The 57,671-nt window shown below is 38.5% G+C and carries 58 protein-coding genes, 1 tRNA gene, 2 rRNA genes and 1 other annotated feature (1 of these 62 running past the window's edge); of the genes, 60 read left to right on the plus strand and 1 reads right to left on the minus strand.

The window, feature by feature from the left end; all coding sequences use genetic code 11:
* From ACNSTQ_RS18155 to rsmI, 12 genes are all read left to right on the plus strand, one after another.
* A 23S ribosomal RNA gene (locus ACNSTQ_RS18155) occupies window positions 1-124 on the plus strand; the annotation flags it as partial.
* 213 nt (window positions 125-337) lie between these two features.
* Window positions 338-453: ribosomal RNA gene (rrf, locus tag ACNSTQ_RS18160) — 5S ribosomal RNA — on the plus strand.
* A 692-nt stretch (window positions 454-1,145) separates the two neighbouring features.
* Window positions 1,146-1,355: a sigma factor G inhibitor Gin gene (locus tag ACNSTQ_RS18165; RefSeq protein ID WP_418201214.1), complete on the plus strand. Its 210-nt coding sequence runs from the start codon at window positions 1,146-1,148 to the stop codon at window positions 1,353-1,355.
* A 213-nt stretch (window positions 1,356-1,568) separates the two neighbouring features.
* The gene (locus ACNSTQ_RS18170) at window positions 1,569-3,032 is read left to right on the plus strand and encodes an aminotransferase class I/II-fold pyridoxal phosphate-dependent enzyme (protein WP_418201215.1); all 1,464 of its coding nucleotides are present in this window, start codon (window positions 1,569-1,571) and stop codon (window positions 3,030-3,032) included.
* Entirely contained in the window at window positions 3,029-3,673 is a 645-nt protein-coding gene (gene tmk, locus ACNSTQ_RS18175) for a dTMP kinase (protein ID WP_418201216.1), read from the plus strand. Before ACNSTQ_RS18170 ends, tmk begins: the two co-directional genes overlap by 4 nt.
* Window positions 3,674-3,686: 13 nt before the next feature.
* The gene (locus ACNSTQ_RS18180; RefSeq protein ID WP_418201217.1) at window positions 3,687-4,016 is read left to right on the plus strand and encodes a cyclic-di-AMP receptor; all 330 of its coding nucleotides are present in this window, start codon (window positions 3,687-3,689) and stop codon (window positions 4,014-4,016) included.
* A 20-nt stretch (window positions 4,017-4,036) separates the two neighbouring features.
* Entirely contained in the window at window positions 4,037-5,023 is a 987-nt protein-coding gene (holB, locus tag ACNSTQ_RS18185; protein WP_418201218.1) for a DNA polymerase III subunit delta', read from the plus strand.
* 6 nt (window positions 5,024-5,029) lie between these two features.
* The gene (locus ACNSTQ_RS18190) at window positions 5,030-5,854 is read left to right on the plus strand and encodes a PSP1 domain-containing protein (RefSeq protein WP_418201268.1); all 825 of its coding nucleotides are present in this window, start codon (window positions 5,030-5,032) and stop codon (window positions 5,852-5,854) included.
* Window positions 5,855-5,867: 13 nt separating this feature from the next.
* A complete protein-coding gene (gene yabA / locus ACNSTQ_RS18195; protein ID WP_418201219.1) occupies window positions 5,868-6,209 on the plus strand; it encodes a DNA replication initiation control protein YabA in 342 nt (113 codons plus the stop codon).
* Between the two features lie 346 nt (window positions 6,210-6,555).
* On the plus strand, window positions 6,556-7,293 hold the full coding sequence (locus ACNSTQ_RS18200) for a tRNA1(Val) (adenine(37)-N6)-methyltransferase (RefSeq protein ID WP_418201220.1): 738 nt from the start codon (window positions 6,556-6,558) through the stop codon (window positions 7,291-7,293).
* A gap of 13 nt (window positions 7,294-7,306) precedes the next feature.
* Entirely contained in the window at window positions 7,307-7,564 is a 258-nt protein-coding gene (locus tag ACNSTQ_RS18205; protein ID WP_418201221.1) for a GIY-YIG nuclease family protein, read from the plus strand.
* Window positions 7,542-8,414: a 16S rRNA (cytidine(1402)-2'-O)-methyltransferase gene (rsmI, locus tag ACNSTQ_RS18210; protein WP_418201269.1), complete on the plus strand. Its 873-nt coding sequence runs from the start codon at window positions 7,542-7,544 to the stop codon at window positions 8,412-8,414. The genes ACNSTQ_RS18205 and rsmI overlap by 23 nt, the downstream gene beginning before the upstream one ends.
* A 46-nt stretch (window positions 8,415-8,460) precedes the next feature.
* Here the strand turns inward: rsmI and ACNSTQ_RS18215 are convergent, their stop codons facing one another.
* The gene (locus tag ACNSTQ_RS18215; protein ID WP_418201222.1) at window positions 8,461-8,748 is read right to left on the minus strand and encodes an AbrB/MazE/SpoVT family DNA-binding domain-containing protein; all 288 of its coding nucleotides are present in this window, start codon (window positions 8,746-8,748) and stop codon (window positions 8,461-8,463) included.
* A 206-nt stretch (window positions 8,749-8,954) separates the two neighbouring features.
* On the opposite strand from ACNSTQ_RS18215, the gene ACNSTQ_RS18220 reads away from it, so the two are divergent.
* The 48 genes from ACNSTQ_RS18220 to dusB form a co-directional block, all read left to right on the plus strand.
* Complete coding sequence (locus ACNSTQ_RS18220; RefSeq protein ID WP_418201223.1) at window positions 8,955-9,929, plus strand: DNA double-strand break repair nuclease NurA; 975 nt, start codon at window positions 8,955-8,957, stop codon at window positions 9,927-9,929.
* Between the two features lie 18 nt (window positions 9,930-9,947).
* On the plus strand, window positions 9,948-11,780 hold the full coding sequence (locus ACNSTQ_RS18225) for an ATP-binding protein (RefSeq protein ID WP_418201224.1): 1,833 nt from the start codon (window positions 9,948-9,950) through the stop codon (window positions 11,778-11,780).
* A 68-nt stretch (window positions 11,781-11,848) separates the two neighbouring features.
* Window positions 11,849-12,104, plus strand: a binding site (T-box leader).
* A 176-nt stretch (window positions 12,105-12,280) separates the two neighbouring features.
* Complete coding sequence (gene metG, locus ACNSTQ_RS18230; RefSeq protein ID WP_418201225.1) at window positions 12,281-14,269, plus strand: methionine--tRNA ligase; 1,989 nt, start codon at window positions 12,281-12,283, stop codon at window positions 14,267-14,269.
* 238 nt (window positions 14,270-14,507) lie between these two features.
* A complete protein-coding gene (locus tag ACNSTQ_RS18235; RefSeq protein ID WP_418201226.1) occupies window positions 14,508-15,275 on the plus strand; it encodes a TatD family hydrolase in 768 nt (255 codons plus the stop codon).
* A gap of 231 nt (window positions 15,276-15,506) precedes the next feature.
* A complete protein-coding gene (locus ACNSTQ_RS18240; RefSeq protein ID WP_418201227.1) occupies window positions 15,507-16,748 on the plus strand; it encodes a ubiquitin-like domain-containing protein in 1,242 nt (413 codons plus the stop codon).
* A 537-nt stretch (window positions 16,749-17,285) separates the two neighbouring features.
* The gene (gene rnmV / locus ACNSTQ_RS18245) at window positions 17,286-17,846 is read left to right on the plus strand and encodes a ribonuclease M5 (RefSeq protein ID WP_418201228.1); all 561 of its coding nucleotides are present in this window, start codon (window positions 17,286-17,288) and stop codon (window positions 17,844-17,846) included.
* The gene (gene rsmA, locus ACNSTQ_RS18250) at window positions 17,839-18,714 is read left to right on the plus strand and encodes a 16S rRNA (adenine(1518)-N(6)/adenine(1519)-N(6))-dimethyltransferase RsmA (RefSeq protein ID WP_418201229.1); all 876 of its coding nucleotides are present in this window, start codon (window positions 17,839-17,841) and stop codon (window positions 18,712-18,714) included. Before rnmV ends, rsmA begins: the two co-directional genes overlap by 8 nt.
* Window positions 18,715-18,794: 80 nt before the next feature.
* On the plus strand, window positions 18,795-19,664 hold the full coding sequence (yabG, locus tag ACNSTQ_RS18255) for a sporulation peptidase YabG (RefSeq protein ID WP_418201230.1): 870 nt from the start codon (window positions 18,795-18,797) through the stop codon (window positions 19,662-19,664).
* Window positions 19,665-19,957: 293 nt separating this feature from the next.
* Window positions 19,958-20,224: a biofilm formation stimulator Veg gene (veg, locus tag ACNSTQ_RS18260; RefSeq protein ID WP_418201231.1), complete on the plus strand. Its 267-nt coding sequence runs from the start codon at window positions 19,958-19,960 to the stop codon at window positions 20,222-20,224.
* A gap of 329 nt (window positions 20,225-20,553) precedes the next feature.
* Window positions 20,554-20,736 (plus strand): small, acid-soluble spore protein, alpha/beta type, encoded by a 183-nt coding sequence (locus ACNSTQ_RS18265; protein WP_418201232.1) that lies wholly within the window; start codon window positions 20,554-20,556, stop codon window positions 20,734-20,736.
* Window positions 20,737-21,175: 439 nt separating this feature from the next.
* Window positions 21,176-22,066 (plus strand): 4-(cytidine 5'-diphospho)-2-C-methyl-D-erythritol kinase, encoded by an 891-nt coding sequence (ispE, locus tag ACNSTQ_RS18270; protein WP_418201233.1) that lies wholly within the window; start codon window positions 21,176-21,178, stop codon window positions 22,064-22,066.
* Window positions 22,067-22,106: 40 nt separating this feature from the next.
* The gene (gene purR / locus ACNSTQ_RS18275; protein ID WP_418201234.1) at window positions 22,107-22,958 is read left to right on the plus strand and encodes a pur operon repressor; all 852 of its coding nucleotides are present in this window, start codon (window positions 22,107-22,109) and stop codon (window positions 22,956-22,958) included.
* Complete coding sequence (locus tag ACNSTQ_RS18280; RefSeq protein WP_418201235.1) at window positions 22,955-23,329, plus strand: RidA family protein; 375 nt, start codon at window positions 22,955-22,957, stop codon at window positions 23,327-23,329. Before purR ends, ACNSTQ_RS18280 begins: the two co-directional genes overlap by 4 nt.
* 541 nt (window positions 23,330-23,870) lie before the next feature.
* Window positions 23,871-24,161 (plus strand): septation regulator SpoVG, encoded by a 291-nt coding sequence (gene spoVG / locus ACNSTQ_RS18285; protein WP_075388474.1) that lies wholly within the window; start codon window positions 23,871-23,873, stop codon window positions 24,159-24,161.
* A 320-nt stretch (window positions 24,162-24,481) separates the two neighbouring features.
* Window positions 24,482-25,864, plus strand: coding sequence for a bifunctional UDP-N-acetylglucosamine diphosphorylase/glucosamine-1-phosphate N-acetyltransferase GlmU (glmU, locus tag ACNSTQ_RS18290; RefSeq protein ID WP_418201236.1), 1,383 nt, complete (start codon window positions 24,482-24,484; stop codon window positions 25,862-25,864).
* 21 nt (window positions 25,865-25,885) lie between these two features.
* Window positions 25,886-26,836 (plus strand): ribose-phosphate diphosphokinase, encoded by a 951-nt coding sequence (locus ACNSTQ_RS18295; protein WP_418201237.1) that lies wholly within the window; start codon window positions 25,886-25,888, stop codon window positions 26,834-26,836.
* A gap of 102 nt (window positions 26,837-26,938) precedes the next feature.
* Complete coding sequence (locus tag ACNSTQ_RS18300; protein WP_418201238.1) at window positions 26,939-27,580, plus strand: 50S ribosomal protein L25/general stress protein Ctc; 642 nt, start codon at window positions 26,939-26,941, stop codon at window positions 27,578-27,580.
* Between the two features lie 101 nt (window positions 27,581-27,681).
* Complete coding sequence (pth, locus tag ACNSTQ_RS18305; protein ID WP_418201239.1) at window positions 27,682-28,239, plus strand: aminoacyl-tRNA hydrolase; 558 nt, start codon at window positions 27,682-27,684, stop codon at window positions 28,237-28,239.
* Window positions 28,240-28,320: 81 nt separating this feature from the next.
* A complete protein-coding gene (locus tag ACNSTQ_RS18310; protein WP_418201240.1) occupies window positions 28,321-28,551 on the plus strand; it encodes an anti-sigma-F factor Fin in 231 nt (76 codons plus the stop codon).
* Window positions 28,552-28,930: 379 nt separating this feature from the next.
* On the plus strand, window positions 28,931-32,452 hold the full coding sequence (gene mfd / locus ACNSTQ_RS18315; protein WP_418201241.1) for a transcription-repair coupling factor: 3,522 nt from the start codon (window positions 28,931-28,933) through the stop codon (window positions 32,450-32,452).
* Window positions 32,453-32,664: 212 nt separating this feature from the next.
* Entirely contained in the window at window positions 32,665-33,204 is a 540-nt protein-coding gene (gene spoVT, locus ACNSTQ_RS18320; RefSeq protein ID WP_418201242.1) for a stage V sporulation protein T, read from the plus strand.
* A 473-nt stretch (window positions 33,205-33,677) separates the two neighbouring features.
* Complete coding sequence (locus ACNSTQ_RS18325) at window positions 33,678-35,270, plus strand: putative polysaccharide biosynthesis protein (RefSeq protein ID WP_418201243.1); 1,593 nt, start codon at window positions 33,678-33,680, stop codon at window positions 35,268-35,270.
* A complete protein-coding gene (gene mazG / locus ACNSTQ_RS18330) occupies window positions 35,270-36,733 on the plus strand; it encodes a nucleoside triphosphate pyrophosphohydrolase (RefSeq protein ID WP_418201244.1) in 1,464 nt (487 codons plus the stop codon). The genes ACNSTQ_RS18325 and mazG overlap by 1 nt, the downstream gene beginning before the upstream one ends.
* Window positions 36,734-36,749: 16 nt before the next feature.
* Window positions 36,750-37,016 carry an RNA-binding S4 domain-containing protein gene (locus tag ACNSTQ_RS18335; RefSeq protein ID WP_418201245.1) on the plus strand — a complete coding sequence of 89 codons (267 nt, stop codon included), beginning with the start codon at window positions 36,750-36,752 and terminating at the stop codon, window positions 37,014-37,016.
* Window positions 37,017-37,094: 78 nt separating this feature from the next.
* Window positions 37,095-37,406, plus strand: coding sequence for a sporulation protein YabP (yabP, locus tag ACNSTQ_RS18340; RefSeq protein ID WP_418201246.1), 312 nt, complete (start codon window positions 37,095-37,097; stop codon window positions 37,404-37,406).
* Entirely contained in the window at window positions 37,403-38,005 is a 603-nt protein-coding gene (gene yabQ / locus ACNSTQ_RS18345; protein WP_418201247.1) for a spore cortex biosynthesis protein YabQ, read from the plus strand. The genes yabP and yabQ overlap by 4 nt, the downstream gene beginning before the upstream one ends.
* Window positions 38,005-38,385, plus strand: a complete 381-nt coding sequence (locus ACNSTQ_RS18350) for an FtsB family cell division protein (protein ID WP_418201248.1) — start codon at window positions 38,005-38,007, stop codon at window positions 38,383-38,385. Before yabQ ends, ACNSTQ_RS18350 begins: the two co-directional genes overlap by 1 nt.
* A gap of 134 nt (window positions 38,386-38,519) precedes the next feature.
* Entirely contained in the window at window positions 38,520-38,987 is a 468-nt protein-coding gene (locus ACNSTQ_RS18355) for a S1 domain-containing RNA-binding protein (protein ID WP_418201249.1), read from the plus strand.
* Window positions 38,988-39,164: 177 nt separating this feature from the next.
* Window positions 39,165-39,241: transfer RNA gene (locus ACNSTQ_RS18360), tRNA-Met, on the plus strand.
* 288 nt (window positions 39,242-39,529) lie between these two features.
* On the plus strand, window positions 39,530-42,022 hold the full coding sequence (spoIIE, locus tag ACNSTQ_RS18365) for a stage II sporulation protein E (RefSeq protein WP_418201250.1): 2,493 nt from the start codon (window positions 39,530-39,532) through the stop codon (window positions 42,020-42,022).
* Window positions 42,023-42,109: 87 nt separating this feature from the next.
* Complete coding sequence (locus ACNSTQ_RS18370) at window positions 42,110-42,850, plus strand: VWA domain-containing protein (protein WP_418201251.1); 741 nt, start codon at window positions 42,110-42,112, stop codon at window positions 42,848-42,850.
* Window positions 42,822-43,784, plus strand: a complete 963-nt coding sequence (locus ACNSTQ_RS18375) for a protein kinase domain-containing protein (protein WP_418201270.1) — start codon at window positions 42,822-42,824, stop codon at window positions 43,782-43,784. Before ACNSTQ_RS18370 ends, ACNSTQ_RS18375 begins: the two co-directional genes overlap by 29 nt.
* A gap of 36 nt (window positions 43,785-43,820) precedes the next feature.
* Complete coding sequence (locus tag ACNSTQ_RS18380; protein ID WP_418201252.1) at window positions 43,821-44,579, plus strand: threonine/serine exporter family protein; 759 nt, start codon at window positions 43,821-43,823, stop codon at window positions 44,577-44,579.
* Window positions 44,580-44,656: 77 nt separating this feature from the next.
* Window positions 44,657-45,103, plus strand: a complete 447-nt coding sequence (locus ACNSTQ_RS18385) for a threonine/serine exporter family protein (protein WP_418201253.1) — start codon at window positions 44,657-44,659, stop codon at window positions 45,101-45,103.
* On the plus strand, window positions 45,087-46,493 hold the full coding sequence (gene tilS / locus ACNSTQ_RS18390) for a tRNA lysidine(34) synthetase TilS (protein ID WP_418201254.1): 1,407 nt from the start codon (window positions 45,087-45,089) through the stop codon (window positions 46,491-46,493). Before ACNSTQ_RS18385 ends, tilS begins: the two co-directional genes overlap by 17 nt.
* A gap of 39 nt (window positions 46,494-46,532) precedes the next feature.
* Window positions 46,533-47,072 (plus strand): hypoxanthine phosphoribosyltransferase, encoded by a 540-nt coding sequence (hpt, locus tag ACNSTQ_RS18395; protein ID WP_418201255.1) that lies wholly within the window; start codon window positions 46,533-46,535, stop codon window positions 47,070-47,072.
* 68 nt (window positions 47,073-47,140) lie between these two features.
* Window positions 47,141-49,165 carry an ATP-dependent zinc metalloprotease FtsH gene (gene ftsH, locus ACNSTQ_RS18400; RefSeq protein WP_418201256.1) on the plus strand — a complete coding sequence of 675 codons (2,025 nt, stop codon included), beginning with the start codon at window positions 47,141-47,143 and terminating at the stop codon, window positions 49,163-49,165.
* A gap of 103 nt (window positions 49,166-49,268) precedes the next feature.
* Window positions 49,269-50,054 carry a type III pantothenate kinase gene (locus ACNSTQ_RS18405; protein WP_418201257.1) on the plus strand — a complete coding sequence of 262 codons (786 nt, stop codon included), beginning with the start codon at window positions 49,269-49,271 and terminating at the stop codon, window positions 50,052-50,054.
* Window positions 50,047-50,934 (plus strand): Hsp33 family molecular chaperone HslO, encoded by an 888-nt coding sequence (gene hslO / locus ACNSTQ_RS18410; protein WP_418201258.1) that lies wholly within the window; start codon window positions 50,047-50,049, stop codon window positions 50,932-50,934. The genes ACNSTQ_RS18405 and hslO overlap by 8 nt, the downstream gene beginning before the upstream one ends.
* 107 nt (window positions 50,935-51,041) lie before the next feature.
* Window positions 51,042-51,965, plus strand: coding sequence for a cysteine synthase A (gene cysK / locus ACNSTQ_RS18415; RefSeq protein WP_418201259.1), 924 nt, complete (start codon window positions 51,042-51,044; stop codon window positions 51,963-51,965).
* A gap of 221 nt (window positions 51,966-52,186) precedes the next feature.
* Window positions 52,187-53,644 carry an aminodeoxychorismate synthase, component I gene (gene pabB / locus ACNSTQ_RS18420; protein ID WP_418201271.1) on the plus strand — a complete coding sequence of 486 codons (1,458 nt, stop codon included), beginning with the start codon at window positions 52,187-52,189 and terminating at the stop codon, window positions 53,642-53,644.
* Window positions 53,645-53,662: 18 nt separating this feature from the next.
* Entirely contained in the window at window positions 53,663-54,259 is a 597-nt protein-coding gene (pabA, locus tag ACNSTQ_RS18425; protein ID WP_418201260.1) for an aminodeoxychorismate/anthranilate synthase component II, read from the plus strand.
* Entirely contained in the window at window positions 54,244-55,101 is an 858-nt protein-coding gene (pabC, locus tag ACNSTQ_RS18430) for an aminodeoxychorismate lyase (protein ID WP_418201261.1), read from the plus strand. Before pabA ends, pabC begins: the two co-directional genes overlap by 16 nt.
* Window positions 55,102-55,107: 6 nt before the next feature.
* Window positions 55,108-55,935: a dihydropteroate synthase gene (gene folP / locus ACNSTQ_RS18435; protein WP_418201262.1), complete on the plus strand. Its 828-nt coding sequence runs from the start codon at window positions 55,108-55,110 to the stop codon at window positions 55,933-55,935.
* A gap of 2 nt (window positions 55,936-55,937) precedes the next feature.
* Window positions 55,938-56,306 (plus strand): dihydroneopterin aldolase, encoded by a 369-nt coding sequence (gene folB / locus ACNSTQ_RS18440; protein WP_418201263.1) that lies wholly within the window; start codon window positions 55,938-55,940, stop codon window positions 56,304-56,306.
* Window positions 56,299-56,826, plus strand: coding sequence for a 2-amino-4-hydroxy-6-hydroxymethyldihydropteridine diphosphokinase (folK, locus tag ACNSTQ_RS18445; RefSeq protein ID WP_418201264.1), 528 nt, complete (start codon window positions 56,299-56,301; stop codon window positions 56,824-56,826). The genes folB and folK overlap by 8 nt, the downstream gene beginning before the upstream one ends.
* Window positions 56,778-56,984, plus strand: coding sequence for a helix-turn-helix domain-containing protein (locus tag ACNSTQ_RS18450; RefSeq protein ID WP_418201265.1), 207 nt, complete (start codon window positions 56,778-56,780; stop codon window positions 56,982-56,984). The genes folK and ACNSTQ_RS18450 overlap by 49 nt, the downstream gene beginning before the upstream one ends.
* Before the next feature lie 26 nt (window positions 56,985-57,010).
* Window positions 57,011-57,671: the 5' portion of a tRNA dihydrouridine synthase DusB gene (gene dusB, locus ACNSTQ_RS18455; RefSeq protein WP_418201266.1), read on the plus strand. The gene runs 341 nt beyond the window's last position; the window shows 661 of its 1,002 coding nt (coding positions 1-661); the start codon lies at window positions 57,011-57,013; its stop codon lies off the right edge, out of view.

Genomic DNA, 57,671 nt, shown 5'->3' on the forward strand with positions numbered 1-57,671 from the left:
GATGAGATTTCCCATTACGTTAAGTAAGTAAGACCCCTTAGAGATGATGAGGTTGATAGGTCTCGGGTGGAAGCGTGGTGACACGTGGAGCTGAGAGATACTAATCGGTCGAGGACTTATCCAAATAATAAAGCGTTGAATTCATCTAGCCATTATCCAGTTTTGAGAGAACCACTCTCAATTAAATAAGGATTTATTAAAATCCTATAAAATTGTTTGAAGCGAGTAGTTCGAGGCGACAAGTTCACGAGTAGCGGAATGTACGTTTAAAGGGTACATGAGCAACGCAGTGAGCGCAGTCAACGAAGAAATACGAAGCTTATCACAATTTTAAAAGTCTAGTGGCGATAGCGAAGAGGTCACACCCGTTCCCATGCCGAACACGGAAGTTAAGCTCTTCAGCGCCGATGGTAGTTGGGGGCTTTCCCCTGTGAGAGTAGGACGTCGCTAGGCAAAAAGCACAATCCAATTGGATTGTGCTTTTTTATTTAAGCTACATCTATATAATTCTTTAATTTTTAAAGGTTGTTTTGAGCTAGACTGGCTTGATTTTAACAACTTTATGCATTTATTTTCAACTTCGGTCAATTTTTTTTTAACTTTAGTCAATTTATTTTCAACTTTGCTCAGTTTATTTTCAACTTTGCCGATTTTCCATTCAACTTTTTTACTTTACCGATTTCTCGACAAAAACCTACAAAACTCATCACTTCTATGATGAAAAAATTGTAGCGAACCATAAGTCAAACCTAATCTACAGGTTAGTCTTTACTCTTCGGCAGCGAGGATCCCTCATCGATCATCACGTTCCCGTAGTAAAGAAAGGTTAAGAGGGACGTCGCTAGGCGCCAAGCACAACGAATTCGTTGTGCTTTTTTCGTGTTTAAAATGACTAAAAAAGTGTTTTGCCGATATATCATGGAGTTGCGCCGATATATCGTAAGTTACGCTGATATATTGAAAATGGTACTTATTCAGAGGCGTGCAGCTTCATAAAAAATCGCACTTTCAGCATTAAGACAGACACATTGCTTAAAAGGGGAACATATAGTAAAGAATAGTCTAGGTATTTGCTCACAAAAGTAAAAGAATATTTTAAAAAATGTATAGTTTTCGATCAACTTGTCCATTAATTCATAATGGGGGTGATTGTTATCGATAACTTAGAGGTAACGAATGCAGGTCACAAGCAATGTGTGGTATGTGATCAGGAGAAAAATGAAGGAATTTATTTGGTTGAAAAATTTATTTGTGAAGATTGTGAAAGGCAAATTGTGCTTACAGATCCAGATGACTTGTTCTATCATTACTACTTAAAGAAGATGAAAAAGATAAAGATACCAACGATTAATTAATAGAGGCTGACTCAAGTATTGTGTCACACATCTTATATGCGAAGTGAAGTGCCAGAAGAGGCGGTCATTATCGTATGCGATTGAGAAGATGAGACACGTATGAGTCAGCCTTTAGTATTTATTGAACTAAAACACTTTTATGTACAGTGTGACAAGCATGTTTTTACGAAATGCTTTATAATAGAAACCAAATATGTTACAAAGGAATGCCATATGACAAATCAACAAATGACACCACTTTTTTCAAAGCTGATGGACCACCTTAATAAAAAGCCTCATTCATTTCACGTTCCCGGCCATAAATGGGGAAGTGTCTACCCTGCATTTGCTAGGGACTCATTTGCATCTATACTTAAACTCGATGCGACGGAACTCACTGAATTGGATGATCTTCATGATGCGCAAACCGTTATAAAAGAAGCCCAACACTTATTAGCAGATGCATACGGTGCAGCATCATCTTATTTTTTAGTGGGTGGCTCAACTGTTGGGAATTTAGCAATGATCCTTTCTGTTTGTAGAAAAGATGATATAATTCTCGTTCAAAGAGACAGTCACAAGTCAGTAATGAATGGCATACAATTAGCACAAGCAACACCCATTTATTTAACACCGGATTACAATGAAGGTACCGGCTTATCATCAGGTGTTAGCTTGGAAACGGTTATCAAAGCTATTCAAACTTATCCGGAGGCAAAAGCACTTTTTTTAACAAATCCGAGTTATTACGGGATAACGAGGAATTTAAATGAAATCATTACAACCGTTCATCAATATAATATTCCAGTACTTGTCGATGAAGCACATGGCGCCCACTTTGGATTTGGAGAAGGTCTACCAGTATCAGCGCTCACCCAAGGTGCTGATGTTGTCGTTCAATCGGCACATAAGACGTTACCGGCGATGACGATGGGCTCTTTCTTACATTTTAACAGCGCATTAATATCTAATAAAAAAATAACGTACTATCTGCAAGTTCTACAATCGAGTAGTCCCTCCTATCCGATAATGGCCTCTTTAGATTTAGCCAGACATTATGTAGCAAATCTAAATCAGGATGAAGTGTCTACGATAGTAAAAAGCAGTAACCAGTTTAAAAATGAGTTGAAAGAAATTCCTCAAGTCACTGTTGTTGAGTTGAAGGAAAATGCTCTTTTGACAATAGATCCTCTCAAAATCACATTAAGAACCAACTGTGAATTAACCGGTATAGAAATGCAACGTTTATTAGAGGAAAAGGATATATATGTAGAGTTAGCAAACGAGGAATTTTTACTTCTTGTATTACCCCTTTCCCCTTTTAAAGACATGGAATTTATTGTGTCAATTCTTAAAGGTGTCTTAAAGCCATACAAGGTTAAAGAAAGAATATTGAGTTATAAAACGGTAGGTTTTCCTAAACTATCATCAGTAAAACTAACACAAGCAGCAATGAACAGTTATGCTACGAAAATGGTACGTATAGAGGAGTCTGCAGGTCATCTAATTGCGGAACCGATTATTCCTTATCCACCAGGTGTTCCGATGTTGATACCGGGGGAAACTATAACTGAAGAAAAGGTTGAAACTATTTTAAAGCTTCTAGATGCAGAAACCCGCTTTCAAGGTCATACGAACATAAAAGAAACGGGAGTTAAAGTTTTTATTATAGATGAGAGAAAAGAGGAAGAAGGATGAGAAAGGGTTTATTTATTACAGCAGAGGGTGGAGAAGGAGCTGGGAAAACTTCCGCTTTAACAAAAATATATGACTATTTAGTAGAAAAAGGCTATGATGTTGTCATGACGAGGGAACCAGGTGGGATTAAAATCTCTGAGGAAATCCGCTCGGTAATACTGAATGAAAAACACACAGAAATGGACGGAAGAACGGAAGCATTGCTGTATGCTGCTGCGAGACGCCAGCATTTAGTAGAGAAGATCGTCCCAGCTCTAGAAGAAGGCAAGATCGTCCTGTGTGATCGTTTTATTGATAGTAGTTTAGCATATCAAGGGTTTGCTAGAGGAATTGGTTTTGAAAATATATTAATGATTAATCAAATCGCTATTGATGAGTTTTGGCCGGATTTAACGCTTTATTTTAGAGTTGATCCTGAAGTCGGCTTAGCAAGAATTGCAAAAGACAAAGGCAGAGAAGTGAATCGGCTAGACCAAGAAAATGACACCTTTCATAAGAAAGTGCTCGAAGGCTATGATCAACTAACGAAATTGTATAAAGACCGCATACAAGTCGTGAATGCCAATGAATCTTTTCAAAGCGTGTATTCCAGCGCTCTTCATATGATCGAACAACACATAGAAGCGTTAGATAAAGACTGAGGAGGTATGTGTAGTGAAGTTAATTATAGCTGTTGTCCAAGATAAAGATAGTAATCGCCTGTCGGAAGCATTAGTAAAGACGGAATACCGAGCAACGAAACTTGCAAGTACAGGTGGCTTTTTAAAAGCCGGAAATACTACTTTTTTAATTGGAACTGAAGATGAAAATGTCGATGATGTCCTTCAAATCATTAAAGACAATTGTAAAAGTAGAGAACAACTAGTAGCGCCTATTTCACCTATGGGAGGAAATGCTGACTCGTATGTTCCATATCCAGTAGAGGTGCAAATTGGTGGAGCAACGGTATTCGTTTTACCAGTTGAACAGTTTGAGCAATTTTAAAATAAAAGGTGTTGGGAATAATGACATGGGAACAGCTTAATCAAACTCAACATAAGGTTGTCCAAATATTAACGAACAGTATTCATAAAGATCGATTAACCCATGCCTATGTTTTTGAAGGAAGCAGAGGCACGGGAAAGATGGAAGTTGCTCTGCAACTAGGTAAGAGTTACTTTTGTAAAGAAAAAACGACAGCTGAACCATGTGGCGAGTGCTCGGATTGTAAACGGATCTCGTCTGGAAATCATCCAGATGTTCATCTGATCTCACCGGATGGGCAATCCATTAAAAAACAGCAAGTAGAATTACTGCGGACAGAGTTTTCTTACCGAGGAATGGAATCAAAACAGAAGTTTTATATTATTAAACATGCGGAGAAAATGACTCCAAGTGCTGCAAATAGTTTGCTTAAGTTTCTTGAGGAACCTGAAGCACCTACTATTGCAGTGCTTCTCACTGAACATATACATCAAATGTTAAATACCATCATTTCACGAAGTCAAGTCTTATCTTTTACGCCTCTTTCTAATAGAGAGATGGAAATGGTGTTAGTTGATGAAGGGATATCACGCCCTATAGCGAAAATTCTTACGGAAATGACTTCCAATCTAGAAGATGCACGCCAACTTTGTCAGGAAGACTGGATTGTACAAGCACGTAATGTAGTGTTACAATTAACGGAAGAGGTCTATTCTCGCCCCCAGCAAATGTTCTTTACCCTTCAAGAAAAGTGGTTACCGCACTTCAAAGGAAAAGAAGAGCTTGGGTTAGGAATTGATTTATTGCTCTTATGGTATAGAGATTTATTATACACACAGCTTGGTGAAAAAGAGGGTCTTATTTTTGTTGACCAGCTAGAACGCCTTGACCACCAAGCGTTATATAGCTCACAAGAGAAAATTTCCAGACAAATGTCGGCTATTTTTGATGCAAAGAGACATCTGAGTTCAAATGTAAATCCGCAATTATTAATGGAGCGGCTTTTGCTCAGATTACAGGAGGGATAGTTGATAGTGCATCATGTCGTAGGTGTTCGCTTTAAAAAAGCGGGTAAAATTTATTACTTTTCCCCTGGTGAATTCGAATTACCTAAAGGTGAATGGGTAATTGTCGAAACATCAAGAGGGGTAGAATATGGCAGGGTAGTTATTGAAAAAAAGGAAGTCGATGATAACGATGTCGTTCTTCCGTTAAAGCAAGTTCTTCGTATAGCTGATGAAAAAGACAAGCTTATTGTAAATGAAAATAAAGAAGCTGCGAAGAAAGCTTTCAGTGTTTGCCAAGAAAAAATAATAGAACATCAACTTGATATGAAGCTTGTTGATGTAGAATATACGTTTGACCGCAATAAAGTCCTGTTTTATTTTACAGCTGATGGAAGAATTGACTTTAGAGAGCTTGTAAAAGACTTAGCAGCTATATTTCGAACTCGAATCGAATTACGTCAAATTGGTGTAAGAGATGAAGCGAAAATGCTAGGTGGGATTGGTCCGTGTGGGCGAGTTCTTTGCTGTTCATCGTTTTTAGGTGATTTTGAACCTGTTTCCATTAAAATGGCTAAAGATCAAAATTTGTCGTTAAATCCGGCAAAAATTTCAGGGTTATGTGGTCGTCTCATGTGTTGTTTGAAATATGAAAATGATCATTATGAGTCTGTTAAACAATCTTTACCTGATATTGGGAAAGAAATTAAAACGCCAAATGGACGAGGTAGAGTAGTGGGGCTCAACATTTTAGAACGTATTATTCAAGTAGAGTTATTTGAACAACAACGAATCGTTGAGTACACACTTGAAGAGCTTTTTGAAGAAACGGTTTCGACCCAAGTCATAGAGTAATGAGGTGGGAAACGTGGATAAAAAGGAGATTTTTTCACAAGTTAGTTCAATTGAAGAGCGAATTGGTGGTTTGCACGATGAACTTCGCGGTTTAAAGGAACAACTTGCGCTCCTCATTGAGGAAAACCACTATTTAAAGGTGGAGAATGAAAATTTAAGAAATCGCCTCGATGAAACAGTTGAACAAGAAAAAGCGATTGAAGAAAGAGATCCTGCGAAGAAGAAACCAGTAGGTGAAGGGTATGATAATTTAGCTAGATTGTATCAAGAAGGGTTTCACATTTGTAGTACGGATTACGGTAGTATTCGTAAAGATGATTGTCTCTTTTGCTTATCATTTTTTAATCAAAAATAATCGAACAGCTAGTTAGGGTGACTCAAAAGTGTTTGATCCTTTGTTTACAATACAGCCTGTATACTTACAGGAGGATTGTAGCAGAAGAGGTAGACATTTTATTGAAGAGTCATCCTCTTTTTTTTGGAGGTAAGAAAGTATAAAATTCGAAGGTGTCTAGCTCTAGGCGCCATCGGCTCGAGGTCGCTTCGGGCCAGCAAACGTGTCTAAAAAGCGAGACACGTATTGCTGGCCCTCCAGCGCTTGTCGCCGATAAGCAGGCGCCTTGCGCTTTTCTTGTATCTATTTATGTATTTGTCAGTGTTAGTGTACAATAGGACTAACGCAATGAAATCTGGAGGAAGTAATGGTTACGATACATACGAGTGAAAGAATAGATTATTTACCGAACCGTTCCTTGCAAATCATACAGGCTAGTGACGTATTTTCATTTTCAATGGATGCAGTTTTACTAGCGAAATTTGCTTATGTCCCAATCCAAAAAGGAAAGATCATTGATTTATGTACAGGAAACGGAATTATACCATTTATGTTAAGTACGAGAAGTAAAGCCCAAATAACGGGAGTAGAAATTCAAGAAAGATTATATGATATGGCTGTTCGTAGTAATGAACTGAATCAACTTTCCAATCAGATCGATTTAGTTCTTGGCGACATCAAGTCATTACCTCAAGAAATTTTAAGTCAAGAATACGATGTAGTCACATGCAATCCCCCATATTTTGAGAAAAAGGAATTATCGGATCGAAATGTAAATCCGCATTTTCAAATCGCACGGCATGAGATTTATTGTACATTAGAAGATGTTATTCAAACTTGTTCGATAATAGTGCGACAAAAGGGAAAGGTAGCTCTCGTTCACCGACCTGAAAGGCTGACGGATATCTTTGAACAGATGAGAAAATACCGAATTGAGCCAAAACGAGTTCAATTTGTTCAACCGAAAGCCAATAAAGAAGCCAATATCGTTCTTGTTGAGGGAATTAAGGACGGGAAACCTGGCGTTAAATGTTTACCAACTATTGTCGTCTATGAAGATGAAAAAACGTATACGAAGGAGTTTCAAGCCATTTATTATGGGTAATCATTATGTATATATGATTCGTTGTCAAGATGACTCGCTCTACACAGGCTATACAAATAATATTGAGCGCAGATTACAAATGCACGAAGCCGGAAAAGGAGCAAAATACACAAGGGGTAAGGGCCCATTTGTACTAGAGTTTTGTCACGAGTATATGACTAAAAAGGAAGCGATGCAATCAGAATATGCGATCAAACAACTTTCAAAACGAGACAAAGAGCGTTTAATACAAGAAGGGAAGTTAAATGATGTGGCAGCAAAAGAGCTTTGAAGAAAAAGAAGAAGATATAGGAAGTTTGTATTTAATACCAACTCCTATCGGGAACTTAGAAGATATGACGTTTCGAGCGGTCAAAATTTTAAAAGAAGTAGATGTCATTGCAGCAGAAGATACGAGACAAACAAAAAAGTTATGCGTTCACTTTGAAATAGATACAAAACTTGTAAGTTATCATGATCACAATAAACGAGGCAGTGGCGAGAAGTTACTCCAAGCTTTAAGAGAAGGACGGAATGTGGCTTTAGTAAGTGATGCTGGAACACCTGCTATTTCCGATCCGGGTTATGAACTCGTCGTTGATTGTCTAGCTGAAGGCATCTCAGTCATTCCTTTACCAGGAGCAAATGCAGCCATTACAGCACTCATTGCGTCTGGACTTAATACACAGCACTTTTATTATTATGGATTTTTAAATCGACAAAAAAAAGAGCGAAAAAAGGAATTAGAGCAGTTAAAGAATATACAAGTGCCGATTATTTTTTATGAATCTCCTCATCGTTTAGAAGAGATGTTAAAACATGTATTAGAACAATTAGGTGACAGGAAAATTGCTATTTGTCGCGAATTAACTAAAAGGTACGAGGAATTCATTCGTGGAACGATATCTGAGGTAATAGAGTGGTGTCAATCTTCCCAAGTCAGAGGGGAATTTTGTGTTGTTGTAGATGGAGCGAGTGAAGTTCACATAACTGAAAATATATGGTGGGAGAACCTTTCAATCAATGAACATGTTGAACATTATATAGAGGAGAAGCAGTTGAGTAGTAAGGAGGCTATTAAGGAAGTAGCAAAAGAAAGACAACTGCCGAAGCGTGACGTGTATGCAGAATACCATAAGTAACAGAGAAAAGGCTCTGCAATAGCAGAGCCACGTTTTTTATATCAACTTATTTGCTAGTTTTTTCTAAGTAACTAGAAAGCTCATCAATGATTGCTTTAGCGCCTTGTGGACTTAAGATGATTTTTCCATCCGCAATTGAAAGGTTGTCATCAGATACTTCCCCAGTAATTTGACAAGTCATGTTTGGCTTATATTTCTTTAAAATAATACGGTCATTATCAACATAGATCTCTAATGCATCTTTCTCTGCAATATCAAGTGTACGACGAAGCTCAATTGGAATAACTACCCGTCCTAACTCATCAACTTTACGAACAATACCTGTAGATTTCATGTTCTTTTCTCCTCCCAATGTATGGTTATATCTTATTTTATTGATGTCATTTTTCGACAAAATTCTTTATACACCAAGAATACCAGTGTTTCCAAAACAAGTCAATTCATTTTTCTTACAAATTTAAGTATATTGTTAGTAATTTTTTCTATTTTTTTTGTTAGGTTGTTGTATAACAAGGGTTTTAAATTGAGAGGTGAGTATGGTTGTTAGAAGTTCCAAGACATTTTATTGAAAAAATGACAAAATTGGATAGTGAGTTACGAATGAAATATGGAAATAAGCAAAGGATTAATTCGACAATTCGACAAAGTATATTCGACAAAAACGGACATTTTCGACAAATGTCACGAAACGAGGCTGGCTTTTTGTCGAACTGGATTGGAGAATTAGAAGTAGCAGCTGTGGATGGTTCTGTCAATCAGACAAAAGGTGAACACCCACATATCATCTATTTTTTTCAAGCACTGGCACGAACAATTAGAGGGATAGAAAAGTGGGAGTTCGATATATATACTCCTTTGCTAGAAGAAATCGAGGAAACGAGTAGTGAAGAAATAGAGAGTCAAAAGCGAGTCCGGTCATCAAAAATGGCTGAATTAGAATTGATGGTTGCTAAAGCGATGATGGAAGAAGGATCTATCAAACTTATTTTAATGGATGGTTCACTTACACATTATGCCATTGATGCACCGAAACTTTGGCAAGAAGTAAGGGAGCTGGCGCTTTTGAACCATGTTCTTATAGCTGGTGTGACAGAAGAAGTGGGTACAAGCTTCTTGTATCAAGTTTTAGAGCTTGAGTTTAATGAAGCACGGGGGCAACAGCTGGTATATGACCGAGATCTGTTATTTGGTGTATTAAAGCAAGGTGAGATGTTGTATCTCGACAAGGCTCAACATAAACCCCAGGTACATACAGCTTGGCTGAGGCCTTCGACGGATCCTGCCGTTATTGGTGTAGATATACTGATTGAGCAGAAACAAGAAATGAACCGAATTTGTGACTTTGTTTACTCGATTACACCGAAAGAAGGAAGAGGGATTCCGATATTTCTTGATATGGTTGATCGGGATGTACGAATTACGGATAAATTAGTAGAAGCACTAGTCGAGCAGTATATCGATCCAGAACTTACTCGACGTTTATTCTCACCAAAACGAACACACAGATTATATTAGTTAGAGGGAGAGAGTAGTATGCAAGTAGTTGGTATAACGACACAACATGAAATATATGTTGTCTCAAAAGAACATAAATTTAGAATCAATGAAATTTTGCTCATTGAAGATGATAGACTTGGCAATCCAATGGGTGAAGTTGTAGAAACCTTTTCCTATAACCGCTTTATTCCAATGGGATATGATAAAGGAATCGTTGATGCACAAGTGTTAAAGACGCTAGAACAAATAGGGTATGATATCGGTGCGGATGAGATTAATCTTTCCAAAGTGAGGTTATTTGAAGAAGCGATCCAACCGATTCAGACGGGTGCTTCTGTTAGAACCCCTGAATTTGCAGAAGTTCAACATTTCTTAGTAAAAGTCCAACCTCAGGAAGGATTAGTATTAGGTGAAATACGGAGTACCGATCATTTAATGGAAACCTTACCTTCTGAGCTCAAGCAGCTTATGAAAATTCAAGAACAGGAAGTGGAACGTGACCAAAATGGAGTACCTTTTATTTTTGACATAAAAGCAATGCAACAATACCCACATATTGGTGTGTTTGGTGGTTCTGGTTCTGGAAAATCTTTTGGGTTACGAGTGATGTTAGAAGAAATTATGAAACAATCGATCCCTGCCATAGTGTTCGACCCACATTTTGAAATGAATTTTAGTCATTTGTCAGAAGGGGTGAATGAAACAGACTATCGTAATAAGTATCTTTCTGTTCAAATTGGAAGAGATGTAGGGGTGGATTTTAGTTCTTTAACCACGAGAGATATTGAACGACTCCTTGGTGCTGCGGGTTCTTTAACTGAATCGATGGTAAACGTCATTCAAAGTGTACATAAGCGAAAAGACAGCTATCAATCGTTTAGTGATCGCATTGCTAATCTAGTAGATGCTTTGGAGTTAGGTAAACAGAAAGTAGAAGCCTTTATTTATGATGGCAATGGTTTGTCTCGTGAGCAGCTAGAACAATATGATACGTATCAAAAACTTTTAAATCAGTTTGGCAGCTTGCCTTTGTCTTCGGTGAAAGGAATTCAATGGCGTTTAAATCGGTTATATCAATCTGGTTTGTTTCAACATAATATCCGTGCCATTGAAGAGGGCTTACACAGCGGGAAGTTGGTAGTCATCCAAGGTTCTGTATGGTTATTACAAGTATTCTCCAGCTTTGTCATTGGGGTGCTTTATACAAAACGAAGAGCGTATAGAGACGCTAAACTTCAAAATGAGCAAGGAACCTTTTTCCCACCCTTTGTGATCGTAACAGATGAGGCTCATAATTTTGCCCCTAAAGGATATGACGCTCCTGCCAAAAGTGTTTTGAAAGAAATCGCGCAAGAGGGTCGAAAATATGGTGTGTTTCTTATTTTTGCGACACAACGACCGACTCTATTAGATGAAACGATTACAGCACAATTAAACTCGAAGTTTGTTTTTCGGACCGTTCGTGGTACAGATATTCAAACGATAAAGGAAGAAACTGATTTAACACATGAAGAGGGTAAAAGACTACCATACTTACGGTCTGGAGATGTCTTTGTTTCTTCTGCGATTTTTGGGAGAACACTAGCGGTAAGAATCCGTCTTGCAGATACGACAAGTCCACATGTGCTAAATCCTTTTGATGAATTAAAGGTAATGAATGATCAGGAAGATGATGGTGTACTTGAGGTGATACAGTCTCTTCTGCCATTATCAGAAACGGCATTAATTCGTCATACCGATGAGATCAATCAGGCTCTCGGGAAAAGCTGGGATGTGGCTCAACTCAAAAGAGAGTTAGAACAATTAGCGATAAAAGGGAAACTGAAAAAGGTGAAAAATCCATTTGCCACAATCTATGATCGACCTTGACATTAGCTGTATTTATTCGGTATATTTTTTGGTGAGATGTGGAAGAACTTAAATGAAAGAAATGAATAACACTTCCGATGAACGGATGAGTATAATAGGTCGACTATTTAGCGAGGACGCTAAGACAGAGAGCTGGGGTAGCTGGGAACCAGTATAGTCACTATTAGAAGATGGTCCAGTGAGGAATTGCTTTCGAGTTAGAACACTAATAAGGGAGCAACGTACTCTAGCGTTACTAGAGAAGTCAAACGACTTATTGAGCCTGTTCTTGTGAAAGAATGGGGAAATAGGGTGGTACCACGTGAGTTCGCTCTCGTCCCTTGCTGGATGAGGGCTTTTTTATATGTTCAGCTCCTTTCTTAAACAGTACATAAAGGTAGCGATTACCTAAAACCTATTTTAGTTTGAGTGAAGGTGGAACACAAGCTTCTTATTGTAAAGTTTTATTGAAGAAATTGAAAGGGCAGTAAAGAAAACTAACTAAGTGGAGGACGTTTTGAATGAGTGAAAAAAAGACATTTTATATTACAACACCAATTTATTATCCGAGTGATAAGCTGCATATTGGTCATGCGTATACAACGGTAGCCGGAGACGCGATGGCACGTTATAAGCGTTTACGCGGCTATGATGTCATGTATTTAACAGGTACTGATGAGCATGGTCAAAAAATTGAACGAAAGGCAGAAGAAAAAGGCGTAACACCCCAACAATTTGTTGATGAAATTGTAAGTGGTATTCAGGATTTATGGAAGAAACTCGATATTTCATATGATGACTTTATTCGTACGACAGAAGACCGGCATAAAGATGTAGTTGCTAAGATTTTCGAACAGTTACTCGCTCAAGGTGATATTTATTTAGATGAATATGAAGGATGGTACTCCATTCCAGATGAGACTTTTTACACGGAACATCAACTCGTTGATCCAGTTATGGAAGATGGTAAAGTAGTCGGTGGAAAAAGTCCTGACAGCGGGCACCCTGTAGAAAAAGTTCGCGAACAATCGTACTTTTTCCGTATGAGTAAATATGCCAATCGTTTGTTGAAGTTCTATGAAGATAATCCGCAATTTATCCAACCAGAGTCACGAAAAAATGAGATGATTAATAATTTCATTAAACCAGGCCTAGAAGATTTAGCGGTGTCTCGTACATCGTTTGAATGGGGTGTAAAAATTCCGAGCAATCCCAAACATGTCGTCTATGTTTGGATTGATGCTCTCTCTAATTACATCACAGCTCTTGGTTATGGAAGTGCTAATGAAGAGAAGTATAAACAATACTGGCCAGCTGATGTTCATCTCGTTGGAAAGGAAATTGTTCGTTTCCACACCATCTATTGGCCAATTATGCTAATGGCACTTGATTTACCACTGCCCAAAAAAGTGTTTGGTCACGGTTGGTTATTAATGAAAGACGGAAAAATGTCAAAGTCAAAAGGAAATGTGGTCGACCCGGTACCATTAATTGACCGTTACGGATTAGATGCACTTAGATACTACCTGTTACGAGAAGTACCATTCGGTTCAGATGGCGTATTTACGCCGGAAAGCTTTGTAGAGCGAGTCAATTACGATTTAGCTAATGATCTAGGTAATTTATTAAATCGTACGGTTGCGATGATTAATAAATATTTTGATGGTCAACTTCCTTCTTATGTGAAAGACGGGACACCGTTTGACTCAAGTTTAGTCGAACTAGTAGATGCTACAGTTGAAAAAGTTGAAAATGCAATGGAAGATATGGAGTTTTCAGTTGCACTTTCAGCAATCTGGCAGCTTGTAAGCCGTACAAATAAATACATTGATGAAACCCAACCTTGGGTATTAGCAAAGAACGAAGATGAAAAGGAAAAGCTTGGAGCGGTTATGTATCACTTGGCTGAGTCTTTACGTTATATCTCTATTTTAATTCAGCCATTTATGACAGAAACACCTAAAAAAGTTTGGCAACAATTAGGATTAGCAGAAAACGTAACAACTTGGGATTCACTTCAAGCATTTGGTCAAATTCCTTCTGGGACGACTGTATCCAAAGGTGAGCCTATTTTCCCACGTCTCGACGTCGAAGAAGAAGTGAAATATATTGTTGAAATGATGGGTGGTTCATTAGTAAAAGATGAACCAAAACAAGAAGTAACTAAAAACGAGGTCGAAGAGTCCGAAGAAATTACAATTGATGATTTTATGAAAGTTGATTTACGTGTTGCGGAAGTCATCAAAGCAGAACCTGTGAAAAAAGCAGATAAGTTATTAAAAATTCAGCTTGACCTCGGCTACGAACAAAGACAAGTTGTTTCTGGTATAGCGAAATATTATTCTCCAGAAGATTTAGTCGGTCGTAAAGTTATTTGTGTGACAAACTTAAAGCCAATAAAACTGCGTGGTGAATTGTCAAAAGGAATGATATTAGCTGCCTCTGAAGGTGACCAACTTACACTTGCTTCAGTTGATCAGTCGATGCCTAACGGAGCAAAAGTAAAATAATAGAAAACAATAATCAGGGTTAGGGTAAGCTTTTAAATAATGGCTTCTCTTTCCCTTTTTTAAAAAAGTGCTGTTAAAGAGGATTGGATTTTGCCCATTACTGAAAAAATAGCTCAAAATCAACGGATATCAACAGTATAATCTAACACAGTTTTTAAAAAAAGAAGTAACCAACGATGTTTTATTACAATAATAATTAGTTTGGATTGTATTTGAACAACGAGAGGATGAATAAAAAATGTTATTTGATACACATGTCCACCTAAATGCCGATCAGTTTGAAGAAGACCTGGCAGAAGTCATTCAACGTGCGCAAGAAGCAGGTGTCACTCACATGGTGGTGGTCGGCTTTGATGAGAAAACGATAAAAGGGGCTTTAGCCATCGCAGAGGCGCATGAGAACATCTACGCAGCTGTAGGATGGCACCCAGTGGATGCAATAGACATGACAGATCAGCATTTAGCGTGGTTAGAGGAGCTCGCTTCACATCCGAAAGTAGTTGCCTTAGGTGAAATGGGACTTGATTACCATTGGGATAAATCTCCAAAGGATATTCAGAAAGAAGTATTTCGAAAACAAATTCGTTTAGCCAAAAAAGTAAACCTGCCGATCATTATTCATAATCGTGAAGCGAGTCAAGATATTGTTGATATTTTGAGAGAAGAAGAAGCTTCACAAGTTGGTGGAATTATGCACTGCTTCAGTGGAAGTGTTGAAATTGCAAAAGCTTGTCTAGACATGAACTTCCACATCTCTTTTGGTGGACCAGTAACTTTTAAAAATGCTAAGAAACCTAAAGAAGTCGCTGTCGAAGTACCGCTAGATCGTTTGTTAATTGAAACAGATTGTCCATATTTAGCACCTCATCCGTATCGTGGAAAGCGAAATGAACCGGCATATGTAGAACTTGTTGCAAAGCAAATTGCTGAGTTAAAAGAAATGACGTATGAGGAATTGACAAAGCAAACAATGGAGAATGCAAAAAAATTATTTAACATAATGTGATAGAACATTATGTCGGATTCTAAGAGGGCTTGTCTAAATTTTCTTTTGTTCGTAGGAGTTCTACAATGAAGCGGGCTTGCATACATTGAACTTGTCGATAAATATTTGTTTCCTTCAGGGGGACTTTTATGGATAATAGTTGTTATGAGGGAAACAAATTGACATTATACTAGTTGACAAAAGGAGGTGAAGTGTTTATAATTCGTACCTTGAGAAGGGGGAAGATTAAACATGGAACCCAGTAGGATAAGCTCGTTTTTTTCTAACCTAAATTTTGGGAAAAAACTGACGATCTCCATACTATGTTTTGTCCTAGTTATCGGGACAATGAGCTTTGCAATCTATGAAACAACGAAAGCGAATGTAACGGTAACTGCAGATGAAGAAGAAGTGACAATCCGCACACATGCCAATACTGTTGCAGAAGTAATGGAAGAACTTGGATTTGTTGTAGGCGAATACGATGAATTAGAACCAGCTATCAGTGAAAAGGTTACAGGAGATATGTCCATAAGTTGGAAAGTAGCTAAAGAAATCAATGTAGCTATTAACGGTGATGAAAAGCAGGTCTGGACAACTGCTGATAGTGTAGAAGATTTAATTGCTGAATTAGATATTACGGTTAAAGAACATGATAAAATTAGTCCTAGCTTAAATACAGAAATTCAACCTGAAATGAATGTTACGTATGAATCTGCTTTTATGGTAAGAGTCACAAGTGACGGGGAAGAACATGAAGTATGGACAACTTCGACTACTGTCGCTGACTTTTTAGAAAAAGAATCGATCACCCTAGGTGAGCTGGATCGAGTTGAACCAGCTTTAGAACAAGTACTTAATAGTGAAGAAGAAATTAAGGTAGTTAGAGTAGAAAAAGTCACCGATGTAGTGGAAGAGACTGTAGCATTTGCCACAGTAACGAAAAATGACAGTTCGTTACAAAAAGGAAAAGAGAAGGTTGTAGATTCAGGGCAAAGTGGTCTTGTTGAAAAACATTATGAAGTTGTCTTAGAAGATGGTAAGGAAGTCTCTAGAGAGCTGATAAAAACAGAGACGACAAGAGAGAGCAAGGATCGAGTAGTCGCAGTAGGAACACGACAACCGACTCCGACAGTTTCTCGTGGTAGTTCTCCAACACAAACTTCAACTAGTCAGTCAAGCCCAAGTCAATCTAGTCCAAGTGGTAAAACACTGCGGGTATCTGCAACCGCTTATACAGCAAATTGCAGTGGATGCAGCGGTATTACAGCAACTGGTATCAACTTAAAAAATAATCGTAATATGAAAGTGATCGCTGTCGACCCTAATGTCATTCCTCTTGGATCAAGAGTCCATGTCGAAGGTTATGGAACAGCTATAGCTGGTGACACAGGCGGTGCGATTCGCGGAAATAAAATTGATGTTCATGTCCCGACGAAATCGGAAGCATACAGATGGGGTAGAAGGACAGTCACGATTACAATTTTAGATTAACTCGATGAGCACAGAGAGCCCTCTGTGCTTTTTCGGTTTGCCATCCATAAATAGATAAACCATTAAAGATAAATACTAACAAGAAAAGCGAAAGAGGTCGTTAAGCGGTGTAACTGGAGCGCCTTGAGCCGATGTAATGTACTTATAGCTAGTCAAGGAATGCCCCTTACAGTACCGCAGATAAGACCCAGCAGCCCCTCTTTGTGAACTCGTATCGCAAGAGTGTTTTATAATTGAGATCAATTAGCGGACTGAGAGGACGCTATTATATCAAAAACCGCCCTATTTTGGTACTTAGAGGACTGAGAGGCCCTTATTTGATAAAAATCAAGTAAAACCAGCATGATAATGAGTAAATAAGGGCCTCAGAGTCCGCATAATTCAAAAAGAGAGCCGTTTGCCAAAAATAAGGGCCTGTGTGTCCGCTATTTCAAGCTCGACAATACAAATTAGGTTTGCAAAGACTGAATGTTATATTTGTCTTTACTTATTAGACGTTCTATACTATAAAAAGTTTCATTTTTCGGAGGATATTTTATGAAAATCAAAGAAGTAATCGTCGTTGAAGGGAGAGATGACACGGTTGCGGTTCAACGTGCGGTTAATGCAGATACGATTGAAACGAACGGCTCAGCGATTGGAGAAGCGGTTATACACCGGATTCAATTAGCCCAAGCCCGTAGAGGTGTCATTATATTAACAGACCCAGATTACCCAGGAGAGCGGATCAGGCATATTGTGAGTCAACGTGTTCCAGGGTGTAAGCATGCTTTTTTACCTAAAGTTGATGCCATTTCAAAGAGTGGAAATGATTTAGGAGTTGAAAATGCGACACCTGAAGCTATCCGACAAGCTTTAGCACATGTAAAGCAAGAGTTTGAAAACCCGCAAGAGGAAATAACATGGCAAGACCTAATTGATGGCGGGCTTATTGGTGGAACCCAATCTCGTGACCGCAGAGAACGGATTGGAACCACTCTTAAAATTGGTTACGCTAATGGGAAACAGTTACATAAACGACTTCACGTTTTTCAAATTACAAAAGAGGAATTTTCACAAGCGTTACAACAGGTGCTTGAGGAGGAAAATAATGACTAAGGATATTGCAACACCGCTTCGAACGAGAGCCATTTTAGAAAAATATAAGTTTTCATTTAAGAAAAGTTTAGGGCAAAATTTTCTCATTGATACAAACATTCTAGGACGTATTCTAGAAGCCGCAGGAGTGAGCGAACAAGTTGGAGCGATTGAAATAGGGCCGGGAATTGGGGCTCTCACAGAGCAATTAGCAAAGCGTGCTGATAAAGTAGTTGCTTTTGAGATCGATCAACGTCTACTCCCGGTATTAGGAGATACGCTTTCACCATATGATAATGTCAAAATTATTCATTCAGACGTGTTAAAAGCAGATGTAAGCCAAGTCTTGAGTGAGGAGTTTAAAGAAGGACAAGATGTAATGGTTGTTGCAAATCTCCCGTATTATGTAACAACTCCTATACTGATGAAGTTATTAGAAGAAAAGCTGCCGATTAAACGAATTGTTGTTATGATCCAAAAAGAAGTAGCGGATCGAATTGCAGCGAAGCCAGGCACGAAAGACTATGGTTCTTTATCAATCGCTGCTCAGTATTATGCAAAGGCTGAAACTGTTTTTACCGTTCCAAAAACGGTCTTTGTTCCACAACCGAATGTAGAGTCTGCCGTATTAAGGTTAACCATTCGTGAAGAGCCGCCTGTTAAAGTTGAAGATGAAAGTTTCTTTTTCCAAGTGATAAGATCCAGTTTTGCGCAACGTCGAAAAACGATCTTTAATAATCTAACGCACCATTTTGGAAAAGATCATAAAGAAAAAATAGAGTTAGCGCTGACAACTGCTGACGTCGATCCAAAGCGTCGTGGAGAAACACTTTCTATTGAGGAATTTGCACTACTAAGTAACGAATTAAACCGATTATTGAAAGGTTAAACGAATTAGACCATTAATCCAAAACTGAAGCACCCTTTCACTCCTTCTCACATAGGCTAATTGGTGAGGAGGAGTTTTTTATGAAGTTGAAGGTAGGGCAAATTGTAGGCCGGAAATCATATCAATGCGATATTTTATTTCGGATTTCTTCTATAAACGATAATGTTGCCGAATTGTATGGAGAAGATGTGCGTCTCGTTGCAGATGCACCGATAGACGATTTAGTTGCTATTAGTGAGGATGAGCATAGAGAAAGACGGAAAAAAGAAAAAGAAAAAGAAGATAATTGCTATTATTTGTTTCGCCAAGACAGTCGCGTTATAAAAAAGCGAGGCGATTATGAAGCGACATCAGGTTATAGTACCGAACCTTCCTATTTTGAAATTCGAGGTCGAGTCCTCCATATCGATGGAGACTCGATGTATTTACGAAAGTGTATGGAGCTTTATGAAAAACTCGGTGTACCTGTTTACGGTGTGCATGTCGTTGAAAAAGAAATGCCTCAACAAATCGATTCTCTTCTAGAAATGGTTCGACCTGATATTTTAGTTGTAACCGGTCATGATGCCTATTTAAAAACGAGAGGAAACCAAAAAGATATAAAAGGATACCGTCATTCAAAGTATTTTGCTGAAACGGTAAGGATAGCCCGAAAGAGAGTTCCAAGCCTTGACGATCTCGTGATATTCGCTGGAGCTTGTCAATCTCATTTTGAAACATTAATTAAAGCTGGAGCCAATTATGCGAGCTCTCCTGACCGTATAAATATTCATGCTCTAGATCCCGTTTATATCGTTGCAAAAATCAGCTTGACGCCATTTATGGATCAAGTAAATGTTTGGGACGTATTAAAAAATACAATTACTGGCGAGCGTGGACTTGGTGGAATAGAAACGAAAGGTTTTATGAGAAGAGGAATGCCAATCTCTGAATATGAAGACGAACAGTAAAGTGTCGAATGGTGTCTGCGTACCTTATTACGCTTTATAGTTGCGATCAACACCCTTGTAACTATAGGCTATGTAGAGGGCGAGGCACTTTTTGTTTATACGTATTGAAAAACATACATATATTTAGAAAAATGAGGAATAATACGAATGTATTAGAGAAGTTAGAAAAAAATTTACAAGTAGTCAAATAAATATCGTTGACAAAATTCTTGTCTAATTGATATAATTTTAAATTTATTTGACAAAAAATGTTGGATCATGTATACTATTGTATAGTGAGGTGGGGTGTTTAAATGGCGAAAACGTTGCTGGATATTAAACGTGAACTGGATGAAAATGTTGGAAAACGGATTGCGATTAAGGCAAATGGTGGAAGAAGAAAAACCATTGAACGGACAGGCTTTTTAGAGGAAACATATCCATCTGTATTTATTATTAAACTCGATGAACAGCAAAATGCTTTTGAACGAGTATCGTATAGTTATGCAGATATCTTGACAGAGACAGTAGAACTTACGGTTTTTGAAGAAGAAGAAAAAGGTCATTCTGTACAAGTTTAATCGTAGGATGTCATATTATATAAATTAGCTTTCCGGGTTAAATCGGGAAGCTATATTTATTTTCGAATAAAAAAACTATACAAATAAATGTGTGTTCAAAAAGAAAGACAAAAAGATCCGAGAAGTTCGACGAAGCGCAGTCTCTAAGCACTGGAGCGTATGGTTTTAATACGTGAAGAGCCGAAGAGCAAGCTGAGGAAGAAATTCGACAGAGATTTTCCCGGACTTTTTAACAACTTCTATAAGAGAATTTCATATTTGCACCCAAAAAGACTCATAATAGAAACGTCTCACCATCTATTTCTTAGACAACAAAGGAGTTGTTTACCATGGGCAGAAGACGAGGGGTTATGTCGGATCGCTTTAAAGAAGAGTTGGCGAAGGAGCTTGGCTTCTACGATGTCGTCCAACAAGAAGGATGGGGCGGCATTCGTGCTCGCGATGCAGGTAATATGGTAAAAAGAGCTATTGAAATTGCTGAAAAACAATTGGTAGCTAGGCAACAGGATTAGATGGGAGACAGCCGAAGCATTCGCTTCGGCTTTATTTCAGTAGATGAGTGCCTATTCCGAGGATGTCCAGTTCCAGCGCCCAAGAGGCCCTGATTTAACGAAAACCTCCAGATTCGGGTATTTGCCGGACTCACAGACCTTTATTTAATCAAAATTACACCTAAATATAACTAATATTAGTAAATAAGGGCTTCTGAGTCCTCTAAATCAAGAAATACTAGACTTTCGACAGGAATAAGGGTCTATGTATCCGCTTCCGCTGCTAACTTAATATCGAAAGGGTGTACTCGAAACAATTTAAAGGCTTACGTTTGTAACGTCGCTAAACGGATGCTTGCCCTTTTCATATAAAACTAATGATGGATTTGGCATTTATTAATTGGAAATGGTAAAATAACGTAAGTGTTTGGAATTCGGTCAAGGTAGAAGGTGGATTAGGGTGGAGTTAAAAATATCGGTGAAAGCACCTGCTAAAATTAATTTATCATTAGACGTTCTAAAAAAAAGAGAAGACGGTTATCATGAAGTAGAAATGGTTATGACAACTGTTGATCTGGCAGATCGGATTGACCTTGTACATTTAGAGGAAGATCGGATCATTATCGATGTATCAGAAGGTTATGTTCCTAACGACGAACGGAACCTTGCTTATCAGGCAGCTAAAATCTTAAAAGAGCGTTACAACATTAATAAAGGTGTTTCAATATACATAACAAAACGCATACCTGTCGCAGCTGGACTAGCAGGTGGCAGTAGTGACGCTGCAGCTACGTTAAGAGGGCTTAATGAACTATGGCAATTAAATCTTTCTCTTGATGAACTTGCCTCCATTGGTACGGAAATCGGTTCAGATGTTGCCTTTTGTGTTTATGGGGGAACTGCTTTAGCTACGGGCAGGGGCGAGATCATTCAAAGGATATCTTCGCCGCCACCTTGTTGGGTTGTTTTAGCAAAGCCTCCAATAGGGGTTTCTACGGCTGAAGTTTACGGAAAGCTTAAAGTCGATCAAATTACTCATCCAGATACGAAAGCGATGGTAAAGGCGATTGAGGAAAAAAACTTTAGTGAGATATGCTCACAACTGCATAATGTGTTAGAAGATGTGACGTTTAAAGCTTATCCTGAGGTTAAGCATATCAAAGCACAAATGGAGCGCTTTGGTGCAGACGGCGTTCTTATGAGCGGAAGCGGGCCGACAGTCTTTGGGCTTGTTTTGAAAGAGTCTCGATTAAATCGTATTTATAACGGACTTCGAGGATTTTGTAGCAACGTTTATGCCGTTCGTTTAATTAGTCAACAACACCTTGATAAAAACCGTACAAAAGTGTAATATTTATTTATAAATATTCGGATTTTGGTTGGAGGGTGCAATGAAAAAGCTAAGAAGAAGTGGTAGATTAGTCGATATGACTAACTATTTGTTACAAAATCCACATAAACTCATTTCATTAACTCACTTCTCAGAACGGTATCAATCTGCTAAATCTTCCATTAGTGAGGATTTAGGAATTGTTAAAGAGATCTTTGAAGAACAGGGAATTGGCTCTTTACTTACGATACCGGGCGCGAGTGGTGGCGTGAAATATATGCCTATGGTAACAGTTGAACAGGCGAAGGAGTATACTGCAGAACTAAATGCCCAATTATCGAAAGCAGATCGGCTTTTACCTGGTGGTTATTTGTATATGATGGATGTTTTAGGACAACCTCGGATTATGAACAATATCGGCCGACTGTTTGCTGCTGTTTATGGGAATGTTAAAATTGACGCAGTAATGACAGTAGCCACAAAAGGAATTCCGCTAGCTTATGCAGTTGGAAGTCATTTAGATGTACCAGTGAGTATTGTTCGTAGAGACCATCGGGTAACGGAAGGATCGATGGTTAGTATTAATTACGTTTCAGGCTCAACAAAACGTATTCAAACGATGTCGCTCGCACGAAGAAGTCTTTCACCAGGTTCGAACGTTCTTATTATTGACGACTTTATGAAAGCTGGTGGAACTGTAAGAGGAATGATGGATTTACTTGGGGAGTTCCAAGCAAATGTAGTCGGTATTGGTGTTCTAGTTGAATCTGAAGGTGAAGAGGAACGTATAATAGATGAGTATATATCTATTTCGAAAATATCAGATGTTAATATTCGAGAAAAAGAAATTACTGTCGAATCAGGTAATTATTTAAGTAAATTACAAGAGCGTATGAAGGAGAAAATAAAATGAAAACAGTACACACAAGTGATGCACCACAGGCAATAGGTCCTTACTCACAAGGAATTATCGTAAATAATATGTTCTACAGTTCAGGGCAAATTCCGTTAACCGCAGAGGGAGATTTAGTTACAGGAAACGTCCAGGAGCAAGCGCACCAAGTGTTTAAAAATTTAAAAGCTGTTTTAGCTGCTGCAGGTGCATCTTTAGATACAGTTGTAAAAGCAACTGTTTTTATTAAGAACATGGATGATTTTCCACTTTTAAATGAAGTGTATGGAGAGTATTTTAGTACACATAAGCCAGCACGTTCATGTGTGGAAGTAGCAAGACTACCAAAAGATGTTTTAGTTGAAATTGAAGTAATTGCTTTAGTGAAATAAACTTGAGAAAATAAGCAATCAGGCTGACTCTGGTTTAGGTGTTCTGAATTCGCTTCTGAAAAGAAGAGTGAAGTTCAACTCCTATTTCTAGGGTTAGCCTTTTTTTAGGTTCAATTCCTACGTTCTAAACATTGGGGTAGTTCGAGGTTTATGAAACTAGGCTCTTCCACAAAGCTTGTAAAGTACAGGCCTTTAGAAAGCAGGTTCGACACTATTCTAAAAAAGGAAATACTTGTCGAAAGTAGTAGATGTGAGGTGGAAATTTTGGTGTTTGCAAAAGAACTATTTAAAACCATAATAGGCTGGATCTTTGCGCTTCAACTACTTGGTGAAGGGCTGCGTTCACGTTTTGAAAAAAAGTAAGTACTCGTCTTAATTAGGCTTTGGCTAGTGAAGAATACTCGCTAAATTTTGAACATTTTGTGAACAATTTTGTAAATACCAAAAAAAATTATAATTTTCTTACAGAAAAAAAGGAAATGAAGAGGAAATGGCGAAATAACTAGTTGTTGATTTACATTGAAAAAAGGTGGTGACATTCATGGAAGTGACAGATGTGAGACTACGCCGTGTCAACACGGAGGGACGTATGAGAGCGATTGCTTCAATTACGATCGATAACGAGTTTGTTGTACATGACATTCGTGTAATTGATGGCAATAATGGACTATTTGTTGCAATGCCAAGTAAACGAACTCCGGATGGGGAGTTCCGTGACATTGCTCATCCAATTTCTTCACAAACTCGCGAAAAAATTCAATCTGCTGTTCTTGCTGAATATGAGCGAGCAGGTGAAACTGAAGGAGTCGAATTCGAAGAAGCTGGTGCCTAAACATAGGTTTAGATAGAGGCTGACTCATAACAAAAGTCAAGCTACTTTCGCCCAGTACATTCATGTGCTAGTAATAGTGCATTGTACTAGGTAGAAAAGGGAGCAGACATTTGTGAGTCAGCCTCTTTTGATTCTAGGATCGAAATAAGTGACAAATCTGTGAAGTTTAAATTATCCCATATTTGCTTACAGACTAACCAGTCACTGGCATTCTGCCTTGTTTTCTAACGTGAATACGCATCGTAGTGAAAGGAGTTTATCTTGAAATAAGACCGTATTTAAGATATATTCTTAATGGAATAAAACTGTGGAGGGTAAACATGAGCAATCGATTTGCGGTCATTTTAGCCGCGGGACAAGGAACACGTATGAAATCAAAGCTTTATAAAGTTCTACATCCTGTTTGCGGAAAACCGATGGTACAGCATGTTGTAGACCAAGTCAAGCAACTAAACTTTTCTGATATCGTTGTCATCGTTGGCCATGGTGCTGAGCTGGTAAAAACACAATTAGGTGAAGCTGTAACCTATGCGCTTCAGGCAGAACAGTTAGGAACAGGTCACGCCGTGTTGCAAGCTGAGCAGCTATTGGCAGCAAAAGAAGGAGTGACTGTTGTTTTATGTGGTGACACGCCTCTTGTGACAGCAGAGACAATCGAAGCTTTGCTTTCATATCATGAACAAGAGAGTGCACTAGCAACTGTTTTAACAGCTCATGCAGAGGATCCTACAGGATACGGCCGGATTGTACGAAGTGAAAGTGGTCTTGTCGAACGAATTGTCGAGCACAAAGACGCTTCAGAGAGAGAAAAAACAATCCAAGAAATTAATACAGGTACGTACTGTTTCGATAACCAAGCGTTATTTAAAGCGCTTCAAAATGTAGGAAATCAAAATGTGCAAGGGGAATATTACCTTCCTGATGTGATTGAAATTCTAAAGGATGCTGGAGAAAAGGTTGCTGCCTATCAAACGCCTTCTTTCGATGAAACGTTAGGTGTAAATGACCGTGTAGCATTAGCTGAGTCAGAACGAATTATGAAGGAACGGATTAATAAAAAGTGGATGAGAGAAGGAGTTTCTATTATTGATCCTTCAAACACTTATATTTCTGCTGATGCTAAAATTGGGCAAGATACAATTATCTACCCAGGAACAATGATTATGGGGACGACAACCATTGGTAGTGATTGTGTGATTGGTCCGCACTCAGAAATTGTTGATAGTCAAATTGGTAACCAAACAACGATTAAACAATCTGTTGTCCATCAAAGTTCGATAGGAAATGAAGTCTCCATTGGCCCATTTGCTCATATTCGACCGTCATCTTCTATTCAAGATGAAGTGAGAGTAGGTAACTTTGTTGAGATTAAGAAAACAACGATGGGGTTAAGAAGTAAAGCTTCCCATTTAAGCTATATAGGCGATGCTGAAATAGGCGCTGATGTAAACTTAGGTTGTGGCTCGATTACCGTAAATTATGACGGCGTAAATAAATACTTAACAAAAGTTGAAGACGGTGCATTTATTGGTTGCAATAGTAATTTAATTGCACCAGTTACGGTTGGGAAAAACGCCTACGTGGCTGCAGGTTCAACCATAACAGACGATGTACCGGGCGAAGCACTTTCTGTTGCTCGCGCAAGGCAAGTAAATAAAGAAGATTATGTTTCGAAAATTAAAGATAAAAAGAAGAACAACTAACTGGTTGGAGGTAAAACAACAATGCCCAAATATGGTGATCCAAGTTTAAAGGTATTTACATTAAATGCAAACCCAGAATTAGCTCATGAAATTGTCGAGCATATCGGTATTCCGATGGGAAAAAGTTCTGTCACAAGATTTAGTGATGGTGAGGTACAAATTAATATTGAAGAAAGCATCCGAGGTGGAGACGTTTTCCTAATTCAATCCACAAGTGCTCCAGCTAACGAGCATATAATGGAACTTCTCATCATGATTGATGCTTGTAAACGCGCATCAGCAAAATCTATTAATGTGGTATTACCATATTACGGTTATGCTCGTCAAGATCGTAAGGCCCGTTCTCGTGAGCCGATTACGGCGAAACTTGTAGCTAACCTTTTAGAAACTGCCGGAGCTTCTAGAGTATTAACACTTGATTTACACGCAACACAAATTCAAGGATTCTTTGATATTCCTGTTGATCAGTTAATGGGTGTGCCGATCTTAGCTGACTATTTTAAAGGTAAAGAATTAGAAGATGTTGTTGTTGTATCTCCAGACCATGGTGGTGTTATTCGTGCACGTAAACTTGCTGACCGCTTAAAAGCACCAATTGCTATCATTGATAAGCGTAGACCGAAGCCAAATGTTGCAGAAGTAATGAATATTGTTGGTAATATTGAAGGAAAAACAGCAATTATTATTGACGACATTATTGATACGGCAGGAACGATTACATTAGCAGCAAATGCTCTTATAGAACACGGAGCTAAAAATGTTTATGCATGCTGTACTCACCCTGTACTTTCAGGTCCAGCAATTGAACGCATTCAAAACTCAAAAATTTGTGAACTTGTTGTAACGAACACGATTCCTTTAGGGGAAGAAAAGAAAATTGAAAAAGTTACTGAGTTGTCTGTTGCCCCATTAATGGCAGATGCAATTATTCGAGTTCATGAAAATAAATCAGTTAGTACATTATTTGATTAAAAAATGTAAGGTTGCTTAGTTTATTCACTTTATTTGTTTGAATTACTATAAATAGGGAAAACCTTATATAGAGTAACGAAAAACAAGTTAGAGGTGATTCGAATGGCAGTAGCACTTCAAGCAACAACACGTCCAGACTTGAAAAATTCAACAACGAGAAAATTTAGGGAAAACGGCCAAGTGCCATGTATATTATATGGGAAAAAGGTTGAGAGTCAACCAATAGCCGTCGACCAAATTAACTTTGTGAAGTTAGTTAGAGATGAAGGACGAAATTCTATTATTTCACTTGATGTAAATGGGAAAAAGCATGAAGTAATGGTGTATGATATGCAGGTCGATCCATTAAAAAATGAACTTGTTCACATTGATTTCTGTGCAGTTGATATGAGTTCTGAAGTCGATACAGAAGTAAAAGTTCATCTTGTAGGGGAAGCAGCAGGTGTAGGTGAAGGTGGAATGGTATCCCATTTAGTTCACCAACTATCTATTCGTGCATTACCTTCAGAAATTCCATCAGAAATTACAGTGGATATATCGACCTTGAATATTGGTGACTCTATTCAAGTGAAAGATATTATCGGTCAACAGTCAGTAGAAATTACGAATGACCCTGAAGAAACGATTGTCACCGTTCTTGTACAACCAGCAGAACAGGAGCCAGGGCAAGTTGAGGAAGAAGGCGAACCTGAAGCTGTACAAGGCGATGGAGAACCACAAGCAGAGGGAAATGAAGAGCAGTAAGAAGTTAAAAGGTATAGCCTACTTAAAGGTTATACCTTTTTCTAGAGGATAAGAAAGTATCATACTTTTTAGCAGATTATAGAGGTTGAGGAGTTGGAGAAATGAAGCTAATTGTCGGACTAGGTAATCCAGGGGCAAAATATGAAAATACGAGACACAATGCTGGATTTATGGTGATTGATGAATGTGCCGATGCGATGGGAATTGAACTAAATGAAACAAAGTTCAAAGGTGTTTATGGGTCAGCGGTTATAGATGGAGAGAAAGTTTTTCTCTTAAAGCCACTTACATATATGAATTTATCAGGAGAAAGTGTTCGTCCGTTTATGGATTATTTTAAAATTGATCTTGAAGATGTCCTTATTATATTTGATGATATGGATCTTCCAGTTGGACAAATCCGACTGAGGCAAAAAGGTGGCCACGGGGGTCATAATGGGATAAAATCATTAAATGCACATTTAGGGACAAGCGAATTTAAGCGTATTCGAATGGGTGTTGAGCGCCCTGAACCAGGAGTAAGTGTGGTTAATCATGTACTTGGGACTTTTCGAGCGGAAGAGCAGGATGCGCTTAATCAAGCAATAAAAAAAGCGACAGAAGCTTGTCGATATTGGTTAAAGAATGAATTTCCAAATGTCATGAATCAGTATAATTAGATCTATTAATAAGTGCTGAATAGATTGCCTTAATGTGGGGAGACTAGCAATAAGACTGTCACTCGTCAAGGAGGAAAATCTATGGCTATTCATTACCAGTGTCGACATTGTCAATTAGACTTAGGTAAAATAGAGGAACAAATGCTTACATCAACACAACTAGGATTTGATCACTTAAATGATATGGAACGAAAAGAGATGCTCCATTATGATGGTAATGGAAACATTCATGTAAAAGTCATCTGTGAAGATTGTCAAGAAGCTTTAAATAGAAATCCAGATCTCCACCAACTTGAATCTTTTATTCAATAAGCGTTGCTCTAACACAGCTATTTCATACATGAAGGTGACATCAAAACAATGTTTTACAGCTTTGGTTGAAAAGCCAAAGCATTTTTCTATTGTAGAATTCCTCGACTAGAAAAAGAAAACATGAAATAAAAAGGCTCTTTTCTAAAAGAATGTTGCTTTTAGCTATTGGACCGTAACCAAGCAAAGGCTTGGTTTTTCACGCTAAGCGTGAAGCTTTTGAATATAAATCAGTTCAATAGCAACAAAGTTTACGAAAACAGTCAATAAAAAAAGGGAAATACGATTACTACATAGAAAATACAAAAGAACTGTAGAATAGGTACAACCATAACATTAGTATGTTAATAATAGATGGTCGGAAGTAATAGGGGGAACATCCATGTTTGGCTTACAACAATATATATTAGAAAGTGACGAGATAAAAGCAGTTTCAACCAGTGTTGAGGCGGGGCTTTCAGAGCAATTAATTACAGGGCTGACAGGTTCAGCACGAACCCTGTTTTTATCAGCCCTTTATCAAGATATTAAAAGTCCTCAACTCGTTATCACTCATAACCTATTTCAAGCTCAAAAGTTATATGAAGATCTTTCCACACTTGTTGATAGCAGCAAAGTGTTTCTTTATCCTGTCAATGAGTTGATTTCATCTGAAATAGCGATAGCCAGTCCAGAAATGAGGGCTCAACGTATTGAAGTGTTAAATCAGCTTGTAAATGGGTTTGATGGGATCGTTATTGTACCAATGGCAGGTTTTAGAAGGTTATTACCTCCTGCCCAGTTATGGAGAGAAAGTCAATGTCAGTTAAAAGTCGGTAGAGATATCGATTTAGAGAAATTGCTGTATAAATTAATAAAGATTGGCTACGTCCGAACAGACATGGTTGCTTCGCCAGGGGAATTTTCTATTCGTGGAGGAATAGTAGATATTTATCCCCTCACTGAAGAGCAGCCTATTCGCGTTGAGTTTTTTGATACTGAAATAGACTCACTTCGCTATTTTAGTGTCGAAGACCAACGCTCCCAAGGAAAGTTGGACGAGATTGTAATTGGCCCGGCGAACGAGCTCATTTTAGATGAAGAGCATTATGTTAAGGGTGCAGAGCGCCTTGAGGAAGGGTTGTCACAGACGTTAAAGAAAATAAAAAATAAAACTGTGAAAGAAAAAATCACTCAACATGTATCGTACGAAGTGAGTCAATTAAGGCAAAAGATTGCTTTTCAAGGTATGAACAAATACGTGTCCATGTATTACGAAGAAAAATCGACAATTCTTGATTATGCTAATCAAAATAGCGTTATGATTATCGATGAAATCAGTCGTGTACAGGAGATGGCGACGAATTTAGAAAAAGAGGAAGCGGAATGGTTAACCGCTCTGTTAGAACAAGGAGAAGTCATCTCAGATTTAGAGATGTCTAGATCGTTTGAAGAATTGTTAAACACAGGTAGGTATCCAATTATTTATTTATCACTATTTTTAAAGCATGTACCTTCCACTAATCCAAAAAATATCGTCAATATTAACTGTAAGGCCATGCAAAACTTTCATGGGCAATTACATTTACTCAAAACGGAAACCGACCGCTGGTTTAAATCGAAGTGGACTGTCCTTTTTCTAGCAGCGAATAAAGACCGGGCTAAAAGGCTTCAACACGTTCTTGATGATTATAAAATAGAAGCAGAATTAATAGAAGAGAAGAGTCCGCTTTTACAAGGTAGAGCGCAAATCTTTACAGGGACTTTAAATAGTGGGTTTGAGCTTCCACTTCAAAAGCTCGTAGTGATCACTGAAGAAGAAGTTTTTACGAAGAAAATAAAACGTACGCAAAGAAAACAGAAAATTTCTAATGCAGAACGAATTAAAAGTTACTCCGAGTTGCAAGTGGGTGACCTTGTCGTTCATTCGAATCATGGAATTGGAAAGTACTTAGGTATTGAAACACTTGAAATTAACGGAACACATAAAGATTACTTGAATTTGAGATATGCAGGTAATGACAAGCTTTATGTTCCGGTTGAACAAATTGATCAAGTTCAGAAGTATGTAGGTAGTGAAGAAAAAGAACCAAAGATCTACGCTTTAGGTGGAAGTGATTGGAAAAAGGTAAAACGTAAAGTTCAATCTTCTGTCGAGGATATTGCCGATGATCTTATTAAACTTTATGCCGAACGAGAAGCAAGTGTCGGACATCCATTTTCAAAAGATAGCCTAGAACAACAAGAATTTGAAAACTCATTCCCATATCAAGAAACAGAAGATCAGCTTCGTGCCATTGAAGAGATTAAAGAAGATATGGAAAGACAAAGACCGATGGACCGTCTTCTCTGTGGCGATGTCGGTTACGGAAAAACTGAGGTGGCTATTCGGGCTGCATTCAAGGCGATTATGGATGGAAAGCAAGTTGCTGTACTTGTACCGACAACCATTCTTGCTCAACAACACTATGAGACGATCAAAGAGCGCTTCTCAGAGTTTCCAATTGGAATTGGCGTTTTAAGTCGCTTCCGTTCCCGAAAAGAGCAAAATGAAACGATAAAAGGTTTGAAGGCTGGTACAGTTGATATTGTCGTTGGTACTCATCGATTATTATCAAAAGATGTGGTGTACAAAGATTTAGGATTACTCATTGTCGATGAAGAACAGCGTTTTGGCGTTACACATAAGGAAAAGATAAAACAATTAAAGTCAAACGTCGACGTTTTAACGTTAACAGCAACGCCAATTCCAAGAACACTTCATATGTCGATGTTAGGTGTACGTGATCTATCTGTCATTGAAACACCGCCAGAAAACCGTTTTCCAGTGCAAACGTATGTTGTAGAATATAATGCTTCGCTTGTAAAAGAAGCGATTGAACGAGAGTTGACGAGAGGTGGTCAAGTATACTTCTTGTACAACCGTGTAGAAAGTATTACGAAAATGGCAGACCAAATTTCTATGCTTGTTCCGGATGCCAGGGTTTCATTCGCACATGGTCAAATGAACGAGCGTGAACTAGAGTCGATTATGATTGACTTCCTTGAAGGAAACAGTGATGTGTTAGTTACGACTACTATCATTGAAACAGGTGTAGATATTCCAAATGTTAATACGTTGATCATCTATGATGCAGATAAGATGGGCTTATCACAGCTTTATCAAATACGAGGGCGGGTAGGCCGATCGAATCGAGTAGCGTATGCTTACTTTACGTATCAGCGGGATAAAGTACTTACAGAAGTCGCCGAAAAACGTTTACAGGCTATTAAAGAGTTTACCGAGCTTGGTTCTGGGTTTAAAATTGCAATGCGTGATTTATCGATCCGTGGAGCTGGGAATTTATTAGGGGCTCAGCAACATGGATTTATCGAGTCTGTAGGATTCGATCTTTATTCACAAATGCTCAAAGAAGCGATTGAGGAGCGAAAAGGAGACAAACCGAAAGAACCTCCATTTTCAGTTGAAATCAATATGTTAGTCGACGCATATATTCCGGAAACCTATATCCAAGATGCTAAGCAGAAAATCGAAATGTATAAAAAATTCCGTGCCGTTGAAAATATGGAAGACCTGTCAGATTTAAAAGATGAGCTCATCGACCGTTTTGGGGATTATCCTGAAGAAGTTGCTGATTTATTAAGTATTGCGAAAATCAAGCTCTACGCGAAAGAAGAAAAAGTAAGTGAAATTACACAAACAAAAGATAACTGCACAATAATGTTGACGGAAGAGAAAAGTAAGCGAATGGATGGGGCTAAGTTGTTTGAGTTAGTCAATCAACTTGGGCGAGCCGTTACTTTAGGAACTTCTGGCGAAAAAATTAAAGTTGTGATTAAGACAAAAGGGATGACTAGTAAAGATTTACTTTCGATATGCGAAAGATTTTTAAGCGAACTCAACCTTGTTAAAAAGCAAATGTAACGTGTATTTCTAATTTTTCTCAAAAATTGGAAATGTCAACTTGACAAGAAATATGAAAAATTGGTGAATAGTTCTTTTCCAAGCAATAAATAATATAGACAAGACGAATTCAACATTTGTGGATGGTTTTTCAAAGGTTAAAAAAACTAAATGAGGTTTTTTAACAACCATTTCCTATGCTACTACATCATTAGAAAGTGAGGCATCTAGGTATGAAAGCTACTGGAATTGTTCGTCGCATTGATGATCTAGGTCGTGTTGTCATCCCCAAGGAAATTCGACGTACGTTAAGAATTCGAGAAGGGGATCCGTTGGAAATCTTCGTTGATCGAGACGGTGAGGTTATATTAAAGAAATATTCTCCTATTTCAGAGTTAGGTGATTTTGCAAAGGAGTATGCTGAGGCTCTTTATGATAGCTTAAGTCATACTGTACTTATCGCGGACCGTGATACATACATTGCTGTATCTGGAGGTTCAAAGAAAGAGTATTACAGTAAAAGCATTGGTGAAATTGTAGAAGCTACGATGGATGAAAGAAAATCTAGAGTAGAGTCTTCAGCAGGAGAGTTCAATATTGTAGGTGACAATAAAGAAGATGTAAAAGGTTTAGTTGTTGCACCTATTATTGCTAATGGCGATCCAATTGGAGCAGTGGTTATGTTAAACAAAGAAGAGAGTTTTTCAGGTGAGGTTGAGCAGAAGTTAGCGGAAACCGCGGCCGGATTTTTAGCTAGACAAATGGAACAATAAAAGACATAACTCTGACAGGAAGCTTACGCAATGTAAGTAATTGAAATGAAATTATTTAATATCGTAAGCTTAAAAGGAAGGGGGGATAATTTCCCTCCTCTTTTTTATTTTGGCTGTTTCGTAAACTTTGTTGCTTTTGGACCGTTTTTTTGAAAATAAAATAGCCTTTTCAAGACAAATTCATTTGTCTGAACGGCTATTTTATTTTCAAAAGCTTCACGCATAGCGTGAAGAGCCAAGCATTCGCTTGGCTTACGGTTAAAAAGCAAGGAGCAACAATCTTTGTGAAAAGAGCCTTTATTTTAGAGAACGCTGAATTTTTAATATGCTTATTAATTTTGAAAAGAATGACGAAACTTTATGTGCTAATTTAATTTTGGGCTGTGATATAATAGCGATTAGTTTTATCCTGTTTGACCCGCATCGCGTGTGGGCCTCAAGTAAGCACTCAAGATGGGGGAGGAGAATGGTTTGTGTCTCAACATAGTGACCAAACAAAGAGAGTTTGGCAAGGCGCAATAATATTAACAGTTGCAGCGTTACTAACAAAAGTGCTTAGTGCTGTATACCGTATTCCATACCAAAATATTGCAGGGGATATCGGTTTTTATGTATATCAACAAGTGTATCCTTTTTATGCGATTGCATTTACTTTATCGATTTATGGCTTTCCTGTCATTATTTCAAAGGAGTTATCAAGCCAACAAAGAGATAAGAAAAAACAGACGCTTTTATCAACGTATTTCTATGCGCTTGTTTTTATCTCCACAGTAGCAGGTTTACTGTTATTCCTCTTAGCTGAGCCGCTTTCAAAGTGGATGGGTGACCCACTGCTTACGACTCCTTTACGCGTAACAGCTTTGACGTATTTCGTCGTTCCAATTCTTTCTGTTTTTCGTGGCTATTTTCAAGGCCAGGAGTGGATGACACCTACAGCTGTTTCTCAATTAACGGATCAAAGCCTGCGCGTCATTTTAATCTTATTTTTAGCTTACGTCATGATGTTTTTAGGGTATGGTCCTTACGGGGCTGGGCTAGGGGCAGTCATTGGTTCTGTGCTAGGAGCTGTAGCAGGTGCGATCTGTTTACTGCTATATTTTCGTCAAAATAAGAAAAGAAAAGGAATTTCGATACAATTAGGGAAAGTAAATAAAGAATACATCTTACCATTTATAAAAAATAGTGTTCTTTTCTCAATGACAATTTTAGTTATCGTGTTTATTCAGCTCATCGATAGCTTAACGGTTCTGCGTTTTTTACTTGAAAGCGGTGTGCCCATAGAAGTTGCTAAAATATCTAAAGGAATTTATGATCGCGGTCAACCTTTAATTCAGTTAGGAACTATGGTCGCTACGGCTTTTGCCTTAACGGTTGTACCCATGATATCAAGAGCAAAAATGTTAAAAGATCAAGGAGAAGCAAGGCAGAAGACGGAACTAACACTTCGCTTAACGTATGTGTTTGGCCTATTAGCATCAGTCGGACTGGCGATCATAATTGAACCAACAAATCATCTATTGTTTACAAATCGTGAAGGGTCAAACGTGCTTTTTATTTTAGCGTTTGCAATTGTGTTTGGAGCACTTGTTATGACATCAGCAGCAATTCTTCAAGGATATGATAAAGGAGATATTGCGGCTAGACATATCGTCATCGGTTTAGTGGTGAAAGTCTTCGGAAATTTATGGCTCGTTCCTTTACTTGGGACGGCAGGTGCCGCTATGGCAACGACGTTTTCATTAGCGGTTATTGCCTGTTTAAATATCGTCATCATCTATAAATTCGATGGAGCTGCCCCGATTAAACGAAACCAGTTCCTCGGTATCGTTATGACAGTCATTATAATGGGAGCTATAACGTTAGTTTGGAGAACCGGGTTAGAGTCTATGCTGGATGAGTCTTCGCGAATCATAGATGGTGTCATTGCATTATCTAGTGTATCCGTTGGCGGAATATTGGCTACTTACTTAATTATAAAGTTCCATGTGTTTTCTGAGAATGAAGTATCTATTATTCCAGTTTTCGCTAAACTATACAATGTAATTAACCGAAGGAGAGATTTGTAGTGAAAAAAATTACGGTCATTGGCTTAGGAGCTGGTGAACTTGCTCAGTTATCGCTAGGTACCTATCAAATCTTAAAAAAGGCTAAACCGCTATTTTTAAGAACAGAGAGGCACCCAGTTATTGAAGATTTAAAATGCGAAGGCTTAACGTATTCGTCATTTGATGATGAGTATGAAAAGCATGAGCGATTTGAAGATGTCTATCGATCGATTGTAAATTTACTTTTAGCCGAGTTAGACAAGGTAGAAGAACTTACATATGCAGTACCCGGCCATCCACTAGTTGCCGAAGAGACGGTGCAACTTTTATTGAACGAAGGAAGAGAACGTGACATTCACGTAGAGATCCAAGGGGGACAAAGTTTCTTAGATCCAATGTTCAATGCGTTGAAAATCGATCCTATCGATGGGTGTCAAATTGTCGATGGAACCCAGTTAAAAAGAGAAGATTTACAAATTCGTCAACATATCATCATTTGCCAAGTGTACGATGCTTTTATTGCTTCTGAAGTTAAATTAACGTTAATGGAACTATTGCCAGATGATTATGAAGTCAGTGTTGCGACAGCAGTTGGAACTTCTAAGGAAACAATTATCACTTGTCCGCTGTATGAACTTGACCATGTGACCGAATTGAACAACTTAACGGCCGTTTACATTCCGCCTATTGAGGACGAACAAATTATGTACAAAGACTTCCAGAAACTACGAGAAGTTATCGCTACTTTAAGGGGACCTGAAGGCTGTCCATGGGATCAAGAACAAACACACGAATCATTGAAACCTTTTTTGCTAGAGGAAGCATATGAAGTGTTAGAAGCCATCGATGAAGAAGACGACGATCACTTAGTAGAGGAGCTTGGTGATGTTTTACTACAGGTGATGTTACATGCACAGATTGGTGAAGATGATGGGTGGTTTACGATCGATGATGTAATTCGATCGATTACGGAAAAGATGATTCGCAGACACCCTCATGTCTTTTCCAATCTAGAGGCAAAAGACGCAGCCGAAGTCGTTGCCAATTGGGAAGAAATTAAGCGAAAAGAAAAAAAGGATGAACGCAAGGAATCTGCGTTAGATGGAATTCCAAAAAGTTTGCCAGCTTTAATGAAAGCTTTTGAAATCCAGAAAAAAGCTGCAAAAGTAGGGTTTGATTGGGATGATGCTGCTCCAATGTGGATGAAACTGCAAGAAGAAATCGGTGAGTTCTTTTCTGAATTAAAAGCAAATCATGAAGAGAAGAAGAAAAAGGAACTAGGGGATATTCTTTTTGTCATCGTTAATTTAGCACGGTATTATAAGATCAACCCAGAAGAAGCACTGCATATGACGAATCAAAAGTTTTCAAGTCGCTTTAAAGCAATTGAAGATCAGCTATCAGAAGAAGGGTTAACATTTGCGGATGTTACATTAGAAAAAATGGATGAGATTTGGGAAAAAAGTAAAGAAAAGTTCCAATAAAAAGGAGGAATTTCTAATGAGGTTGGATAAGTTTTTAAAGGTGTCAAGATTAATAAAGCGTCGTACGTTAGCTAAGGAAGTGTGTGATCAAGGAAGAATTACTGTAAACGGACATGTTGCTAAAGCGGGTACAAATGTCAGTGTAGGTGATGAGCTAGTCGTCCGCTTCGGACAAAAACTCGTAACAGTGAAAGTAGAAGCCATTAAGGATACAACGAGAAAAGAAGAAGCTAGTATGATGTATAAAGTGATTAAAGAAGAGCCCGTAGCAACAGCCGAATAGGAAAAATAAACAGCTTGTTCTATTCTTTATCCTCTAATCATAAATTTGTAATAAATGACGTGTTGAGGAGGAATCAGAATGGAACAAAATTACGAGTTTGGTACACCAATGGGGCATGCTAGAAAAACGAAAGAACATGATATCACGCTACGAGGGCGAAAGAAGCTGGATATTACGGGTGTAAGACAAGTAGAAAGCTTTGATAATGAGGAGTTTTTACTAGAAACAGAAATGGGCTTCCTGTCGATCCGCGGGCAAAATTTGCATATGAAAAATTTAAATGTTGAGCAAGGGTTAGTATCCATTGAAGGTAAAATCTTTGACCTTGTATACCTGGATGAAAGCCAGGGTGGAAAATCAAAAGGCCTGTTTGGGAAGTTGTTCAAGTGAGCCTAACTATCCAATTTTACACGATGTTATCAATGGTGGCTGCAGGCACTTGGCTTGGGGCTTCTATTGATACATATAGGAGATTTGCCAGGCAGCCTCGGCCTAAATGGTCATGGATGACGATATTCAATGATTTCTTATTCTGGTTAATTCAAGGCCTTCTCATTTTCTATGTTCTGCTCAAAGTCAATGAGGGTGAAATGAGATTTTATATCTTTCTTGCTCTGTTATGCGGGTATGCTGCTTATCAGGCCCTATTTCAACAAATTTATCTGCGAAGCTTAGAAACTTGCATCCAAGCATCCATTGCTATTTATCGTTTTGTTCGTGCACTTATTATCAGTATCTTCATAAATCCTATTAAATGGCTATTGAAACTCTTATATTCCTTAGTTATTATGGTAATATCACTAATAATATCCATTTTTACATTTATCATTAAGATCATTTTTAAACCGCTTAGCTGGCTTGGAAGAATAGTATACAAGCTCTCTAGGTTAGATCGACTAGTGAATAGTATAAAAAAGAGTAAATGGGTGAAAAAAGCAGTTGCCTTATGGAAGTATATACGCACACGTGGCAACAAGGGGGATGATTAATGGTTACGGAACGAAAACGAAAGGTAAGGGAGTTAGATGCCAGTTTCAATCGAGTGCAGGAACAAGTGTCGGAAGAACAGCTTCGTAAAAAAAGAGGTTTATTTCGTCGTTTAACAGCACTTGCTGTGATTTTAGTTGCCCTTAGTGTCGTTGCTTTTATGACTATTCATACTCAAGCTCAGTTAATAGACGAGAAGATGGAAGAGAAAACAGCACTTGAAGCAAAGCTAGAAGCTCTACAACTTGAACAAGTTTATCTCGAACAAGAGATTGAAAACTATAATGACTTAGAGTATATTGCAGAAATTGCAAGGCGGGATTACTTTTTAGCTAAAGATGGGGAAATTTTGTTTAAATTACCTAAATTATCAACAGATTGACACTCTTTTTCCGCATCAAGTATAATTTATAATATAAGTGTGTTTTCAAAAGAAGGCAGTACATGCTTAATCTTTTTGAAGCATCTCTATAAAACATTATTTTATTTGTTTTTTAAGGAGGAGCAATTTTTAACATGTCAATCGAAGTAGGCAGCAAGTTGCAAGGTAAGGTAACGGGTATTACCCATTTTGGGGCATTTGTGGAGCTGCCAGGAGGTACTACTGGTCTGGTTCATATTAGTGAGGTCGCTGACAATTATGTAAAAGACATTAAAGAAGTCTTAAAAGTAGGCGACGAGGTTCTAGTTAAAGTTGTTAATGTTGAGCAAGATGGAAAGATTGGACTTTCAATCAGAAAAGCTCAAGAACGCCCTAAAGAGGAGATGGCAAGTCGTCCTCCTCGTCCGGCCCGTCCACCGCGCCCAGCAAGATCTGGGGGAAATTATGGTAAGGGTGGAAATAGTGGTGCGCGCAACCAGCGTCCAACGATGTCTTTTGAAGATAAGATGAATCGCTTTTTAAAAGATAGTGAAGAACGTCTCTCCACGCTAAAACGCCAAACAGAGTCGAAGCGAGGTGGTCGAGGCGCTAGACGTGGGTAAGTCTTGCTGCCAGCTTTTTAATAAAGAAAATCAAAAGGCAAGCGTTTTACGCTTGCCTTTATTTTTATACGATCGGAATTTCTACTTGCGATGGCACCTATTTATTTAAAAAAACAGTGTTGACATAGATTTAGATCTATTATAAAATAAAACTTGTCGTTAACAGCATCTTTATATGGCGGTGTAGCTCAGCTGGCTAGAGCGTACGGTTCATACCCGTGAGGTCGTGGGTTCGACTCCCTCCGCCGCTACCATACATAATAATGACCAAACTGTATCCTTATAGGATGCAGTTTTTTTGTTGCGATCATTTTATACTAAAAAGCTTTCGTCATAACTATCTGTGATAAGTCACTGTTTTTGCATTTTTTATACACTTTGCTGTCAATCTATTCTTAGTCATGGGTAAGAATGGAAATCGAGCGACCATTTACACGAAAGGCGTCGAAGACTTTTTTCTATTCGACTTGTAATTTTGACAAAAACTGAATCTAACCTATGTTTATAATGAAACCACGAAAATTAACCGTGGGGTGTTGCGAATGTTACGTAGAGTTACAAAAGGAGTTATTGAGCCCGTTCGTGGTTGGGCATTTCCTGACAAGGCATTGACGTTAACTACATCAGCAACAGAAAAAGTCAAAAAGGGAACGAACATTGTGTTCTATCAATGGGGACTGCTTATTTTTGTGGTTGGTTTTTTACTTGGACGAGCTATGATCCTATCAGAAATTACACCATTTGTCTTACCTTTTGTTGCTGCTATCTATGTATTAAAACGGGACAAGTTAGGAATTGCGGCACTAGCAGTCTTTGCTGGGGCAATGACACATTTGTTAGAAAGCAGTTGGTTTGTATTAGCCTCGCTGTTCATCTTTATAATCTATCAAAAAGTAGTCGAAAAATTTAATGACAATATGACAAAGGTTATACCTTTTACCGTTTTCTTTACAAGTTTATCCGCACGCATTATATTGACATTTTTCATGCAAGGCCAAATCACGAGCTATGATTGGATGATGGCTGGAGTAGAGGCGAGTCTTAGCTTTATTCTTACGATGATTTTTCTGCAAAGTGTTCCATTAATTACAGCAAAACGAAGTCAACAGCCGTTAAAAAATGAAGAAATTGTATGTTTAATTATTTTATTAGCATCCGTAATGACAGGGACGATCGGTTGGATGATTTACGATTTAACAGTGGAACATATACTAGCCCGCTATCTAGTCTTACTATTTGCATTTGTTGCTGGGGCGGCAATTGGATCGACGGTGGGTGTAGTCACTGGCTTAATTTTGAGTTTGGCTAGTGTGGCTAGTCTTTATCAAATGAGCTTACTCGCTTTTGCTGGTCTTCTTGGTGGTTTGTTAAAAGAAGGTAGAAAAATAGGGGTAAGTATCGGTTTACTCATTGGTACTCTCCTTATTGGTTTGTACGGTGAAGGATCTGAACACGTATTAGTTACTGTGATGGAGTCAGGGGTAGCCATTGCTGTTTTTCTTTTAACACCCAGTTCGTGGATTAGTAAACTAGCACGCTATATCCCAGGTACAGTAGAGCACTCCAAAGAGCAACAACAATACCTGCGAAAAATAAGGGATGTTACAGCTGGAAGAGTTGAGCAGTTCTCTCATTTATTCCAAACTTTATCGAACAGTTTTTCATCGACATCTACAAACGTAGACGTAGATGATGTAGAAAAAGAAGTTGATTATTTCCTAAGCAATGTTACGGAAAAAACATGTCAAGCTTGTTTCAAAAAAGATCGTTGTTGGGTAAATAACTTTAATAAAACCTATGAGTCTATGTTCAAAATTATGAAAGAAGTCGAACAAAATGGTGAAATTAAAGATCCTATCTTTAAAGCAGAATGGAAAAATTATTGCGTGAAACATGAAAAGGTTATTCATGTTGTTCGGCATGAATTAGGTCAATTTCAAGCAAACCAGAAGCTTAAAAAGCAAGTATTAGAAAGTCGAAAACTAGTAGCCGATCAATTACTCGGTGTTTCTAGAGTAATGAATGACTTTGCAAAAGAGATTCAAAGAGAAAAGGAAGCTCACTATCTTCAAGAAGAGCAAATACTAGAAGCGTTAAGAAGTGTTGGATTAGAAGTGGGGCATATTGATATATTTCACTTAGAACAAGGAAATGTTGAAATTGAAATGAGTATTGCTAATGACGGTGGACATGGTCAATGTGAAAAGGTTGTTGCACCGATGCTATCTGACATATTAGGAGAAACCATTATTATTAAAAACGAAGAACGAGGTTTTTATCCGAATGGCTACAGCCATGTTTCGTTCGGTTCAGCCAAAAAATATGTTGTGGAAACCGGAGTAGCGACTGTTGCAAAGGGTGGTGCCTACGTTTCTGGTGATAGTTACTCCACGATTGAGTTAGGGTCTGGAAAATATGCGATTGCGATTAGTGATGGAATGGGAAATGGAGAACGTGCTCATTTGGAAAGTAATGAAACGTTACAACTCCTACAGAAAGTATTGCAATCAGGAATTGAAGAAACCGTTGCCATTAAATCTGTCAATTCAGTTTTATCTCTCCGCACAACAGATGAGATCTTTTCAACACTCGATTTAGCAATGATTGATTTGCAGGATGCAAATGCAAAGTTTTTAAAAATTGGTTCCATCCCTAGCTTTATTAAAAGAGGGTCAACCGTAACAAAAATAGAAGCTAGTAATTTACCAATGGGGATCATTCAAGAATTCGACGTAGATGTGGTTAGTGAGCAAATGAAAGCTGGAGATTTATTAATTATGATGAGTGATGGCATTTTTGATGCACCGAAGCATGTTGAAAATAAAGAAATGTGGATGAAGCGTATCATTTCTGAGGTATTATCTGAAGATCCTCAGGAAGTTGCTGATATAATCTTAGAGAGAGTCATTCGCAATGAAGGTAGTATTGAAGATGATATGACAATAGTAGTCGCAAAGGTGAAGAGAAATATGCCAAAGTGGGCAGCTATACCAATCTATAAGCCGAAAAAAGTAGAGAAAAAGAAAGCTCAATAATAAGATGGGAAAACGCTCAGTTGCTATGTATAAAGCCCCTCCAATTGGTGAATGATGGTAACATTCAGAAAACTGGAGGGGATATGCTTGGGTAAAGGTTCATTACGTCAAATTTTGCTTATTACAGATGGTTGCTCAAACCAAGGTGAAGACCCTGTCGCAATTGCTGCTTTAGCAAAAGAACAAGGGATCACAGTTAATGTTATAGGTGTAGTAGATAATAGTCCGATGAATGAGCAAGCTGTTCAGGAAATTGAGTCAATTGCTATGGCAGGCGGCGGTGTTAGTCAAATTGTATACGCACAAGCCTTAGCGAAAACGGTACAAATGGTAACACGTAAAGCAATGACTCAAACATTATATGGTGTGGTTAATCGGGAGCTTCAACAAATATTAGGAAAAGAACAAGAGATGGAAGATTTGTCTCCTGAAAAGCGCGGTCAAGTAATGGAAGTTGTAGATGAATTAGGAGAAACCATCGATTTAAATGTGCTAATTCTAGTAGATACAAGTGCTAGTATGAAGAATAAACTACCAATGGTACAAGATGCGTTAACGGACTTATCTATAAGTCTTACTTCTCGAATGGGAGATAACCGGTTCTCACTTTACTCTTTTCCAGGGAAAAGAAAGGATATTGACCGTCTATTAGATTGGTCACCTAAACTAGAATCATTAACAGGTATTTTTCATAAGTTGTCTTCAGGAGGCATTACTCCAACGGGACCTGCCTTACAAGTTGCACTACAAAAGTTTGAGAAAACTAACTCGAGAAGGAGTTTGATCTCTAGTGGCGAGGATGAACTACTCGAAGACTCAGGCATGTAACTTAAAACCAGGAGCAACGGTTGTCGGAAAATGGCATCGGAAAAAGTACCAAATTGTTAAGTTACTAGGATCTGGTGCAACTGGATCTGTCTACTTAGCAAGGTGTGCAGAGGGCGAGGTTGCCTTAAAAATAGGTGTCGATAGCATGGCCATCACATCTGAGGTTAATGTCTTAAAGCATTTTTCGAAGGTCCAAGGTCAGGTACTTGGGCCTTCTTTGTTAGATGTTGATGATTTAGTAATAAACCAAGGAGTCCTTCCTTTTTACGTTATGGAGTATTTAAAAGGTGAGCAATTAATCCAATTTACTTCAAAGCGAGGAGAAGAGTGGGTTGGTATTTTAATGGTTCAATTATTAGGTGATTTAGACCGGCTGCACCGTGCGGGTTGGGCATTTGGAGACTTAAAGCCTGATAACTTAATTGTTGTTGGACCAACCCCGCGAATACGTTGGCTAGACGTTGGTGGTACGACGTTGCTTGGTAGATCGATTAAAGAGTATACCGAGTTTTTCGACCGCGGCTATTGGGGTATGGGTTCAAGGGTAGCAGAGCCGAGTTATGATTTGTTTGCTCTCGTGATGATTATGATTAATTGTATGTACCCTAAACGGTTTGATAAAAAAGCGGACCAGCCATTACAGCAACTGAAACAAGCGATAGAGATAAAACCAGGGCTGAAACCATATCGTAATGTCATGTTAAAAGGACTTCAAGGAAAGTACGGTGATGCCCAAATGATGAAAAAAGAACTAATGGATGCAATTCAAAAAAAATCTGTTACTTACACAAAAGCTAAACCGTCAACTCCACCAAGAGTACGCCGAAAAGATCAAAAAAAACCAGCCAAATCATCGTATTTAATTGAAATCTTTCTGGTTACCTCTTTTCTTATACTGGCATATATCCTATACTTATTTGGACAATTAATGTAAGGATATTCAAAAAGTCCGGGAGTTGTGGAGGGTGCCATGTCTAGAGCAGATAAGATGATGGATGTATGTTTGTTAGCTGGGGAAATTATGCTAACGTATGGTGCAGAAACTTATCGGGTAGAAGAAACGTTAGAGCGAATGGCTAAAGCAGCAGGGTTCGTTAATGTGCATAGCTTTGTTACAACGACTGGGATATTCCTCTCCTTTGATGAAGTAGGCAAAGGAGATAGGATGCAAATGATTCGAGTCGATGATCGAATATACGATTTAAATAAAGTTACATTAGTTAATCAAGTGTCCCGGGAATTTGTAACGGGTGAAATAGATGAAGAAGTCGCTTATGAAAAATTAAATGAAATTGCCAAATCACCAACGAACTATCCTGTTTGGCTCGTTCATATCGCTTCAGGTGTAGCAGGTGCAGGGTTTTCTTACTTATTTGGGGGCAGTTTACGTGATATGCTCCCTGCTTTCATTGCGGGCTTTATTGTTAGTGTTTGTGTTTTTAAGTTCCAAGAGTATTTAAAAGTAAAGTTTTTTGCTGAATTTATATCCGCATTTATTGGAGGTAGTGTTGCTATTGGCTTGGTCTATATTGGGGTCGGTGTTAATTTAGACCAAATTATAATAGGAATTTTGATGCCTCTTGTACCAGGAGTCCCCCTCACCAATTCGGTGCGAGATTTAATATCAGGTGATTACGTTGCTGGTGTAAGCAGGGGAGCTGAGGCTATTTTGACGGCACTCTCGATTGCAACAGGAGTGGCATTAGCCATTGGCTTATTCTTAACGTAAAAATCTTTAAGAGGATGTTCATTATGACCTCCTTTTTGAACACGCACTTTAAGAACATTTAATGGGGGGCAAGAGCGATGTGGTTGGAATTATTGTTTGTGTATGCAGCAACGATATGTTTTGGAATTTTGTTTAATGTGCCGACAAGAGCTTTATTTATCGGTGCACTTATTGGTTGCTTATCGTGGTTTATCTACCGAACTTTGCCGGAATACGGTATTTCATTTATATTAGCTACTGCTTTAGCATCGTTTATGAGTGCTACTCTAGCGCAAATTCTTGCTAAGAAATTGCGCATCCCTGCTACAACGTTTAGTATTCCAGCAATTATTCCATTAGTGCCTGGAAGTAAGGCCTATTTTACGATGTTGGCATTTGTCGAAAGTGATTATTTACTTGGGTTAGAGCTTGGGATAAGCACGATGCTCCAAGCTGGAGCAATTGCAGGCGGGCTCGTTTTTGCGTTAGCCATTTTCTCTTTTAAGAAGGGAGGTATTGGTCAACGTTATGAACCAGGACGTTAAGCAATTCATTAAAGACCACCAATTACTCGAACCTAATTCAGTCATTGTTATAGGGGTTTCTGGAGGACCTGATTCACTGGCCTTATTACACTACTTATGGAAAGAAAGCCAAAAGGAAAATTATCAATTAATTGCAAGCCATATTGATCATCAATTAAGAGAAGTCAATTCCGCAGAAGATTATGAGTTTGTTAAGCAGTATTGTGCGGAGCGGAATATTCTTTTTGAAGGAAGTCGAGTTAATGTAAAAAAGGTTCAAAAAGAATATGGTTTAAGTATCCAAATGGCGGCAAGAAAATGTCGTTACGACGTATATAAACAGGTGATGATGAAGTACCAAGCGAACTATCTGGCTTTAGCTCATCACGGGGATGACCAAATAGAAACGATTTTAATGAATCAAGTGAGAGGAACGGCTGTAGAAGGGCTTTCCGGTATTCCTATCTCGAGGCGATTTGCAACAGGGACCTTAATTCGACCATTCTTAGGAATAACAAAAGCACAAATCGTGCAATACTGTAATGAGGAAAAATTACAACCGAGAATCGATGAAAGTAACGTTTCTGATAAGTATGTGAGAAATCGTTTTCGAAAAGAAGTTTTACCTTTTATTAAAAATGAAAACCCAAAAGCGCACATCCATTTTCAGCGTATGAGTGAACAAATAGAGTTAGATCAGGTCTATCTTGAGGAATTAACTCGTACACATTTAGAAGGGGCAGTTGAAACGAAGACGGAGGAGTTAGTCGTCATTTCTGTTGATCGTTTCAAAGAAATGGCCGTCCCTTTACAAAGAAGGGGTATTCATCTAATATTAAAATATCTCTACGGGGAAAATTACCCATTTCTCTCATACATACATATTGAACAAGTTCATCAAATGATTCACTCTCACAATCCCTCTGGACAATTGGATTTCCCACAAGGGTTATTGATTGAAAGAGTTTATAATCGTTGTCGGTTACGTTTTAAAAAAGCCGAGGAAGGTTTTGAGTCTTTTACATACGAATTGCAAATTCCAGGATGTATATCTACAAAGTTGGGAATAATAAGTGCAAAATTCACATCAAACCTCATGGATATTAAGCGAACTCCGTATACTTATATTTGTGATGCTGAGGAAGTTGAGTATCCACTGAACATTAGAACGAAAATGGATGGGGATCGTATCCAATTAGTAGGAATGACTGGATCAAAGAAAATTGGCCGTATTTTTATTGATCATAAAATTGAGCAATGGAAACGAAAGATATGGCCGCTTGTTATTGATGGAAACAATGATGTGATATGGATTCCCGTATTAGGACATTCTAAAAAAGGTGCTGTCACAGAAATGTCGCAAAAATATTTAGTGCTTTCATTTGAATTTAATGATGAAGGCTCGGTATAATTCTTTTCAGCAGCAGTTACAGGAGGGTATAACAGTATAATGAAAGATGAAATCAAAGAAGTCTTAATTTCTGAAGAAGAAATACAACAGAAGGTACGTGAGCTAGGAGACGTACTAACGAAAGAGTACGAAGGCCGGTTTCCCCTTGTTGTCGGAGTATTAAAAGGTGCTTTGCCTTTTATGGCCGATTTAACGAAAAGAATAGATACACATATCGAGCTTGATTTTATGGATGTATCAAGTTACGGTGCTGGTACCGTTACTTCCGGTGAAGTTAAAATTGTGAAAGATTTAAATACTTCAGTAGAAGGACGCGATGTCCTCATTGTAGAAGATATTATAGATAGCGGATTAACACTAAGCTATTTAGTAAAGCTATTTCATTATCGCAAAGCAAAATCGGTTAAGATCGTTACACTCTTAGATAAACCAGATGGCAGAAAGGTTGATTTAGTACCTGATCTTGCCGGATTTACGGTTCCAGATGCGTTTGTTGTCGGATATGGTTTAGACTTTGCTGAGCGCTATCGAAACCTCCCGTATATTGGCGTACTAAAGCCAGAAATTTATGGGACGTAAAGATTGTGAAAAAAGTGGTAAATATGATACTATAATTTAAGCTTATTGTACGTGGGAGGAGGTCAGGAATGAATCGGATTTTTCGTAACACGATATTTTACTTATTAATTTTTCTAGTCATCGTAGGGATTGTAAGTGTATTTAGCGGTGATCAAGTCGAGACGACACCGATGACAGTTGATCAGTTTTATGAAAAACTTCAAAATGGAGAGGTTACCACTCTTTCTTTAAAGCCTGAGCGACAAGTGTACTTAGTACGAGGACAGCTTGTAAACACGCCAGAAGGAGAGTATTTCCAAACATATATTCCTAGGGCTGAGTTGGCAGTTGAAAGACTGTTTGCTGTTCAAGAAGGTGGAGTTTCTGCACCGGAGTTCACGATGGAGCCTGCAGATGAGACAAGTGGTTGGGTTACCTTTTTTACGTCAATTATTCCATTTATCATTATTTTCATCCTATTCTTCTTCTTACTAAGCCAGGCTCAAGGTGGCGGAAGCCGTGTCATGAACTTTGGTAAAAGTAAGGCGAAAATGGTTCAAGATGATAAGAAAAAAGCGAAATTTAAGGATGTTGCTGGCGCAGATGAAGAAAAGCAAGAGCTTGTTGAAGTGGTTGAGTTCTTAAAAGACCCTCGAAAGTTCTCAGCAATTGGTGCGCGTATTCCAAAAGGGGTTCTATTAGTAGGACCACCTGGTACAGGTAAAACGTTACTTGCACGTGCAGTTGCAGGTGAAGCGGGTGTACCATTCTTCTCAATCAGTGGTTCTGATTTCGTTGAAATGTTTGTTGGGGTCGGTGCTTCTCGTGTACGTGACCTATTTGAAAATGCAAAGAAAAATGCCCCGTGTATTATCTTTATTGATGAGATTGATGCGGTCGGACGACAACGTGGAGCAGGACTTGGCGGGGGTCACGATGAACGTGAGCAAACGCTAAACCAGTTACTCGTTGAAATGGATGGATTTAGTGCAAATGAAGGAATTATCATCATCGCGGCAACAAACCGTGCTGATATCCTAGATCCAGCATTACTGCGTCCAGGTCGTTTTGACCGACAAATTCTAGTTGGCCGACCAGATGTTAAAGGTCGTGAAGAGGTATTAAAAGTACATGCACGTAACAAACCTCTTGCCGATGACGTTGATCTTAAAGCGATTGCTGCTCGTACACCTGGTTTCTCGGGTGCTGACTTAGAAAATCTATTAAATGAAGCGGCTCTTGTTGCTGCACGTCATGATAAGAAGAAAGTGAACATGGTTCATATTGAAGAGGCTATTGACCGTGTCATTGCTGGACCAGCTAAGAAGAGTCGAGTAATCTCGGCAAAAGAAAAGAAAATTGTTGCTTGGCACGAAGCAGGCCATACGGTCGTGGGTGTCAAACTTGAAAATGCAGATATGGTTCATAAAGTTACGATTGTTCCACGTGGGCAAGCTGGTGGATATGCTGTTATGCTTCCGAAAGAGGATCGCTACTTTATGACCAAACCAGAGTTGCTTGATAAAATTATGGGCTTACTTGGCGGGCGTGTTGCTGAGGAAGTTACTTTTGGAGAAGTAAGTACTGGAGCTCATAATGATTTCCAGCGCGCAACAAGTATTGCTCGTAAAATGGTTACTGAATATGGTATGAGTGAAAAGCTTGGACCAATGCAATTTGGACAAAGTTCAGGCGGTCAAGTGTTCTTAGGTCGTGATATTCAAAACGAACAAAACTATAGCGACCAAATTGCCTATGAAATTGATTTAGAAGTACAACGTTTCATTAAAGAATGTTATGAACGTTGTAAGCAGATCCTTCTTGATAATAAAGATAAGCTAGATCTTGTTGCAGAAACGTTAATGGAACTTGAAACGTTAGATGCTGAACAAATTAAATCACTTGTAAACGAAGGGAAACTTCCTGAAAACCATCATACGGATGCGTATCGTAAACAAGAGCTTAAGTCTGAAACGACTCAAGATGGTGATGTTAAAGTAAATATTTCTTCTAAAAAAGATGAGGCTGAAGTAAAAGAAGAAACTGATGCTAAGCCTTCAGATGAACCATCTGAGAAACCAAAATCAGATGATGAAAATAAAACAGATAAGTAATAGGAAAAATAGGATGTCTTTGGACATCCTATTTTCTTTTGAAAATGGTAAAATTGAGGTAAAGTAAACATACATAAACTAAAATGAAATGTGGTGAACAATTATGATATTTGTTGTAGATGTAGGGAATACGAATATTGTTCTAGGTGTATACGATGGTGATGACCTCATTCATCATTGGCGTATTGCTACGAGTAGAGATAAAACTGAAGATGAGTACGGTATGCTTGTAAAAAGTTTGTTTCAAGATCAGGATCTTAGCTTAACAGAAATCGATGGAATTATCATTTCTTCTGTTGTTCCACCGATTATGTTTGCACTAGAAAAGATGTGTAAAAAATATTTTAAGTTAGATCCAATTGTGATTGGACCTGGAATTAAAACGGGTTTAAACATTAAATATGAAAACCCTAGAGAAGTAGGTGCTGACAGAATCGTTAATGCTGTTTCTGCCATTCATCTGTATGGAAGCCCTTTAATTATCGTAGACTTTGGTACAGCGACTACGTTCTGTTATATTAACGAACAGAAGCAATATATGGGCGGTGCAATTGCACCAGGGGTTGGTATCTCAACTGAAGCATTATATACAAGGGCATCGAAACTTCCCCGTATTGAAATTTCAGAACCGCCTTCAGTAGTTGGAAAGAACACGGTAAATGCTATGCAAGCCGGGATCTATTATGGATACGTTGGGCAAGTGGATGAAATCGTCCGAAGAATGAAAGAGCAATCCTCGGTAGAACCTAGAGTTATTGCAACTGGGGGTTTAGCTCCATTGATAGGAAAAGAATCGAGAACCATTGAAATTGTAGATCCGTTTTTAACGCTTAAAGGTCTACAAATGATTTATATGAAAAATTCGAGGAAGGACGAAGATCATGAGTGATTATCTTGTACGAGCGATTGCATTTGATGGTAGTGTTAGAGCTTATGCGACGCGAACTACTGCAATGATTGGTGAAGCAGCCAAAAGACAAGACACATGGCCAACAGCATCAGCTGCATTAGGAAGAGCAATGACGGCTGCAACGATGATGGGCGCTATGCAAAAAGGTGATGCGAAAATCACTGTGAAAATTGAAGCAGACGGGCCAATAGGACATATTATTGTTGATACGAATGCTAAAGGAGAAACAAGGGGGTACGTTAAAAACCCACATGTTCACTTTGATTTAAATGCCCACGGGAAACTTGATGTGGCAAGAGCTGTAGGTACAAATGGGCAACTATCTATTGTAAAAGATTTAGGTCTCAGAGATTACTTCACAGGAAGTGTTCCAATTATTTCCGGGGAATTGGGTGAAGATTTTACATACTATTTTGTAACATCTGAACAAATTCCTTCGGCTGTTGGAGTTGGAGTGCTGGTTAACCCTGATTACTCCATCTTAGCTTCAGGTGGATTTATTCTTCAAATGATGCCTGGCGCTGGAGATGACATCATTGAGTATATTGAAAAACGTTTAAGTCAAATTCCTCCAATCTCTAAATTGATTGAAGCGGGTAAAAGCCCCGAAGAGATCCTTGAAGAGTTACTTGGTAAAGAAAATTTAAAGATTCTCGATCAAATGGAAGTTAAATTCTCCTGTACTTGTTCAAAGGAAAGATTTGAAACGGCCATTATCAGTTTAGGTGCCGGAGAAATACAAGCAATGATCGACGAGGATGGAAAAGCCGAAACTCGTTGTCACTTTTGTAATGAAACGTACGTATTTACTAGACCTGAATTAGAAACATTACTAACGGAAGCAGGCAGCAATAAATAGAGTTAAAATTATCAAAAAAATCCGTTGACTATTTGGAAATCATTTGCTACTATAATCTTAACAAAACCAATGAATTTACTCGGTATTAACGAAAGGGGAAGTTAAAAATGCGTGTAGCAAATTCAATTACAGATTTAATTGGGCAAACGCCATTAGTGAAATTAAACAGAATCGTACCTGAAGGGTCTGCAGATATTTATTTAAAGCTTGAGTATTTTAATCCAGGAAGTAGTGTAAAGGATCGTATCGCTTTAGCGATGATTGAAGCCGCTGAGAGAGACGGTCGATTAAAGAAAGATGATATTATTGTTGAGCCTACAAGTGGAAACACAGGGATCGGATTAGCAATGGTGGCAGCTGCTAAAGGATATAAAACAAAGCTCGTTATGCCAGAAACAATGAGTATGGAGCGTCGTAACCTATTAAGAGCGTACGGTGCAGAGTTAGTGCTTACTCCAGGGCCAGAAGGAATGGGTGGTGCGATTCGCAAAGCGACAGAACTATCAAAAGAAGATGGATACTTTATGCCACAACAATTTGAAAATGAAGCTAATCCAGAAATTCACCGTGAAACAACAGGCCGTGAGCTTTTAGAGCAAGTTGAAGGAAGTGTTGATGCATTTATATCGGGTATTGGAACTGGTGGAACAATTACAGGTGCAGGTGGCTTGTTAAAAGAGAACTTCCCTAATCTTAAGATTTATGCAGTAGAACCTGCAGATTCTCCAGTCTTATCAGGAGGGAAACCAGGCCCGCATAAAATCCAAGGCATTGGAGCTGGATTTGTTCCTTCTATTTTAAACACTAATGTGTATGATGAAGTTATTCCAGTTTCAAATGATCAAGCATTTGAATATGCACGCCGTGCTGGACGCGAAGAAGGAATTTTAGGTGGTATTTCTTCTGGTGCAGCTATTTATGCAGCGCTTCAAGTGGCTGAAAAGTTAGGTGCAGGTAAAAAGGTAATAGCGATTATCCCAAGTAATGGTGAGCGTTACCTATCAACACCACTTTACCAATTTGACGAATAAAATAATAAAAAAAGAGGCTGACGCTTACGTGTCAGCCTCTTTTAAGACGATAAAAAAGGGTGATATTTCAGATGTCTAGCTAGCTCCGGCTCCCAGTGAGACTTCCCTCACTCCTTACGCTAGTCACCATCGACTCACTAAACGGTCAGTTCCGCTTTCCGTATTTTATAAATTGTTGTAGAATTAACCTAAGAAAAATGGTTAGAAATCATTCGCCATTAATGAGGAGAGTGAGTGTATTGCTTCAAGACAATTCAATAGAAAAACAGCAGGTGTTGACAGCGAAAATCCCATTAAGTGAAAGCGATTGGTTTCAACAGTATAAGCAGCTTTCCAAAGAGGAACCATACCACGTTTTATTAGAAAGTGGTAGAGCTGGTCGATATCATATTATCGGTTTAACTCCAATAGCTATTATTAAAGGAAAAGGACAAACATTAACAATTGAACATAATGGACAAGCCTACACTAGGTCAGGGGATCTCCTTACCAATATGAAAGCGTGGATGCAAGAACAACAACGAGACTATTGCGAAGGTGCTACTCCATTCCAAGGTGGGGCAGTTGGGTATATTAGCTATGACCTTGTAAGACAAATTGAAAAGCTCCCAAATACAGCTCAAGATGATTTAGGGATGGAAGAGCTTTACTTTCTCGTTTTTGATGATGTGTTTGTTTATGACATGGAGAGGAAAGAATTAAACATCATCATTCATTATAAAGAAAGTAAACGAGAAACCGCTTCAGAACGATTGGAATTATATAAAACAGCATGGATTGAACCACTAGATGAATGGAAGTGGCATGTACTAGAAAATAAGAAGGAAAACGATTGGACAGCCTCTTTATCAGAAACTGAATTTGCAAACGCTGTTGAAAAAATTCAAGGATATATAGCTGCAGGGGATGTTTTTCAAGTAAATTTATCGGTCCGGCAGGCAAAGCCGCTACTAACAGAACCACTTCATATCTATGAAAAGTTACGTGAAGTTAACCCTTCACCATATATGGCTTACTTCCATACTCCGGAATTTCAGTTAACGAGTGGTTCACCAGAGCTTCTTGTGAAGAAAGCTGGACAAGAGGTAAGTACTCGTCCGATCGCAGGGACGAGATCGAGAGGGAAGACCGAAGAAGAAGACGAAAGAAATGCAAAGACACTTATTGAAAACGAAAAAGAACGTGCAGAACATATTATGCTCGTTGACCTTGAGCGTAACGACTTAGGAAGAGTGTGCGAGTTCGGTTCAGTTGAAGTGGACGAGCTAATGGTCATTGAAAAATACTCCCATGTTATGCATATTGTTTCTAATGTAAAAGGAAAGCTTACAGAAGGAAAAGACGCATACGATATCATTCGAGCAACCTTCCCAGGTGGAACGATTACTGGAGCACCAAAAGTGCGAACGATGGAGATCATTGAAGAACTTGAACCGGTTAGAAGAGGAATTTATACAGGATCCATTGGCTGGATCGGTTATAATGGAGATATGGAATTAAATATTGTTATTCGAACAATACTTGCAAAAGATCAAATGGCTTATGTACAGGCTGGAGCAGGTATTGTAATTGACTCTAATCCACAACATGAGTATAAAGAATCATTAAAGAAAGCAACCGCTCTTTGGCGTGCAAAAGAGTTGAGTGAAGAAGAGGTTAGTCAAGAAAAAGTACAGTAGAGCTGAGGAGGAATACCAATGATTTTAATGATTGATAACTATGATTCATTTACGTACAATTTGGTGCAATATTTGGGAGAGATGGGTGAAGAGTTAGTCGTTCGACGAAACGACGAAATCACCATTGGAGAAATTGAAGAACTAAACCCAGATTACTTAATGATCTCGCCAGGTCCTTGTAGTCCGAATGAAGCAGGAATTAGCTTAAAGGCAATCGAACATTTTGCTGGGAAAATCCCCATCTTTGGCGTTTGTTTAGGGCATCAGTCGATTGGTCAAGTGTTTGGCGGTAAAGTCATTCGAGCGGAACGATTGATGCATGGAAAGACTTCCGATATCACTCATGATGAGAAAACCATTTTTAAAGGGATCGAACTTCCTTTTACAGCAACTAGATACCATTCCTTAATTGTTGAACGGGAGACACTTCCTGACTGTTTAGAAATCACAGCAGAAACAGCGGAAGGGGAAATTATGGCTCTGCGTCATAAAACACTTCCTATCGAAGGTGTTCAGTTCCATCCAGAGTCCATAATGACGGAGTCAGGTAAGCTTTTATTACGTAATTTTGTTGAATGCTATAGGGGGCGTTCCTCAGCATGTACATCTATGTAAATGGTGAAATTGTAACACCGGAAGATGCAAAAATTTCAGCGTTTGATCATGGCTTTATGTATGGCTTAGGTGTATTTGAGACGTTTCGTATTTATGAAGGTCATCCATTTTTAGTGGATGACCATTTTCATCGCTTGCACCAAAGTTTAAATCAACTTTCTATTGCTTGGAATTGGACGAAAGAAGATGTAATGATGGTCTTGCGGGAATTATTAGAGAAAAATAAGTTAACGAATGCATATGTTAGGTGGAATGTTTCAGCGGGTGCGGGCTCACTGGGACTACAAGTCGATCCATACGAAAAACCTTCGACGATTGTATACGTTAAACCACTGCCAGAAAAGATGTCAGTGACAAAACGTGGGGTAATTTTGAAGACGAAACGAAATACACCCGAAGGAAATGAACGGCTGAAATCCCACCATTACTTAAATAACATTATTGGAAAAAGGGAAATAGGTTCAGATGCAAATGTTGAAGGAATTTTCTTAACGCATGACGATTATCTTGCTGAAGGAATCGTATCCAATCTTTTTTGGCTAAAAAATAATGTTGTATACACACCAGCGGTTGAAACGGGGATACTAAATGGTGTAACGAGGCAGTTTATCTTAACGTTATTAGACGAGTTAGGCTACGAGTATAAAGAAGGTTTTTATAAAAGTAACGACTTGCTTGAAGCAGATGAAGCTTTTGTAACCAATTCTATTCAAGAGATCGTTTCACTTGAAGATGTTGATGGAAAAACGAACTACAACAGCGCGTTGGCTAATGAGTTACGAAAACATTATTTCTCACTAAGGCAACTTAGCAGTCGAGTTGAAATATATAAAAAGGAGTAAATTGAAATGTCCGTTCAAACAAATCCTCCAAAAGTTAGAGCAGCACAATTTCTAGGTGAAACAACCGTAATGGGAATTTTAAATGCAACACCCGACTCATTTTCTGATGGTGGTCAGTTTAATGAAGTTGAAGCAGCTGTCCATCATGCCAAAAAAATGGTAAATCAAGGAGCTAAAATTATTGACATTGGTGGAGAGTCAACAAGACCAGGGGCAGAAAAGGTAGAGCGAGATGAAGAGTTAAAAAGAGTCATTCCTATTATTTCTGCAATCGCTCGAGAGGTCGATGTCCCGATTTCGATCGATACGTATAAAAGTGAAGTCGCTAAACAAGCGATTGAAGCAGGAGCATCAATTATTAACGATGTATGGGGAGCCAAAGCAGACCCGATGATGGCCGAAGTAGCAGCAACTTACGATGTTCCGATTATTCTCATGCATAACCGCACAAACAAAAACTACGTTAACCTCCTAGAAGACATGAAAAGAGATCTGCAAGAAAGTATTAACATTTGTCGCCAGGCTGGAGTTCGTGATGATCAAATTATTTTGGACCCAGGGATTGGATTTGCTAAAACGTATGAGCAAAACCTTGAAGTAATGAGAAAGTTAGATGAAATTGTAGACCTAGGGTATCCCGTCTTACTAGGGACTTCTCGAAAATCGTTTATCGCCAAAACATTAGACCTTCCAGTGGATGAGCGAGTAGAAGGAACTGGAGCAACGGTTTGCCTCGGTATTGCGAAAGGTTGTCACATTATAAGAGTTCATGATGTTTTAGAAATGAGCCGAATGGCAAAAATGATGGATGCGATGTTAGGGAAAGGTGTATAAAAATGGACAAAATTATTATCGATCAGATGCAATTTTATGGATACCATGGTGTTTATCCAGAAGAAAACAAGTTAGGTCAACGTTTTAAGGTAGATGCAACATTATTTTTAGACTTAAGTCATGCAGGGATGAATGATGATTTAACTCAAACGGTCAACTATGCAGAAGTATACGAGCTTACAAAAAAAGTGGTGGAGAGCCAAACGCATAAGTTAGTGGAAACGATTGCTGAGAACATTAGTTCTTTGATCCTTAAAACGTTTCCGATCGTTCAGTCATGTACAATAAAAGTTATTAAACCAGATCCGCCAATTAATGGCCATTACCATTCTGTAGCAGTAGAAATTACAAGGAGCCGAAATAGTGAATAATCTCGTATATATTGCATTGGGTTCTAACATCGGTGTTCGAGAAGACTATCTATTATTTGGCCTAAAGGAATTGAACGAGGAAGCAGGTCTCAAGATTAATCGAGTTTCCTCAATTTACGAAACAGACCCCGTCGGTTTTTTGGACCAACAAGATTTTCTGAATATGGTTATTGAGGTTTCAACGTCCTATTCACCTGAACAACTATTACAAGTAACCCAAAAAATAGAAAGCAAGGCAAAAAAAAATACTCCAATCCGTTGGGGACCGAGAACATTAGACCTTGACATTTTACTCTATAATCAAGAAAATATTAAGATGGATGATTTACTGATTCCTCATCCAAGAATGAGTGAGCGAAGTTTTGTCATCATTCCGTTGGAGGAAATTAACCCTCAAATAATGCTGCCTCATGAGAAGGTAACAGTTTCGGAGATCTATAGCAGGTTAACAGATAAAGAAGGTGTTAGAGTATGGAAAATGAACAATGGGGTAGGAGAATACGGGCTTTTCGAAAATTGAAAGGTTACACGCAAGAAGCGTTTGCTCATACTTTAGGGATTTCAATTTCAGTATTGGGTGAAGTCGAAAGAGGAACGAGGGTGCCAACGGAAGAACTAATTGAAAAAATAGCTACGGCTTTACAAATTAGTAAAGACGAGTTGACGTCTAATAAATAGTTATAAAACAAGTCGGAGGTGATGTGATGTTAAAAATCGGAAATATTGAAACGAAAAACCAAGTCGTGTTAGCTCCGATGGCAGGTGTTTGTAATCCGGCTTTCCGATTAATCGCAAAAGAGTTTGGAGCAGGACTTGTTTGTGCTGAGATGGTTAGTGATAAAGCAATCTTACACAAAAATGAAAAGTCGTTAAGTATGCTATATGTAGATGAGCGTGAAAAGCCATTGAGCTTGCAAATTTTCGGTGGTGAAAAAGACACCTTAGTGGAAGCTGCCAAGTTTGTCGATAAAAACACGAATGCAGACATAATCGATATTAATATGGGTTGTCCAGTACCGAAAATTACGAAGTGTGATGCAGGGGCTAGATGGTTGCTCGACCCTAACAAGATCTATGAAATGGTATCAGCTGTAGTTGACGCTGTGGATAAGCCAGTAACAGTTAAAATGCGAATCGGTTGGGACGATGAGCATATTTTTGCTATTGAGAATGCACGTGCAGTCGAACGTGCAGGAGGAAAAGCGGTTGCTGTGCATGGACGTACACGAGTTCAGATGTATGAAGGTGTAGCAAATTGGGACATCATTAGAGAAGTAAAGGAATCTGTAAATATTCCTGTTATCGGTAATGGCGATGTTAAAACACCTGAGGACGCGAAACACATGTTAGATACTACAGGGGTAG

This window comes from Alkalihalobacterium sp. APHAB7 (assembly GCF_048323755.1).
Classification (GTDB): domain Bacteria; phylum Bacillota; class Bacilli; order Bacillales; family Bacillaceae_F; genus Alkalihalobacterium.

What these genes read in the sequence shown, in the direction of transcription:
- yabP (WP_418201246.1), top strand. Translation starts at nt 37,095, where the DNA reads ATGGAACAAAATTACGAGTTTGGTACACCAATGGGGCATGCTAGAAAA.
- ACNSTQ_RS18205 (WP_418201221.1), top strand. Translation starts at nt 7,307, where the DNA reads ATGATTCGTTGTCAAGATGACTCGCTCTACACAGGCTATACAAATAAT.
- cysK (WP_418201259.1), top strand. Translation starts at nt 51,042, where the DNA reads ATGCGTGTAGCAAATTCAATTACAGATTTAATTGGGCAAACGCCATTA.
- folP (WP_418201262.1), top strand. Translation starts at nt 55,108, where the DNA reads ATGTCCGTTCAAACAAATCCTCCAAAAGTTAGAGCAGCACAATTTCTA.
- folB (WP_418201263.1), top strand. Translation starts at nt 55,938, where the DNA reads ATGGACAAAATTATTATCGATCAGATGCAATTTTATGGATACCATGGT.
- metG (WP_418201225.1), top strand. Translation starts at nt 12,281, where the DNA reads ATGAGTGAAAAAAAGACATTTTATATTACAACACCAATTTATTATCCG.
- hslO (WP_418201258.1), top strand. Translation starts at nt 50,047, where the DNA reads ATGAGTGATTATCTTGTACGAGCGATTGCATTTGATGGTAGTGTTAGA.
- ACNSTQ_RS18375 (WP_418201270.1), top strand. Translation starts at nt 42,822, where the DNA reads ATGAACTACTCGAAGACTCAGGCATGTAACTTAAAACCAGGAGCAACG.
- pabA (WP_418201260.1), top strand. Translation starts at nt 53,663, where the DNA reads ATGATTTTAATGATTGATAACTATGATTCATTTACGTACAATTTGGTG.
- pth (WP_418201239.1), top strand. Translation starts at nt 27,682, where the DNA reads ATGAAGCTAATTGTCGGACTAGGTAATCCAGGGGCAAAATATGAAAAT.
- ACNSTQ_RS18380 (WP_418201252.1), top strand. Translation starts at nt 43,821, where the DNA reads ATGTCTAGAGCAGATAAGATGATGGATGTATGTTTGTTAGCTGGGGAA.
- rsmA (WP_418201229.1), top strand. Translation starts at nt 17,839, where the DNA reads ATGACTAAGGATATTGCAACACCGCTTCGAACGAGAGCCATTTTAGAA.
- ACNSTQ_RS18215 (WP_418201222.1), bottom strand. Translation starts at nt 8,748, where the DNA reads ATGAAATCTACAGGTATTGTTCGTAAAGTTGATGAGTTAGGACGGGTA.
- pabC (WP_418201261.1), top strand. Translation starts at nt 54,244, where the DNA reads ATGTACATCTATGTAAATGGTGAAATTGTAACACCGGAAGATGCAAAA.
- spoVT (WP_418201242.1), top strand. Translation starts at nt 32,665, where the DNA reads ATGAAAGCTACTGGAATTGTTCGTCGCATTGATGATCTAGGTCGTGTT.
- tilS (WP_418201254.1), top strand. Translation starts at nt 45,087, where the DNA reads ATGAACCAGGACGTTAAGCAATTCATTAAAGACCACCAATTACTCGAA.
- mfd (WP_418201241.1), top strand. Translation starts at nt 28,931, where the DNA reads ATGTTTGGCTTACAACAATATATATTAGAAAGTGACGAGATAAAAGCA.
- ACNSTQ_RS18200 (WP_418201220.1), top strand. Translation starts at nt 6,556, where the DNA reads ATGGTTACGATACATACGAGTGAAAGAATAGATTATTTACCGAACCGT.
- ACNSTQ_RS18265 (WP_418201232.1), top strand. Translation starts at nt 20,554, where the DNA reads ATGGGCAGAAGACGAGGGGTTATGTCGGATCGCTTTAAAGAAGAGTTG.
- spoIIE (WP_418201250.1), top strand. Translation starts at nt 39,530, where the DNA reads ATGTTACGTAGAGTTACAAAAGGAGTTATTGAGCCCGTTCGTGGTTGG.
- ACNSTQ_RS18235 (WP_418201226.1), top strand. Translation starts at nt 14,508, where the DNA reads ATGTTATTTGATACACATGTCCACCTAAATGCCGATCAGTTTGAAGAA.
- glmU (WP_418201236.1), top strand. Translation starts at nt 24,482, where the DNA reads ATGAGCAATCGATTTGCGGTCATTTTAGCCGCGGGACAAGGAACACGT.
- yabG (WP_418201230.1), top strand. Translation starts at nt 18,795, where the DNA reads ATGAAGTTGAAGGTAGGGCAAATTGTAGGCCGGAAATCATATCAATGC.
- purR (WP_418201234.1), top strand. Translation starts at nt 22,107, where the DNA reads ATGAAAAAGCTAAGAAGAAGTGGTAGATTAGTCGATATGACTAACTAT.
- ACNSTQ_RS18450 (WP_418201265.1), top strand. Translation starts at nt 56,778, where the DNA reads ATGGAAAATGAACAATGGGGTAGGAGAATACGGGCTTTTCGAAAATTG.
- rsmI (WP_418201269.1), top strand. Translation starts at nt 7,542, where the DNA reads ATGTGGCAGCAAAAGAGCTTTGAAGAAAAAGAAGAAGATATAGGAAGT.
- pabB (WP_418201271.1), top strand. Translation starts at nt 52,187, where the DNA reads ATGAGGAGAGTGAGTGTATTGCTTCAAGACAATTCAATAGAAAAACAG.
- ACNSTQ_RS18295 (WP_418201237.1), top strand. Translation starts at nt 25,886, where the DNA reads ATGCCCAAATATGGTGATCCAAGTTTAAAGGTATTTACATTAAATGCA.
- ACNSTQ_RS18310 (WP_418201240.1), top strand. Translation starts at nt 28,321, where the DNA reads ATGGCTATTCATTACCAGTGTCGACATTGTCAATTAGACTTAGGTAAA.
- holB (WP_418201218.1), top strand. Translation starts at nt 4,037, where the DNA reads ATGACATGGGAACAGCTTAATCAAACTCAACATAAGGTTGTCCAAATA.
- ACNSTQ_RS18385 (WP_418201253.1), top strand. Translation starts at nt 44,657, where the DNA reads ATGTGGTTGGAATTATTGTTTGTGTATGCAGCAACGATATGTTTTGGA.
- ACNSTQ_RS18225 (WP_418201224.1), top strand. Translation starts at nt 9,948, where the DNA reads ATGCAAGTAGTTGGTATAACGACACAACATGAAATATATGTTGTCTCA.
- ftsH (WP_418201256.1), top strand. Translation starts at nt 47,141, where the DNA reads ATGAATCGGATTTTTCGTAACACGATATTTTACTTATTAATTTTTCTA.
- hpt (WP_418201255.1), top strand. Translation starts at nt 46,533, where the DNA reads ATGAAAGATGAAATCAAAGAAGTCTTAATTTCTGAAGAAGAAATACAA.
- ACNSTQ_RS18280 (WP_418201235.1), top strand. Translation starts at nt 22,955, where the DNA reads ATGAAAACAGTACACACAAGTGATGCACCACAGGCAATAGGTCCTTAC.
- veg (WP_418201231.1), top strand. Translation starts at nt 19,958, where the DNA reads ATGGCGAAAACGTTGCTGGATATTAAACGTGAACTGGATGAAAATGTT.
- ACNSTQ_RS18240 (WP_418201227.1), top strand. Translation starts at nt 15,507, where the DNA reads ATGGAACCCAGTAGGATAAGCTCGTTTTTTTCTAACCTAAATTTTGGG.
- ACNSTQ_RS18300 (WP_418201238.1), top strand. Translation starts at nt 26,939, where the DNA reads ATGGCAGTAGCACTTCAAGCAACAACACGTCCAGACTTGAAAAATTCA.
- spoVG (WP_075388474.1), top strand. Translation starts at nt 23,871, where the DNA reads ATGGAAGTGACAGATGTGAGACTACGCCGTGTCAACACGGAGGGACGT.
- rnmV (WP_418201228.1), top strand. Translation starts at nt 17,286, where the DNA reads ATGAAAATCAAAGAAGTAATCGTCGTTGAAGGGAGAGATGACACGGTT.
- ACNSTQ_RS18170 (WP_418201215.1), top strand. Translation starts at nt 1,569, where the DNA reads ATGACAAATCAACAAATGACACCACTTTTTTCAAAGCTGATGGACCAC.
- ACNSTQ_RS18350 (WP_418201248.1), top strand. Translation starts at nt 38,005, where the DNA reads ATGGTTACGGAACGAAAACGAAAGGTAAGGGAGTTAGATGCCAGTTTC.
- ACNSTQ_RS18355 (WP_418201249.1), top strand. Translation starts at nt 38,520, where the DNA reads ATGTCAATCGAAGTAGGCAGCAAGTTGCAAGGTAAGGTAACGGGTATT.
- ACNSTQ_RS18335 (WP_418201245.1), top strand. Translation starts at nt 36,750, where the DNA reads ATGAGGTTGGATAAGTTTTTAAAGGTGTCAAGATTAATAAAGCGTCGT.
- ACNSTQ_RS18405 (WP_418201257.1), top strand. Translation starts at nt 49,269, where the DNA reads ATGATATTTGTTGTAGATGTAGGGAATACGAATATTGTTCTAGGTGTA.
- tmk (WP_418201216.1), top strand. Translation starts at nt 3,029, where the DNA reads ATGAGAAAGGGTTTATTTATTACAGCAGAGGGTGGAGAAGGAGCTGGG.